Raw genomic sequence first — 57,671 nt, forward strand, 5'->3', positions numbered from 1 at the left:
TCAAACAAGACAGCATTCGCTTCTTTTCGAGTGGCAAACACACTGCCATGGATTACATGACCTTTCAATGTATGAAAGAAGCTTTCAGTCACTGCATTGTCCCAACAGTTTCCTCGTCTAGACATGCTTTGAATACAATTATTCGTCAATAATAGTGCTCTAAAAGCACGACTACAGTACTGACTGCCTTGGTCTGAGTGCACCATCACACCTGTTGGATAGCCTTGACGTGCAAGAGCATAGTCAAACCCATCACATACCAATTGACGATTTATCCGTGTACTTGTCTGCCAACCTACGATACGTCGGCTGAAAAGGTCTAACATCACACATAAATATAACCAACCTTCTTTAGTTCGAATATACGTAATATCAGTTGTCCAGACCTTATTAGGTTCAGTCACTGTAAATTGTCGATCTAACAAATTCGGTGCTGTTGGCAAGCGATGATTTGAATCCGTCGTATACTGGTATTTATGCGCTATTTTACTGCGCAACCCCAGATTTTTAAGCATCCGACCAACAGTACGCTCACTCATGCTATAACCAAGATCATACATATCATGAATAAGGGATGGAGCACCTAAACGAGCGTGGTGCTGCCAGTACGGCGCTTTTAAATCATCATACTGCTTTGTGATTCGTATCTGACGTTTTTTCCATGCATAGAAGCCCGAAGTGCTGACTCCAAAGTATTTACATAGCACAGTGACTTTAACCTGTTTCATTGCAAAATCTTTGATTACCGTGTACTTCTCTTGCTTTGATCGGTGAGGAAGTACACATGCACTTTTTTTAGTATGTCATTTGCCTCTTTGAGCTGTTTGACTTCTTTTTCTAGATCTATGATCCTCTGCTGCTCAGAGGTAAGCTGACGTTTACTTGAACCTGCTGGATTAGCCATACGAATCCATTTATCTAATGTCGAATATCCGACACCAAGTTTTACAGCAATTGATGCTAATGATTCATGTGAGTTTGCAAGTGTATAATCGATTGCTTGCTGTTTAAATTCTGGACTAAATCGTTTAGCCATTAGTGTATCTCCTAAGTTAACATTACGTTATCTTTAGAGGGACTAGGTGTCCATTATTTTGTCTAGGATCAGCTTATTGATCTTTCCGCCATTTTTTCCATGCGTAATAGATCAACGTGCCGAAAGGTAAAATCAGAAAAATGCGCCTAAACCTAAAAAGGCGTAGACTGCATAAATATTTGCGACTGCAAAAAATAGAAGTAAAGGAATTAATTGTCCTATCATTTCACCACATAATCCGCAAATGGCTTGCTTCCATTTATTCGGTCATTTTTCGCTTTTATTGTTATTCGGTGAATCTTTTTCGTTGCTTGTGGTCACGCTTATTTCTCTGGCTAAAAAATGTTAATACATCGCCTCATCATTACTCAGTGCAATCAAGCCACGTATCGCACGATAGACACTCCACACCCACGCCAAGCCGATAATGACTAAACAAATCGTTGGCGCAAACACCGCCCACCACGCCGATTGATAGACAAAGACCACTAGAAATAAACTGGCAAAGCCAATTACATTCCAGAGTAAATACCACCAAAATCCTCGAATCTGCCAAAGAAAATGACTTTCTAAAAAAGTGCCTTTGACACTAGAAAATTTGACATGGTTGATAATAATCGCGATCACTGCCAAAACGCCTGCACTAAAGATCGCAGCGAGGTATAAACCGTAAAGTAAGTAGGTGAAATATTTCTGATCTTGGGTTGCGATTTGGCTGAATTGGTTGTTTTGGCTAATTTGTTTGCTCATCATTATCCTTTTATTTCAAAACTTAGAAAAGTCGTAGCATAAACACACTAAACGCCAGCAATGCAATATGCGCCACGATACTCAGATAATAGTATTTTTTAAACGGTTGTTTCTGTGTCTTATGGTGAAAGTGCTTCATGGCAAACCACGCCGCCGTCCAACCACCTAATGTGCACATGAGCAGTAAATGCTGTTCGGAAATACGTTGATCACCTTGCATCGCCGCTTTTTTGTCTTGATAAAAAATCCAGTAACAATAGCTATTCACCAGCATAATCACCAACAACGTAAATGGCGGAAGCTGTCCATAGGCTGCGGTGACAAACAGCACCACCCAATACACCAACATGGCGAGATACATCGGATGCCATGCAAAAGGCTTTTTTGATGCGCTTGAAAAAGGCTGGCTGTTCGGATTGTGACTAAAGACTTGCTTGGCTTTGACGTAGCGGACATTGCGGGCTTGCGGTCGAGATTGATCATCAATGCCTAGCTCATACTCCAGCACACAGCCCTCAATCGGTCGAGGGCCACTACGCTCAAAAGCACTGATATGCAAAAACACACGCTGATGCTTGGGATCGCTAATGCCCTTAATAAAGCCGTAACCTTGTTCATCGTGCCATTCGACCAAACGTCCTTGATAGCGTGCCATTAGAATACATACTCTGTGTTTAAACGATCATGGGTCATATTGCGCATCTCTTGCGGATCTTTCTGTAGAATTTCTGTGCCAGTGCGTCCTTCATTGCGATTGCGCTCTGCAACTTGCAAACGAGAAATCCAAAAACGACAGGCTGCCATCGCAAGATAGGTTTGCAGGCAAAATTTTTCATCATCAGTCAACGCACGTACCTTTTGATAAGCATTTAAAAATGCCTGCGCTTTTTCCATATCTAAAGACACATTGGGATAATCACTGCAAAAATCATTCATCGTAATACTGATATCAAGTAACAACTGATCATAACTCAGCTCAGAAAAATCTAAAATTCCCGACAACTTGTCGCCGACATATAGACTATTATCACGGAACAAATCGGCATGAATCAAACCATAGGGACGATTTGGATAGGCATCAAACATCTGCTCATACTGTGCAAATACTTGGGTGAGTAGCGCTTGGTCGGCTTCATTCATTTTTGGATACAGCTCGTGGGCAGTCGCAGACCACCATGCATGATCATGATTATTTTTGCGTTGTAATGGATAATTTTGCAAAGCCAAATGCATTTTCGCCAAAGCTTCACCCATTGCGCTAACTTGCGCTACCGTAGATGGCATTGGATGCTTGCCTGCGATGCGTGGCGCAATCTGTGCAGGTTTACCGACGATGCTGTGAATCGGTTGATCTTGAAAGGTGAGCGGAACAGCGACTGGGATGCCGTGTTGCTCAAGATGTTGTAACACAGGGAACAATTCTGTAGCCGCATTTAAGTCCAGCTCTTCAAATACTGTGAGTACAAATTCCTGATCGTTTTTTTCAGTAATAAAATAGTTGGTGTTTTCTATCCCACCTTGAATCGGTTCGATCTCGATAATCTCTAAGCCATATTGCATGGCGAAAGTGTTTACTTGTTCAAGATTGAGTTGGGTATAGACGGACATAACAATGAAAACTCTAGGCATACAGAATATTTTTGTTAGAATAACCGCTTCTTGCGCCAAGGTGTAGTCTTTGCGCACAGAAGCTAGATGTTCTTTGAAAGAATCGTCTATTTAAAAGTGTTATTTCGCTGTTAAAACAAGTTGCTGAGAATCAAGCTATGTTAGCAAAACGAATTATTCCATGTTTGGATGTGGACAATGGACGCGTGGTCAAAGGCGTTCAGTTTTTGGATATTCGTGATGCGGGTGATCCTGTGGAAGTGGCACGTCGCTACAATGAGCAGGGTGCCGATGAGATTACTTTCTTAGACATTACAGCAACCCATCATGGTCGTGATACGACGTATAAAACCGTAGAACGCATGGCGGAAACGGTCTTTGTACCCCTCACCGTTGGTGGTGGCGTGCGCAAGATTGAAGATATTCGACTACTGCTCAATGCAGGTGCAGATAAAGTCAGTATTAATTCAGCTGCAGTATTCAATCCTGAATTTGTGGCTGAAGCATCGAGTCGCTTCGGTGCACAGTGTATCGTGGTCGCCATTGATGCCAAAAAAGTCGCTGAGAATAAATGGGAAATTTTTACCCACGGTGGTCGTAAGCCGACTGGGATTGATGCGATTGAATGGTCAGTGAAAATGGCAGAGTTTGGCGCAGGCGAGCTTCTCGTCACCAGTATGGATGCCGATGGCACCAAAGCGGGTTATGACATTGGTTTGATGCGTGCAATTAACGATCGAGTGACAATTCCGACCATTGCCTCGGGTGGTGTGGGGAATCTGCAACACATGGCAGATGGAATTTTGCAGGGTGGGGCGGATGCGGTGCTCGCAGCGTCGATTTTCCATTTTGGGCAACATAGCATTCCCGAAGCCAAAGCCTTTCTTGCAGAACAAGGCATTGAGATGCGCTTATAAGATTTCATTAAAGCTTCATGATCAAAGATTAGGCTTACACCATCAGGTGAGTTTTATGAGATTGATTATGCCTCAGCAGATTTACACCATTGATGATATCAAGTCTTGTTATGTTGAGTTTGTGAATAAGCTGGACAGCCCTCGGATTGATAATCTTACCAACTGGGGGCAACATCGCTTATTTTTGGCGAAGTATTTTCCCATTAAAGATGGTCGATATTCACCGAGCGATATTATGATCGAATTCAATACTCGGACTTATCATCTCGATACCACCAAGGCGCCAGATTTTTTAGATCAACACAACTATTTGGTATGGTTGCAAGGTGAGCTGTTGAAAGCCTAAATAAACTTAAAGTTAAAATTTTGACTGAATATTAAAAATCGATTTATAAACAATTATTCTGAATTTGTATCATTCAAAAATGGATTCTTTACCACATCTACATCATCATTACTATTCTGCTCGACTTTTATAACTAAATTTTGTGATTCAAGCGTTATCACCGTTTGCTCTAAAATCTTCATTAAAATTTTGGCATGCTCTAAGCTGTGTTGATCTTGATGAATCTGCAAACTGCCATAAATTGAAATTCGCTCGCCTTGATTTTCAATCGTGAGCGCATCAATGGTGATGCTTTGTGTATGATTTTGAAAAGGTTTAAATTCCATTTTTCTGTCCTGTTTAAGTCCTAGAATTCGTGTTTTTAATTGGCATTTGTATCCTTTTCTTTCATCCACTCTACGATCGGCAAAAGAATGCGATTGATTGAAAAGCGATTTGGTTCATCTCTCTCGTTACCCTCATTTTTTAGATTTTTCATTTCAGAATTTTCTAACGCATCTTTTTGAACTTCATCTTCATTGGCTGTTGAAAATATTTCAATCAAGTTTGGTAAGCTTGGCATAGAAACCTTTTCTTTAATTGTTGTCCATTGAACAGGGTTTTCTAATGCATAAGATTGACCAACGACAAAGCGTTTTTGTGTCGCCAAAATCTGTTCTGCTTCAACCATTGGTGCACATTGGCTTTGTAAGTCTTTATCGATAAATGTTGGATGTTTATTAGCTTTGACTTGATTGGCACGCATCGGTAACTGAAAGACTTGCCGTTTAGACTGCTCATCTAATCGAGGATAAAGATTAATCCCGACTTTTTCTTCTAACGCACAGATGCTTATCGTTTCAGCATAGCGAGAGCCGTCATTTTTACTGAGATATGCACTCGCCATGCCGATACGTGGAAAATACACTGCTTTATACACATGGCTAGGTACAAGTACGTCATGTCCTTTTTTAACATATTTTACGGTCGGCTCAAGATAGGCAGAACCCGTAATGATATAAGCATCGAGCTTATATTTTGTGACCATTGCTCGGGTGGCTTCTTCGATCTCACGCCATGTATTTTGATTATTGTCATAATGCTGTGGAATGATGTTGCTCAGGGCAAAGCTTTGATATTGAGAGGTTTTGTTATTCATATCGGCATTGGGTGCCATGTGTCCACGGTCATAACCCGAATTGCGATATGCCTCTAGGGTCGCCTGTGCTGAAACTGGCAGACGATCATCTTCATGAAAGTTATCTTCACGTTTGATCCGAATGCTGAGTCGTTCAGGGCTAAGCTTTTCCGCCACCCAAATTGGCGTTTTGGAAATGCCTGAATAATGCACGGTAAAGCCTTGATTGCAGAGTGGGTAGCTATCAACGCTCAACTTTTTATTGATCAGCTCTGGTGGTGCTTCTGCGTAAAACTCATCCAAGCATAAAGTATTGGAAAAGGACAGTAATTGCCCTGTGCTGAGTTGTGGTAAGAAACAAACTATTGATATTAAAGTTATAAGAAGGAAATATATTTTTTTCAAGAGGCTGTACTACAAAAGATAAGGCTACAAAAAATCGGACTATAAAAGATCGGGCTACAAAAATTACGCAAACTTTACATCGGAGATGCGCTGTTTAAATCTTAGCAATCTAACTTTACCAAGTATAGGTAATTCTCTTGATTTACTCACGTTTAACACACAGTTGATGCGCTTTTAGACAACTTGACTGCTACAAAGTTTACAAAAGGCTAGTCTAAGCTGAGCCCAACTTGAAATGTGAAAGGATCTTCGTGACCCAAACTTAGCCTATTGCATTTCGGATGCCATTTTTTAGCTGAGAGACTTCTTATTAATATATTTTTGAAAGTTCTCATTCTAAAAGTCGAAATGCGCAACTGTTCATGTCAGATCGATAATGAGTCGTTGAGATGATTCAGCATAATTTTAGTGTATCCATCAATGATTCTTACGATTTTTAATTTCTTGGATTTTGGGCTGATCCAACTCACCTTAATGAGTTCACTTGAATCAGTGTGAGAAAACATTGGAGAATATGATGTCTAACTCAAATAGCACTATCTCAAATAGCAAGATCAAAACAAATAAACCAACAGCAACAAAAATGACTTTGGGTCTGAGTGCCATTGCAGCAGCGATGTTTGCAACTTCTGCATTTGCAGAGCCACCAATTCAACCCGGTGATACGCTGGAAAGCTTATCTAAAGCAACTGTGCAAACTACGATTAATGGTCAACCCGGTTCACTTGAGCAAATGGGTATTCCAAAGCAAGTGATCTCACAGGCGATTGCTCAAAATGCAGTGATTGATTTGCAAGCACGTACGTTGCGTCCAATGAATGCACCAGTTAGTGCTTCTACGCAAGTTGCCCAAAATGTTGAATCAATGGATGATAATGTTGAGTCGGAGCTGAGCGCAAATGCAGGGGAAATTTCAGAGTCTGAGCAATCGGCAATGACTGAAGCACAAAACCAACTTGCTCAAGCGCAAGTGACAACTGAGCAAGCATCTATGCAAACTGCTGAATTGAATGCAGCTGTTGATACTGCAATAAACGAAGCCGATCAAACAGTATCTTCCGCACAAGCTGATGTGCAAAATGGAATGGATCAAAACGCTGCAGCGTTGATGCCTGAAGTCGATCAAGATGCGATTGATCCAAATGCGCAAGCTGTTCCTGCGGAAGACATGAACCAAACTGAAGATGCAACACAGTTGGCAGAGCCTGATATGGATGCAACTGCGCCATTGCAATAATCTAAAGTTAAGTAATTCGCTTTAAAAAACAAAGCCCCGACTCTTCGGGGCTTTGTTTATTACTCATTCAACGAGTGTATTGGGAATTTTTTAAGGCTTAGATCTCAATCTGACTACCTAATTCGACCACCCGATTACTTGGGATTTGATAAAAATCACTCACCGCACTGGTATTACGTTGCATGGAAATAAACAACTTCTCTCGCCACGGCGCCATGCCATCGCCAACCGTTGAAATCACTCGATCACGAGAGATAAAGAAGCTGATTTGCATCATATTAAACTCAAGCTCAAGTACATCGTAGACTTGCTTCAATGCTTTTGGAATATCAGGTTCATCTTTAAAACCGTAATAAACAATCACTTTGATAAAACGATCATCTAATTTTTTGACATAAATCCGAGCGTCATCTTCAACATAAGGCACATCTTTGGTTTCGACCGTGATCAAGAAATTTAGCTCATGCAAAATCTTATTGTGCTTTAAGTTGTGTAACATCGCATGTGGCACAATCTTCGGGGTACTGGTCATAAAGATCGCCTGACCTTGTACGATTTGCACGCTATTGCCCAAATGGTTGATAAAGATATCGAGTGGCAAAGCATCACGTTGCAAGTTTTCAAACATCAACTCACGCCCACGTTTCCACGTCATGAGTAGCACAAAAACCACACCACCGATAGCGATCGTCACCCAACCGCCATCAGGTATTTTTAAAGAGGTTGCGCTGACGAAGATCAAATCCAAAACGAAAAACGGTGTCATCACCAAAGCAGTTTTGTAGACAGGCCAACGCCAATACGTATGCGCCAAAATCGTGATCAAAATCGTGCCGCACAGCATGGTACTCGTGACTGCGACACCATATGCACTGGCAAGATTTGAACTATTTTCAAACAATAAGACAATGATGAACACGGCAATAAACAATGTCCAATTTAAAAATGGCACATAAATTTGTCCTTGCTCAGATTCGGAAGTCTGCTGAATGGTGAGGCGAGGTAAATAACCCAACTGAATGGCTTGTTTCGCCATCGAGAAAATCCCTGTAATCATTGCTTGCGAGGCAATGATCGCAGCAATGGTAGCAAGCCCAATCATCGGATAGAGTGCCCATTCTGGCACCATTAAGAAAAATGGATTTTCAATCGCATCTGGACGACGAAGAAGCAATGCACCTTGTCCTGCATAATTCAAAAGCAAGCACGGCAACACCACAGTAAACCAAGCCATACGAATCGGTGTCGGACCAAAATGCCCCAAATCTGCATACAATGCTTCACCACCTGTGATGGTCAGAATCACTGCCCCCATGGTAAAAAATGCAATCGCAGGGTGATCCCAAACAAAGCTTGCTGCCCAGTGCGGACTTACCATACCGAGTACGATCGGTGTCTGAATAATATTCCAAAGCCCAAGCGTGCCAAGTGACAAAAACCATAACAAAGTCACAGGACCAAAAAACTTCCCCATCACCGCTGTACCATGACGCTGAATCATAAACAGTGCGGTCAAAATCCCCAGTGCAATTGGTACGATCCAATCATTAAATATCGGTGTAGCAATACTCAAACCTTCCACCGCAGAGAGTACGGAGATCGCAGGGGTAATGATGCCATCGCCAAAGAATAGCGATGCGCCGACAAAGCCACAGGCGATAATTGCCAGTTTGTGTTTTTTGATGAGTTGCTTATTACGCAAGTTCAACGCCAAAAGTGACATGATGCCGCCTTCACCATTGTTATCTGCGCGCATGATGATGCTGACATATTTGATGCTGATGGTGATGGTCATACACCAAAAGATTAGGGATAAAATCCCCATGATACTTTCAATGGTGACATCGATATGCGCAGCCGAAAAACATTCTTTGATCGCATACAGCGGGCTCGTCCCAATATCCCCAAAGACAACGCCGAGAGCGGCAAGTGTCATAGCAGGGAGGGCGGCTTTTTTGACGTGACTCATAAATATAAAATCAATGATTTTGGTATTTGCGGCAATGTTAGCACTGTTTTTCAATTATTGTGCAATCTGCTTGGCATTCATTGCAAATTTCGCTATTATCCCTGACCTCAATGGTGAGGTGTCCGAGTGGCTGAAGGAGCACGCCTGGAAAGCGTGTATACGTTCATAGCGTATCGAGGGTTCGAATCCCTCTCTCACCGCCAAATATTTTAAAAACATAATTTTTTAATCACGATAATTAAAATTAAACTTTCTCCCTGATCTGATCAAATCGTCCAGTCATAACTATTTGTTTACTTCTTGTTAAAAACATAGTATTTCTATTTTTGAATGCCTGCGTTGATGACATGCGGTTAAATTACTGATTTTATACTATTTAACAATTATGTTTTTTGATTTTGGAGTGGTTGTAATGGGGATGAACACACAGCTTGCACGCTTATGTTATGCAAGTAAAACGGTTAAGGATGAGGATGAAATCCGTCAAGATTTGATGGACATTCTAGCTGAGGCAGTTGATTTCAATGGCAGACATCAGGTGTATGGTGTGCTGTACTATGGCAATGGTAAATTTTTTCAATGTCTTGAAGGCAGTGCGGAAATTGTCAATACATTATTTTATGAAAAAATCACCAAAGACCCACGCCATAGTGATGTGGTGCTGTTAGATTTGGCTGATATTGATTATGTCAAATTTAGCAGATGGAGCATGAAATATGCGCCTTATGATAAGGCGATGCTCCGCTTTTTTACCGACCGTGGTATGGCGGAATTTGATCCTTATTCGCTACAAGAGCAACGCTTAGAAGATTTTGTTGATTATTTGCTGAAGATTTAAAGCGAACAGCATCTTTCTATAACAAAAAAGACCATCCGAAGATGGTCTTTTTCAATTTTAAAGGGCTGTGCAAATTACCAGTGTTCACCTGGGAATAAGCGTGCATACGCTTTTTGCATAATGTTCAATTTTTCTTGCTTGCCGACAGATGCCGTAGAGCTAGGGAATAGGTTGTAACCAATTGACATCAAGACATTGTTGATGTTTGGCGCAACCGCATACGTGATTGAAGCCAAGCGACCAAGATTGGTGGCAATCTTCTTCGGACGTTTTACGATCGCATACGCAATTAAATCAGCTGCTTGCTCTGGTGAAAGCGTTGGAACGTAGTTATACATTTTGGTTGGTGCAATCATTGGTGTACGAACCAATGGCATATAGATCGACGTTAATGCAATCTTGTGTGATAACGCTTCAGCAGATAAACAACGGCTAAACGCATCGAGTGCAGCTTTTGATGCAACGTATGCAGAGAAGCGAGTTGCATTCGCCAATACACCGATTGAGCTGATGTTGATAATTTGACCTTGCTTACGTGCCATCATGTCAGGCAATAAGTTCAAGACCAAACGTACAGCACCGAAGTAGTTGAGTTGCATGGTGCGTTCAAAGTCATGGAAACGATCTACCGACTCATGTACTGCACGGCGAATTGAGCGACCAGCGTTGTTGACCAAAATATCAATATGATCAAAAGATGCTTGGATTTCTTTAGAAACTTTGTCAATCGAATCCATGTCATTCAGATCGCATGGGAAGACAGAGGCTTGACCGCCTTCAGCTTCAATTTCAGCTTTGACTTCGTCCAATTTTTCTTTGGTACGTGCCATCAAAATGACATGAGCGCCAGCGTTAGCAAGTTGTTTTGCCGCAGACAAACCAATACCACTTGATGCGCCAGTGATAATGATATTTTTGCCTTCGACTTTTTTGATCAATTGTTTTTGCAATCTTGAGTTCATAAATGCGTCCTATAGTTCATACAGTTAAATTCTTGGTGTGTTGTAATGCGCAAGACTCCTGATTGATCATCACAACTTATTCTGTACACATGATAGCCAACTTGTTCTAGGTGATCTACTCTAAATATATGAAAAATAATAAATTACATAGAGCGATTACTCTAAACTGACTAGAGTACCTACTCTATTAATTTGCTAAATCCTTGAGCTAATGTCAATAAATCTCTTAGATATTTGATCAAAGATCCATCTTTATTTGTAAAAAAATTGTAAAAACTTGCTGAACAATGAATTTTCGATTTGGATTATTCGATTTGATAAAAATTCTTGGCATTTTGATGGAAGATTTTAAACATCGCATCTTCGCCATAAGGCTGAATCATCTCGATATAAGCGGCGATGATTTCGGTTAAATCTGCGCTAGGTTTATCCATTGGGAAGTTTGAGGCAAAAAGAATACGATCTGTTCCAAAGACCTGTACAGCATGGTTAATCATTGGTTGAAGTCGTTCGATGATTTGCATTTTCGTGGCTTTTTGCTTTTTAAGATGAAAATCATGTCCAAGCACAGGCATGAGTAAACCTGAAATTTTGGCGTGTACATTTGGACATTCTGCAAGTGTCGCTAGTTTGACTTTCCATTCTTCAAAGATCGTTTGGCGTGCTTGTACAGTTATTCCTGTAGATTTGCCAACGGCACCAAATAGTCCAGCGGGTGTGCCGAGATGGTCAAGCATGATTTTCGCTTCAGGAAAGTGTTTGGCGAGGGCAGTCACATCATCAAGTTGTGTCGAGTAGCACCATGCGTCAAAAGTGAGATTTTGACGAACGATCTGTTCAAAACCTTGCAGGAATTTTTTATCACGGTAAAGTCCTGCTTGATCGCACCAGCGATAAATGCCTTTATCTTCATGATACGATGCCATTTTTCGGATACCACGAAACTGCGGACTGGCTTCATGGTGGAGTTGTAAAATTTTCTTAAAATCACGGTTCTTCGGGTCGGCAGTGGCAACGATTGCACCTAACTTGATATTTTGTTCAGCAAAGGGCAATTGATCAATCCAGCGAGTTTCACCGACCACACCAGTGCCTCTGTGATCGTGCCAATTTGCTTCCACATGAACGACACTTTCGACATTAAAATGACCAATGTCTTGCTTATAGTTGCGAGGCAGATACGGCGCAAGTGCATGATCGGTGAGCCCTAAGGTGTCGATCAGCGCTTTGGCTTTGACCAATCGCATCAGCCTATCCATAGCACGAGGATAATTTCCCAAAACTTTCACCAAATGCTGTGCGGCATGTGGCGTATGGTATGGGTCCCATTGGTGAATATGTGGGTCGATGATGGGGAAATTAAGTTGCATCACTTCCTGTGTCACGGCTTTGCCTATTTATCTATCGTCCTGATTAATTCACTATAAACCTGAAATGATGATGAATAAAATGATTCGATTCACATTGCGATTATGAATACTGTTCATATTGAGAAAGCGCTTAGATAAAGTTAGTTTAGAAATAACTGTCTTGGAAAAAGCCATTTTAGAAAACCATCTTAGAAAAAGCCGTCTTGGAAATATGTTGTTTCGGGATTATCTGCGAGCAATGATGAACTTTGTTTTCACTTCACGGCGATTTCTCCTATAATAGTCGGCATTTATATGTCGCCGTTCTATAGTCAGAGAACTTAGATCCTGCTACAGCGTTAACCTCGTTCGAAGTACTACATGTACACCTTCACACGGTTGCCTTGTATCAGGATTAATTTCTTCGACTATCGTCAAGTTTTTTTAATGTGTGATGGAAACTAAAATCACCAACGGCATGAGTTGAACAACTTTAGGAGTCCTACGTGGCCCAATATATTTACACGATGAATCGTGTGTCCAAGATGGTTCCACCAAAGCGTGAAATCCTCAAAAATATTTCCCTATCATTTTTCCCAGGTGCCAAGATCGGTGTACTCGGTCTAAATGGTGCGGGTAAATCAACTTTGCTTCGTATCATGGCAGGTGTTGATAAAGATTTCTCCGGTGAAGCACGTGCGCAAACTGGCATTAAAATTGGCTATCTTGAGCAAGAGCCACCGCTCGATCCAAGTAAAGACGTGCGCGGCAATGTCGAAGATGGTTTGCGTGAACCTCTTGATGCGTTGGCACGTTTGGATGAAGTATTCGCTGAATATGCCGCAGAAGATGCAGACTTTGATGCGCTTGCCAAAGAGCAAGAGAAGCTCGAAGGTATCATCCAAGCATGGGATGCGCATAACCTGAATAACCAGCTTGAACAAGCGGCTGATGCGCTACGCCTTCCTGCGTGGGATGCGGATGTGAGTTTGCTATCGGGTGGTGAGCGTCGTCGTGTGGCACTTTGTCGTCTGCTCTTGTCGAAGCCTGATATGTTGCTTCTTGACGAACCAACTAACCATTTGGATGCAGAATCTGTTGCATGGCTTGAACGCTTCTTGAAAGACTTCCAAGGCACGATCGTGGCGATTACCCATGACCGTTATTTCTTGGATAATGTGGCTGAGTGGATTCTCGAGCTTGACCGTGGGCATGGTATTCCATATCAAGGCAACTATACTGCGTGGCTTGAGCAGAAAAATGCACGCCTAGAGCAAGAACAGAAGCAAGAAGAGTCATTCGCCAAAGCCTTGAAAAAGGAATTGGAATGGGTGCGTCAGAATGCCAAAGGTCAGCAGAAGAAGAACAAGGCCCGTATGGAGCGTTTCGAGGAACTCAACTCGAAAGAATTCCAAGAGCGTAATGAAACTTCTGAGATCTACATTCCACCTGGTCCTCGTCTGGGCAACAAAGTGGTTGAAGTCAATAACATCAGCAAATCCTTTGATGGGCGTTTACTCTATGAAAACTTGAGCTTTACTGTACCACCTGCGGCGATCGTTGGGATTGTCGGTCCAAACGGTGCCGGTAAAACCACACTGTTTCGTATGATGACGGAAGAACAACAACCTGATACAGGTACTGTGACACTTGGTGAATCAGTCAAAGTGGCATATGTCGGTCAGATTCGTGATACGTTGGATAACAACAAAACCGTGTGGGAAGAAGTGTCTGGCGGTTTGGATATTCTCAAAGTCGGCGATTATGAAATTGCTTCACGTGCTTATATCGGTCGTTTTAATTTCAAAGGTCAAGATCAGCAGAAGCGTGTCGGCGAGCTATCAGGTGGTGAGCGTAACCGTTTGCAATTGGCGAAGATTCTACAGCAAGGTGCCAATGTCATCTTACTCGATGAACCGTCGAATGACTTGGACGTGGAAACATTACGTGCGTTAGAAGATGCGATTTTAGTTTTCCCAGGTACAGTCATGGTGGTTTCGCATGACCGTTGGTTCCTTGACCGTATTGCGACACACATTTTGTCTTTTGAAAATGATGAACCTGAATTCTACGATGGTAACTATACTGAGTATGAAGCTTATCGTAAGAAAAAGCTCGGTGATGAGGCGCGTCCAACACGTGCCAAGTACAAGAAAATCAGTGGGTAAATACTAATTTCAAAAAACCGCATCAAGTGATGCGGTTTTTTTGATTGGAAGGTTAAGTTAATCTAGGATCAGATAAAAAACAGAATCTTTTAGGCAAGTTCTTGCTGTTTATACGCATAAGTCGGGAATAACCTTCGGTTCGACCTACTTTCCTTTCGGGGAAAGTAGGCAAAGCCATTTTGTCAGTCGCAAACTCGGGCATATATCAAAATCAATCCGACACCTTGAAGAACGTCACTTTACCAACAATGTCCTGTCCTCGAACAATGCGACTGACGTTCCCACGTATCAGATAATATCTACTCGTCGTATAACAAACTAAGATTTATTCAGCCAACGCAATTTCAATCGCTTCTAAAAGACGTGGGTCTTCGGCAGTAATGTCAGGTGCAAAACGTGCGATGACTTCACCACGACGATTGACAAGAAATTTTTCAAAATTCCACAGCACTTCAGGTTTTGGATTAGGTGTTAAACCATATTCCACCAGATCATCCCACCACGGTCCTTCGCCGATACGCTCAGGTTGAGTTTCAATCAATGCTTGATACAACGGATGTTTATCATCACCTGCAACAGAAATTTTTGAAAATAACGGAAACGTCACATAATAACTGACTGAACAAAACTCTTGAATCTCTGCATCGCTACCGGGTTCTTGTTCGAGAAAGTTATTGGCAGGGAAGCCTAAAATTTCTAAACCTTCTGCTTTTTTTAAACGATATAGTTTTTCCAAAGCTTCATATTGTGGCGTTAGACCACACTTCGAAGCGACATTGACGATCAACGCCACTTTGCCTTGATAATCTGCAAGCGTTGCAGTCGCACCACCCATTTTCTGAAAGGCGATGTTTTGAATCGTACTCATCTCGTGCTCATTCCATGATGTTGGTCAATGAAGTGAAACCATCACAAGGTGTGATGACTTCATCTTCAACACAATATCTTCAATGCAAATTCTTTATGATTATTGTGCTGCTTCTACAGGTGCAGTTTCAGTATTTGCAGCTTCTGCACTTGGTGCTGCAGTTTTAGCACCTTGAGCTGCGGCGCTGTTTGCACCTTCAATTTTGGCATAGATCGCTTGGCTCAGCGTAATTAGCTCTTGCTGTGCTTTCATGGCTTTTTCTTGTAATGGTTTTACTTTTTCAATATCAAGCTTTTCAGGATCAGTTTGGATCACAACTTCACTCATTTCAATGCTGATCAAGCTATTTTCAATCATTTTTTCACGAAGTTCATTGGCTTCCGAGCTCTTTAATTCGATTGCACGAAGTTCTTTGTTACTTGTTTCAACAAAAGCTTTGAGCTCTAGAAAAAGTTTGTCAATTTCAGCTTTGTTTTTCTCTTGCATCGCAGCTTCCATACGTTGTCCAAGCTCACGAGATTTTGGCTCTTGTGTTGCACCGTAGGCTTGCAGTTTATCAATGTCGGCTTGGATATCCGTTGGATTATCTGTTGATAGTTTTGCAGGCTTAGCTGCTTGCGCAGTCGCAGCGCTTTCGCCTTGTTTTACTTCGGTAACTGGTTTTGAGCATGCGGTAAAAGCTGCCATTGAAGCGACTAAAGCAAGTAAAGTTAATTTTTTCATAACATTATCCATGAGTTTGATTGAATAAAAATTGTCAGAAAAGTTTGATTAAATTAATTTTTCTGAGTGATCGTGATTCAAAAAGCATTAAAAATCAGAATCAAGACAAATCGTCTGGTTGAGATGCGCTTACTATATCTGAAAGTAGATCAAACTTACGAATACTATTTGCATCGTTTTGCTGTGAATACGTTAACTTTATATTTACTTTGGTCACAGCGGTGCCAATAATGTCTATCTGAAATTTTAGTTGTTTGTTTAGTATGTCTTCAGCCGACCACAGCTCAGTGATGTTACATCGCTATGTCTACTTATTGCCTCTGACAGCGGTCTCGGTTTGGGCGGTCAATATCGTGGTTACACGTTATGCCGTGGATTTGATTTCACCCATTAGCATTAGTTTTTATCGGTGGTTGATTGCTTTAGTGGTGCTGACACCATTTTGTTTACCCAAAGTCATTCGGCGGTGGGTTGATGTTCGTCCGCATTTACTATGCTTAGCTGTGCTCGGCTTCTTTGGCATGGTGTGCTATCAGGGTTTGGCATATACCGCAGCGCATTATACGACAGCGACCAATATGGGCATTATCAATGCCTTTATTCCAATTTTCTCGATTCTGCTTAGTCTAGTGGTGTTGCAGATTCGCACAAGTGCGATGGCGTTGTTTGGTTCGATGATTTCGATCGTTGGATTAGGGTACTTAGTGACGCAAGGGAATATTCAGCAATTGCTTCATGGGCAACATATTATTGGTGATTTGCTGATGATATTGGCGGTGATGTTGTATGCAGGCTATGGCGTGTTGTTGCAACATTGGAAGATTGCCTTGCCACTATCCATCATGTTGTACATGCAGATTTGTTTTGCGGTCGTGTTGCATCTACCATTTTTTTTGTACTTCGGCTTAGATGCTTTGAATGCGTCAAACCTTCCGCCTGTGCTCTACGCCGCACTTTTTCCATCTATCGTTGCGCCATTGGTATGGATGATGTCGATCCAAGCTTTAGGTTCGAATAAAAGCAGTGTATTTCTCAATTTGGCACCGATTTTCACCGCCATTATTGCCTATATTTTCCTCAAAGAACAATGGACAACGTATCACTCTATTGGCGGTATCCTGGTCTTGGCAGGGATTTTATTGGTACAGAAAAAGTGAATTTAGAATGGTTGAAAATACCTTTTTCTAAGCGCGGATCACTTGTCCTGTCACCGCATCAATAATACGACTTGGCTCAGGGCTGTCGCCTAATTCACCTGATAAAATGGTCACTTGGTCAGAGAAATATTTCTGTACTTCAAGTGCATTCATCGCAGGGGAAAGTCCCGCAGGATTGGCACTGGTTGATACGACAAAATCATCTAAACTTCGGCAAAGCTGTTGGCAGAGCAAATGATTGGTGACCCGAATCGCAACACGGTCATGATCACCATAAATCCATGCAGGAATCTCATCATTGATTGGCAATAGCCAAGTATGAGCACGTTGATTTTGTGCTGATTTTTCCCATGATGCGATGACTTGGTTACGTATCGTTGTATCTAAGCCCACAAGTAATGGTTCAACACGTTCGATACTTTCACTGAGTAGAATGACGCCTTTTTCGATCGGACGGTGTTTGAGTGTGAGGATTTTTTGAAAAGCGTGTTCTTGGCGTGGATCACAGCCCAATCCCCAAACCGCCTCAGTCGGGTAGGCGAGGACATCGCCTTGTTTTAAGGTGTATATGGCTTGTTCAAGATTGATAGTTTGCATAGTTCGCACAAGAAGTAAAAGTACTTTCGGTTAGCGCACAATATAGGCGTTAGCAACGCAGGTAGCGACCTGCATGTTGACGGCATGCGCCGAGGAGTTCTAATTCTACCAAAGCCACGTTCAGTTCGCTGATGGAAGTTTGTGCACGTGTTGCGAGTTCATCAATCGATAATCCAACCCAATCCAACTCTGCGTAAAGCTTGGCGAGATGTGCAGGAATTTCAACCTGCGTAGGAATCACTTTTGTCTGCTGTGGAATGCTCTCTTGTCGCTGAGCCTTCTGGCTTTTTTCAAGCTGTATTGTCTTGTTAGATTGGGGTGTATCAAGCTGTGGATGGTAGGCGTTTAAGTCTTCGAGAAGCTGTTCAGGATGGTCAATCAGCGTTGCGCCTTCACGAATCAGTTGATGACAACCTTGATGAAACTGACTGTATATATGCCCAGGAATGGCAAAGACGGATTTACCTTGATCAGCGGCGGTTTTTGCAGTGATCAGCGAGCCACTTTTAAAACCTGCTTCAACGACTAAGGTTGCTTCACTCAGTCCGCTAATGATGCGGTTGCGACGTGGAAAGTTTTGTTTGGCGGGCGGTGTGGCAGGGAAGAACTCTGTCACGATGGCACCGCCAGTGTCGATGATCTTTTGCGAAAGTTGCTGATGCTCAGATGGATAGCATTGATCCAAACCTGTAGCGATTACGGCAATGCTCTGACCTTGATGAATTGCGCCATGATGTGCTGCGGCATCAATGCCTATCGCAAGTCCGCTGGTCGTGTGATAGCCTCGACTGGCAAAATAACTGGAAAAATCATACGCCACTTGAGCGCCATGCGGGCTTGGCTTACGACTACCGACAATGGCGATTTGCGATTGTTTTAATACATCTTTTTGGCCACGAATAAATAAAATCGGTGGGCGATCATCATAATGACTGAGTTGATCAGGATAATCGTCATTACCATCAAATAAAATATGATCGCAATGGTTTTTGATGAGTTCGAAACGCTTTTCAAATTGCGCTTGACCTGAGTCGGAGTGAAAGTCTTTAAAACGGTCAATGTGATTGGTATGAAGCTTTAACTGTTGCCATTTTTCTAAATGCTTTAAATCCAAAGCCTGTTCAGCATCTTGAAAAATATGGAGTAGTTTAAAATAACTGCTGACAGAGTGATGCAAGATATACCAAAGCTTCAGTTTGGCGAACTCTGAGGGTGAAAGTTGTTGATACATTGTATTTATAAAATTTTCAGTTGAGATTATTTTTGAATTTTAGTAAAAACAAGTGATTAGACGAATCTAATCACTTATTGATCGGGTTACTCTTCAGACATTGGCACAGCAAGTAATGCGCCTGTTTTGACTGGTAAGCTACTGTCTAGGATATACGCATAGCTGACCTGATCAAAAGTACGGAACACTAAAGCATGACCAATACGCTGATTTGGAAGCTGTAAGGTTTCTTTGGTCTTCGGATCAACGGTTGTTTCACCAAGCTGATCAAGCGCAAAGACTTGTCCAACAGTCACACCTGCTTGTTGACCACGATTCAAGGCAACTACGCTGTGCTTACCTGCGGTACCAATCGAACCAAGTACACGAATCACTTGACCACCATCAGTCACAGCATCGACTGGTACAGGATAGAATAATGTTGGCAACATTGGATCGTAGATCGGCATCAATAAATCACCTTTACGCACTTCGGCTTTATAGGTTTTATTGATTTCGAATGTACTAATGTCTTTGTCCACTTGCGTGACTAGACCTGTTGCGACTTGCGTTAACTCAAGTGCAGCCACATATTCTTTACCTTCGGCATCTTGGAATTTGTACGGATCGCCTTGACGATAGATCGCATACGGCTGACCGATTTGTACGCCATTACCACGCACATAGATACGATCACCTTCAGCTGCGATGACACGGCGCTCAGTCATACCGACAACGTATGGAATATTTTCTAAAGTTTCAGGTGCAATAACGATATTTCGTTCTAACCAATGGCGAATTTCATCGAGCGGAATCACAGGAATCGCATTATTAAGTGATTCGACACGGATTTGCGGTGCAAGTGTTGTTGCGCCAGCACGGCGGAAAATCCCTTCACAACCATCGCCTTCATCACGTCCAATAAGCGTACGTCCATCAAGTGTACAAAGTAATAAACGATCACCTGGATAAATCAAATGTGGATTACGGACATGCTTATTGCTCGCCCAAATCTCTGGCCAGCGCCACGGCTTGGTTAAAAAGCGTCCAGAAATATCCCATAAAGTATCGCCTTTTTTGACGATATAAACATTTGGTGCATCACCACGTAGAGAAGGTGGCGTTGGATTTTTTGCTTGTGCTTCCACTGCAACACCTAATCCGAGTCCAACACTCATAGCGACTGCCAGTACACCCCGTTTCAAAGTCGTCGTCATGCTTGTTTGGTTGTGCAAAACTTTTGTCATTATCATAATCCCTAATAATGTGTTTGTAATTCGGCTATAATGTTACCCGATACAAACGCCCCCTAGTGAAGTAAATATATCATTTTAGATATTTGCTTTACCAATGGCAACTGTGAGGACCATATGGCACTGCTACCTATTTTAAGTTTTCCCGATCAACGATTACGCACCATTGCTAAGCCTGTTGAAGACGTCAATGACGAGATTCGTCAGCTTGCAGCAGATATGTTTGAAACCATGTATGCCGCTCCTGGCATTGGTTTGGCTGCGACACAGGTAGATCGTCATATTCAGTTGATCGTGATGGATCTGTCTGAAAACAAGGATCAGCCTATGGTATTCATCAACCCCAAAGTCACACCACTGACTGAACAAACAGCACCTTACGAAGAAGGCTGTCTTTCGGTTCCTCAAATATACGATAAAGTTGAGCGTCCGTCACGTGTAAAAATCGAAGCTTTGAATTTAGATGGTGTAAAATTTGAAATTGAAGCTGAAGAATTGCTTGCCGTGTGCATTCAGCATGAGATGGATCACTTAAATGGTAAGCTGTTTGTCGATTATCTTTCACCGCTGAAACGTCAACGTGCACGTGAGAAGGTTGAAAAGTTTGTCCGTCAACAGCAAAAGCAAAAAGTGCCTGCAAAACGCTAATTCTGTCATTTAGGCATAAAGAAAAAAATGCGATGAATAAAAAAACTGCCACGAGGGCAGTTTTTTTATATGTAGATGAATTGCTTAGAGTTAATCTGAAGTGGACTGATATGGGTCAATCTTGTTGATCCGCACTCGATCAATCTTATGTCCATCCATGGTCAAAATATCAAAACGGAAACCATCTGCTTCGATACTTTCGCCATCGCTTGGCACACGTCCAAAATGCCACAGTAAATAACCTGAAAGCGTAGAGTACTCTTCATTATCATCGACGAGATCTTTATCAATCAAGATCGACACATGACGAATATCGCTTGAACCGTCGAGCATCCATACACCTTCTTCGAGCACTTCGGCATCAGGGAGGATGTCGTCCTCATCATCAGGGAACTCACCTGCGATCGCTTCTAAGATGTCGATCGGTGTAGCAATTCCTTCGATTGAGCCGTATTCATTGAGGACAATGGCGATTTGCATTGGCGCATTACGCAACTGTTCCATCAGGGTCAAAACTTTGAGGTTTTCATGCACTACCAAAGGCTGACGCAGATTTTCTTCGATACGAATCTCGCCTGTTTCAAGCAAATCATTCATCACTTTGTGGGTCAGAGCAACACCAGCCAAATTGTCCAAGTTGTCCTGAGCGATGAGAATCCGTGAGTGTCCAATAGCAAGCAATTGCTCTTTGAGATCAGGATCATTTAGATCAAGCCACTCAAGATCAGGACGTGGTGTCATGATGGATTTGACAGGGCGTTCTGCAAGCGTCAATACACCATGAATCATGCCTTTTTCTTCATTTGAGAACACGTCATTGACTGAAGAATGGGTTGCCAAAATATCTGCAGTTTCAGAGAGATGCTCACCATCATGATGTTCAACATGTCGTCCACCCAATAAGCGGAGTACAGCCGAAGCCGTGCGAGAACGCAAATCGGTGGTGGTGATCATTTTCTCACGGTTACGTTTGGTCGCTTGGTTGATGGCTTCGATCAATACCGAGAAGCCTATCGCAGCGTACAAGTAACCTTTTGGAATGTGGAAGCCAAAGCCTTCGATCACGAGCGAGAAACCAATCATGAATAAGAATGCCAAACACAGAATCACGACGGTTGGATGCTTATTGACGAAGTTCATCAATGCTTTGGATGCAAGCAACATCACGGTCATGGCGATGATGACCGCAATCACCATGACAGATAAGTGTGGCACCATGCCCACAGCAGTAATGACGCTATCTAGTGAGAAGACAGCATCTAACACGACAATTTGTGCAATGACCATCCAAAAAGCAGCATAAACTACTTGCTCTTCTTTGGCTTCGACTTTGCCAGCGATACGCTCGTGGATCTCGGTTGTGGCTTTGAATAGTAAGAAAATTCCACCAAAAATCAGAATTAAATCTCGCCCTGAGAAGCCATAACCAAAGATCGTAAACAAATCATCGGTCAAGGTCATGACCCATGAAATCGAGAACAGCAAGATAATGCGCATCCCTAAGGCTAGGGTTAAGCCGATGATACGGGCTTTATTGCGCTGTTCAGGCGGAAGTTTTTCCGCAAGAATAGCGATAAAGACGAGGTTGTCGATACCTAAAACAATTTCAAGAACGATCAGCGTTGCTAAGCCGACCCAAGCTGACGGATCGGACATCCATTCAAAAATCATGCGCTTGCCTCCTTAAAAAGCGGAGTGCACACGACAATATCCCATTGGTTTAAAAAATTATTATTGATCAACATAAAATTATCACAGTAAAAGTGACAACATCGACTACTCATATAAATTTTTGAAGTGGTTAAAGATGTGTTCAGTATATGCAAGTCTGCTTATGATTTCATTAAAAATTGTTGTGAAATATTGTGTTAAGAATGCACAAAATCGGCGAGTTTCATAAAATTTTCATAAAGTCTATACAAGCTAAACCCTGACATGCGTATACTGAAAAAGAAATAGGAGATGGAGAATAAATAATATGGTGCGAGAACAACACCAACAGAATAGTGAAGCCACAACTACAGAATCATTTGCGACAGATTCAACAGCTACAGAATCAAAGAACCAAGTTAAACAAGCTGAAAAGATTGCTACACAAACCTTGATTGCACTGTACTGCGGCTCACGTGCAGGCAATAAACCAATCTACCAACAGTCCGCAATTGCACTTGCCAAAGAACTTGCTGAAAATGGCTTTGGTGCAGTCTATGGGGGTGCAAGTATTGGTCTGATGGGACAAATTGCCGACACCGTCCTTGAATATGGCGGTGAAGTGGTCGGGGTGATTCCTGAGTTTATGTTGGATTATGAAATTGCCAATGAAAAACTCACTGAGCTTCATGTGGTCGATACTATGCACACCCGTAAAGCCATGATGGCAGAACGTGCAAGCGCCTTTGTTGCCTTGCCAGGTGGTTTAGGAACTTTTGAAGAAATCTTAGAAGTCGCAACTTGGGGACAGCTCAATCAGCATCAAAAACCAATGATGATTTTTAATGTGAATGGTTATTACGACACCCTCATTGCACAGCTTGATCATGCGGTAGAAGAAGGTTTTTTACCTTTACATCATCGTGCCAAAGTCTTGGTGTGTAATGATATTCAACAAATTATCGAAGTGCTTGAAAATTTAAATTGCCAAAGTCAATTTGCAATTTAAATCTAAACTTTTGATATAAAAATGCCATCAGATAAGATGGCACTTTGTGTGTTGAATGGGCTGAAATTAGACTTAGCCAATCCAATTATTAATATGTTGATATAACCACGGTAAGCCTGTCGCCAAGAGAATGCTGACAGCTAAACCGAGTAAAAGTTTCATGGCATCTTTACTGATATTCCGTGCGGTATAGCGACTATCGACGGTGACCATATGCATCGAAATGGCAAACTCACGCCCCGCAAGTAAACCTAAGAATACCCAAGTGGTACTCATTGGAATATTACTCCATTCCTTAAATACAAGCAGAATCAAGGCATAAATAAAGTCGATAATGGTGGCCGCTCGAATATCTTCTACGCCAGTTTTGGTATTGATAATATTTTGAATCGCACCGCCACGTTGATAGAAAATCACGCCCATCAACACCACAAAAGTTGCCACCGCAAACAGCATAAATTCAAACGGGACTTGGCGAGGTACATAAACAAAGATGTTTGCCAAATCCTGAATCAGCCATTGACTCCATAAGAAGGCAGTTGCTCCCCATTGCAACACGATCCAAAAGCGAGTTGGGGATTCGTGCTTTGTTTCGGAGAAATAGACGGTGACTTTACGGATCACAAAGCGATACACCAAGATCGCTACTACAAATGCGACAGCGTAGCCCATCACCGACTTGGTGAGCATGCTACTTAAACTACTTGGTGAAAAGATGGTGAGAACAAGAAAAGTGGTACTGACAGGAATGCCATATTTGGTCAGAATGATCAGTAGAATCGGCGGCACAATATATAGCCATGATATGCCGCCTTCGGGATAGGGAATGGTTTCTAAACGACCATAGGCAGCATCCCCAATACCTGAAGCCCACCAACCATAAAGCAAAACAATTGCTAAAATAGTACTGGCGAATAACCACAGCACCCACCACGGGCGATGCGAATTTGATGAAATAAACGTCCCTAAGGTTTGCGGAACATCATTACCGACGATGGAATATGCCGCTAAGCAAAATCCAACAATCATCAATAATTCAATTGACATGGTACATTCCCTTGTGGGGTAACTGTTGTAGCATAAAAAAGTGCAAAACAACTTTGGTTGGAAGTGTGACGTTGCAAAAATGTGTCTATTTTATGAAAGTTTAATGACAATAGCATCTAAATATTTTGTTTTTATGCAAAAAAATAGCAACCCGCAGGTTGCTATCTATTTTTAGTAGGTTAAGTATCTGAAATAAAATTGATTTTTAGCAAAATTATTTCAATGTAATTTGGTAAACCGCTGTGGTGCCACTCACTTCATTACCGACGATCAACAATGGCATACCTGTCGGTGATTTTTTACCTGATACAAAAGTTAGGCCTTCAGGACCTAGGTCGCCTGCTTCGCCATTCTCATGTTGCTCTTCCGTTGCATCAACTTTGCGTGTATTGATGTATTGGATGAATTCAGGCGATTTCGGGTTACTAATGTCATAGACCATGACACCGCCAACACGCTCCAAGCCAACAAATACAAAAGTCTTTTCACCGATCTTACCAACGGTTAAGCCTTCAGGTTCAGGACCTTTATTGTCACTACGATCATCGAGTGCAATGCTTTCGTGATCAGAGTTAAATAATGCAGGAAGTTCTTTGGCAATGGTTTGTTCGATTTGATCTTTAGAGTCCCAAACTTGTACGCCATGTTCATCCCAAATACTGAATGAGCGACCGCCGAAGCTATATAGTTTGTTGTAGGTCATATAGCCATTCTCATCAAGGATTGGCGATCCATCAGTATTTTTCAAATAGCCCATGTTCCAGATGATATTTAAACGACCGAGTTGTTCGTCTTCACGGCAGTCACTACCGCAATAGCCAAATACAGAACTGTCGAGTTTTGCGCCTTTGGCTAGGGCGTTGAGCTGTGCAGGCATATCATTGCCAATTCGTTTTGCAAAACCTTCTTTGTGTACAAGATGCTTCATACGTAGCTCGTCCATAAAGCCTTTGCTCGTGTCACCATTGTAATAAGCATCTTCGTCACTTATCCATTCACGTGCATCGCCTTCATTAGCGGTAACAAGATAAGTTAAGCCGTCCACGTCATAGCTGGTGATCGCATCAGGCATATATACGCCATATACACCTGCCCAAGTTTGGATATTGACTACGCCATCATCACTTGCATCAATCCCTTGACCTGCAACACCATGATCTTTAAAGCCTAAAGGTAATACGTCCGTGACCGTTGCTGTGGCAAGATCGACTTTGGCAAGTGCATTGTTCTCTTGCAAAGTCACCCATGCAGTTTTGCTATCACTTGAGATGGTGATGTATTCAGGTTCTAAGTCTTGTGCAACGCTTGCATTCGGTCCATAGATACGCACACCAGTTTCAGTCAGTTGCATTTTTTTATCATTGAAAGATTTAAAGTCTGCTGTGCGAACGGTTGGTTTACTAATGTCAGTGACATCAATAATGCTAATCGAGCCTTCAGGATCAATCGTGTAACCGTCATTTGGTTCGCCTTCATTTGCAACTAAAACGCTTTTTCCATCAGGACTAAAGGTGAGCATGTCAGGTAATGCACCAACTGGTATTGAACTAATGAAGCTTAAATCTGACGCTTTATAGAACGCCACTAAGCCTGTATCCGTTTTGGTCGGCGCTTGTACTGCAAGTGCAACGATACCGTTATGTACCGCAACACTGTTCACTTCAGAATCAGCCAAAACAGCACGTGCGGAGAGTTCGCCAATATGGGTTAAATTCGCCATATCGCTACCATCAAGTACATCGACCAAACCTTTCTTGGCATTCACCGTAAAGATGCGTTTTGACTCAGGATCAAATGCAGTGATCTCTGCCGAACTTTCTGCAAACACACCTGATGCATAACGACCTAATAGGCTCAGTTCAATACGTTCAGGTGTTATTTCGGTTTGTTCTTCGGGTTGCCCTGATGCGTTATCGTCATCATTACATGCGGTAAACAGCATTGATACGCTTAAGCTCATCGCTAAGCAGAGCACTTTTTTGTTCAATAAATTGGTATTCAACGACATTAATATTCCCCATTAATTGCATAGTTAAAATAAAATCAATCTATGCTAAAAATGCGCTGTGTCATTTACATGACTTTTTGATGACGAACGTATGACAATGACGATTAGTTCTTAAATAATCATAAAGCCTACATATGATTGATGTTTTAAAGCTGTAATTTTCAACACAGCAATTTGAACCGTAGCGGTTCTGAAATGAGCAAGGTAAACTGTGTTTCTTATGCTTCAAATTTCAATAGTCAATTTTTAATATCAGTTAGTGATTCAATGTCATCCAATTCATCAGCAAAACAATCTGCTAGAACATTAGCCCATAAAAGCAAAGTTGCTCCTGAATATCGAGTGATTTTGTGGTTGGCTGCACTTGGCTTTTTTATGCAGGCGTTGGATGCAACCATTGTCAATACGGCACTGCCAAGTATTGCCTATAGTCTGCATGTTGATCCTTTGCAGATGCACAATGTGGTGATCGCTTATGTGTTGATGGTGGCGGTATTTATTCCAGTCAGTGGTTGGTTGACAGATCGTTTTGGCATTCGTAATGTCTATTTGGCTGCGATTACCATTTTTACCATTGCATCGCTAGGCTGTGCTATTTCTCAAAACTATACGCAGTTGATTATCGGGCGTATTTTTCAGGGCATTGGTGGGGCATTTTTATTGCCTGTTGGTCGTCTTGCTTTGCTCAGAATATTACCGAGAAATCAATTCCTTGCTGCGATGAGTTTTATTTCTATTCCAGGTTTAGTTGGTCCTTTGATTGGTCCAACACTTGGCGGTTTTATGGTGGAATATGCCACGTGGCATTGGATATTTTTGATCAATCTGCCGATCGGTATTTTGGGTTTTATCCTGACGTGTACGCATATGCCGAATGTCAAACTGGATAATTTGCCACGCTTTGATTATCTCGGCTTTGTCTATTTGATCGTGATGATGGTGGCGCTCACTTTCGGCTTGGAGCGATTGTCACAAGGCGGTTGGTCGATCGTCACTGTTCTTGCGATTTTAGCTTTAGGTGTGTTTGCAGGTTTGATCTACACGTGGCATGCACGGCGTGATCTACGTGCGATTTTTCGTCCTGACTTATTCACCGACATTCGCTTTCGGATTGGTATTTTGGGGAATATTTTTACTCGACTCGGCAGTGCCAGTATGCCATTTATCTTACCGTTGATGTTGCAGTTGGCGATGGGTTTTAGTCCACTTCATGCAGGTTTGATGCTGGTGCCTTTGGTCTTTGGTTCGATCCTGATTAAAAATTTTGCCACAAAGATGATTCAGCGTTTTGGCTATTATCGGGTATTGGTGGTGAATACCATTTTGGTCGGGCTAGGCATTATGAGTTTTGCAGTGTTGGATGCGCATCCAAATATTTATACGCAATGGTTGCATCTATTTGCTTTTGGCTGTGTGAATTCGATGCAGTTCACAGCGATGAATACTTTAACCTTAAAAGACTTGAGTAAAGAGCAATCGGCGAATGGCAATAGCTTATTGTCTATGGTGATCAATGTGTGTATGAGTATGGGTGTGGCGTTGGTTGGCGTGCTTTTACATTTGTTTGAAAAAATCGGCGTAGGGCAATCCACCTTGTGGTCATTTCAGCAGACTTTTATCATCTTGGGTGCGATCACGATCTTGGCGAGTTTGGTGTTTCGACAACTGCGTCAGTTCCGCCTACAAAAACAACACGCTACTGCATCGGAGTAAATCATTCTCGGGGTAAATCATTCGATGGCAAAGCGCACAACAAAACCAAAGACCATTGGGCTCAAGTTGCGTCAATGGCTGAAAAATAAAAGCAAACGGAGGACGCTGATCATGATTATTGTATTATTGATGCTGACTGCGAGTGGTGGCTTGTTGTTTCACTACTTTGAAAATCCGCAAAAGTTTGAAGAATATACGATACATGGTTTCGACGTGTCGCATCATCAGGGCGAGATTGATTGGAAGAAAATTGATAAAAAGTATCAATTTGTCTTTATCAAAGCCACAGAAGGTGGCGATTTTAAAGATCCACGTTTCACCGAAAATTGGAAAAATGCCAAAGATTCAGGTTTAAAAGTCGGTGCGTATCATTTCTTTCGCAATTGCAAAACTGGATTGGAACAAGCTCAAAATTATATCGACGCTGTACCAAAACAAACGGACAGTTTGCCTCCTGTAATGGATTTAGAGTTTCAATGGAATTGTCCTGATGTGACTGCAGAACAGTTGCAAACCGAAATTGCCACGATGGCAAAAACGCTTGAAAGTCATTATGGCAAAAAGCCGATTTTCTATACCACACCGAACTATTATCAAAGTTATATCAAAGGCAAATTTGATGATCATGTATTGTGGATACAGGATTTAAAAGAGCCACCGCCACGCTTTGATCAGCGTCCGTGGTTGTTTTGGCAATATTCACAAAAAGGCAAAATCTCAGGTATTGAAAAAGAAGTCGATCTAAATGTATTTCGTGGTACGACGATGGATTTTGATGTGTTTCTACAATCAAACAATACGGTTGAGCCACATGTCCCGAAGCAATAACTTTTAAATTGTTCTGTTGTTGAGTCGGCTTGAGCATTTACGAAAAGAAAGCGTTAGACTAAAGCGGTCAGATCATTTTTCGGTGCTGTCACGTAATGTCACAACCGCCTCTACGCAAAATTATTCATATCGACATGGATGCGTTCTATGCCTCGGTGGAATTGCGTGATCGCCCAGATTTACGTGGGTTACCGATGATCGTGGCGCATGATCATCCACGTTCGGTGGTGACCACAGCGACCTATGAAGCTCGAAAGTTCGGCTTGCGTTCGGCGATGTCAGTGGCACTGGCAAAAAAGAAATGCCCGCAAGTAATTTGCATCGAACCTGACTTTTCCAAATACAAAGCAGTATCACAGCAGTTACATCAAATTTTTAGGCAATATACCGATCTAATCGAGCCATTGTCGCTAGATGAAGCTTACCTTGATGTGACGCAAAATTTTAAACAGCTCGCTTCGGCGACAGAAGTGGCGGAACATATTCGAGCAGATATTTTTCGGGAAACAGGGCTGACCGCATCAGCAGGCGTTGCACCAAATAAATTCTTGGCAAAAATCGCATCAGACTGGAATAAGCCGAATGGGCTGTGCGTGGTCAAGCCACATCAGGTCCAGCAATTCATCCAACAACTCGCCCTAGAAAAACTTCCCGGTGTAGGTAAAGTCACTTTACAAAAAATGCACGCCTTGTCGTGGCATACCATTGCCGATATTCAAGTGGTTGAAGAAGCAGAATTGATTCATCATTTTGGTAAATTTGGACGGCAGTTGTTCCTTTATGCGCAAGGCATAGATCACCGTAAAGTACAACATCAACGAGAACGTCAACAAATTTCTAAAGAAATTACCTTTGGAAAAGACTATTTTTTAAATGAAATTACTGAAAAGTGGCAACCTTTAATTGAGCGTGTCTGGCAACAGCTTCAACAGAAAAAAATGTACGCACGAGGTGTTCAAATTAAGCTGAAAACTGCTGACTTTAAAACCTTGCAACACAGTCGCTCATTTGCACAGTCTTTGCATAATGCTGAGGAGTTTAAGCTTGCTGTATCGCAGTTGTTGCAAGAGTTCAACATCGATAGTGATTTGCAATTTCGCTTGATTGGGGTTGGAGTATTTGCTTTAGAAGATGCTACAGAGCAAGTGCAGTTGTCGTTGATTTAAACTGGTCAATGAAAATATGCTGTTAAATTCTGATCACAGCGTTGTAAAAATAGTGCAATACATTCAATATGAAAGATAGATAATTGCGGTGTAATAGACTACATAATCTTTCTTGAACGCTTCAGGATAAGAAGTCAAGACGAGCCAATATTCGCCTTAGAAAATGTCCTTCAAATGCCGGTGTACAGACTTTTTGGTACGAAACCAGCCAAAGTACTTAGTATGGAAAACCATTCAACGCACAATCATTTAAACCAAAATCAGTCACAGTACTACACCCGAACTACGCAAGTGCTACATTGGGTAATGACGCTGATCTTTATTTCAATTAAGACACTGATCTTTTTTATTAGTCGGTTGGTTATGAATAGAGGATACAAAGCAAACTAAACAGGTTTTCTAATCAAGCTAACAAGCAAATATGTCAATGTAATGAATGATAGCAACTGACTTAAAAATATTTTGTTGCAGATTTTTTTCGACGAAGACGAACTGTTGATATGCGTTTGCATATTTAGTCGTTGACAAGCTTTTTGGGAGGAGTATAACTAAAAGAGAGGCAGTAATTTTTATAAATAGATCGAGAGAAATTTACGTTAGATCGACATTTACATATTACTGACATACAACTGTGCATCTTTGGCGCAAGCTGAAATTTCAGTATCGTCAACCGTCAACGAGAGAGGGAAGATATTTATGAATATTGAAATCCGTACTGATAAAAATATCCATGGTAGTGATCGACTAATCGACTATGTGAAAGACGAATTAAAACAACAATTTCAAAGATATAGTGAAAAAATCACCCACTTCGAGGTACACCTGAGCGATGTTAATGGTGACCGTGGTGGCGAACTCGATAAGCGTTGTATGATCGAAGCACGCCCTGCTGGATTTAAGCCCGTTGCCGTAACACACAAAGCAGATAATATTGACCTTGCGATTCATGGTGCGATTGATAAGCTCAAACGTACGATAGAACATTCGTTCGCAAAAACAGATCACGGTCGTGGCACACGTCCTGATTGGTCTGAAACGACTGAAGCTTAAGTCAGAATTTTAACTGATCAACAGCTCGAACAAATTGTAATTAATCGCAATTTTTCTATCTGATTAAAACACTTTCCGATATGATGGAAAGTGTTTTTTTATGCGTAAATGATTTATATCAATATGCTTGAACTTTTTGTAAGTCAGGCAATCCGCAAGCTATCACCAAATAATCACAAGGGAGCAGGCAATGTTGAACGCAGAGCAACGACAACTTATCGAGGCGATTGAACAGCTCGACCTTGCACAGGTGGAACGTATACTTGCGCACGATCTCGACCCGAATTTTATCGAACCTGAAAAAGGACCGCCGATTTCGATTTTGTGTGATGGCTTGTTTAAATGGTGGGAAAATATCTGTCAGGCATATGAGGATAATCAGCCACTGAGCGATCAACAAAAATCTGAAAGTCTACAAGTTTATCTCGATATTTTAGATCGTTTGATCGAAGCCAAAGCCAATTTGCACCTTTGGGATAGTGAAGAATTTTATGGACCACTTTGGGATGCGACCAGTGCGGCATGTGTACCATTCGTGGAAAAGTTATTGGCACAAAAAGTCGATCCAAACACTCGAGATGATCAAGACTTGACGATTCTAAGCTCAGTCAGTGAGTTGTGGTTTGATTGTGATTTTGATGAGATTGATTGGAGTGAAGCTCTGCCTGAGGAAAAGCAAACGCTGAACTTATTGCGTGAAAATGGTGCTAAAATGACAAAAGAATTGGGAATCAATGCGTGAAACAACGAATGTCTAATATGAGCTCGAATACTGTGAATTTAAAAACGTCGCTTTTAAAAACTGGGATCATTGCATCAATGGTCATTGCAACATCTCAGATGGCTTTTGCAGAATCATTTTCTTTTGATCGCCCAGGTGCGGGACTTGGCACAGCGATTGTGCCAAAAGGTCATGTGGCTTGGGAGCAATCTTTACCAACAGCGACCTATGATGAGCGACGTGTTGATGGTGTCGATCAAAGCCAATTGACTTTGCAAGGTGATGCTTTATTCCGCATCGGCGTGGCAGATGATGTTGAGTTTCGTGTGGGTTGGGATGGTCCAATCTGGCAACGTAACAAAGATGGCGCAGATGATACCGAAATTGATGGTACGGGTGATGTCATCATCGGTGTGAAAAAAGCCATCGAAACCAATGATGAAAACTTCACTTGGGCTGTGCTTGCTGAGGCAAATCTTGCCAATGGCGATGATGAATTCACTGCTGAGGAAGAGATTTATACTGTTGCATCGGCGATTGGCTACAACTATAGCGATGATGTCAGCACAGGCATTACCATGATTTATGACTATCAAGATGGTGACCTTGCTTGGTCTGCCATTCCAAGTGTAGGCTACAATTTTAGTGAAAATGTATCAGGCTTTTCCGAATATGTGTATCGCAAACAAGAAAGCCAACATTATGAGTCAATGATCAATACTGGTGTGATGTGGATGGTTAATGACCGTTTTCAGCTTGATGCGATGATTGGTTATAGTTTCAATCAGCAAAATCCACGCTTTACTGCGGGATTAGGGTTTGGTTATTTATTTTAAGATGCTTGCTCTAAGTGCTTGAAATAAAAATGCCGAAATAACTGTGAAAAGAACATTAAGATGTCGAATATCAATGTTCTTTTTTGCTTTTTAGCGTTGATTTTGAAGGCTGATTTTAGAAACTGATTTTGGAAATTGACTTAAGGATGAAGACCTTGCCTGTACTTCGGAATTTTATATTTTTGCTGATCACGTGTATGTCACTCTTTGTGACTACGCACAGTTTTGCTGAAGAAAAGTTCTTACCTGCCGAGCAGGCTTTTCCATTGCAAGTACGTTCAATCAGTGAATCAGAAATCCAATTGCAATGGACGATTTCTCCAAAATATTACCTCTATCAACATCAGTTCGCTGTCGATATAAAAAAGCAAAAAGATGAACCAGGCGAAAAAGTAAAGCTCGACCTTCCACCTGCCGAAGATAAACATGATGAATATTATGGCGATACCAAGGTTTATCATGATGCGGTGTCTTTCAATATCCAAGCTGAACCGAATGCGACCTATCATGTACGATTTCAAGGCTGTGCAGAAGCAGGTTTGTGTTATCCGATCAGTCAAAGCAGTTTTCAAACCGATGCAATGGGCTTGGTATCACTCGATCAAGAAAAGCCATCATCTCAACAGCCGTCATTGTTTGAACAATCGAATCAAGGTGGCTTGCTGAGTACAACAACGCAAAACGACTCAAGCCAAGATGCTTCCAAAAGTGACCTAGTCAATGATGAAAGTGCGAATACTCAGACCGTAGCAGAAGATGAGCAATGGACAGCACGACTACATGATCAGAATGTCTTTTGGAGTGTTTTAATCTTCTTGGGATTGGGCTGTTTGCTGGCTTTTACACCGTGTTCTTTACCGATGTTGCCGATTTTATCGAGTTTGCTCATTCGTGAGCATGTCGGTGTAAGAGCAGGGGCGATTAGTCTTGTCTTTGTTTTGGCGATGGCATCTGTCTATGCCTTGCTTGGCGTGTTGGCTGCAAGCGCAGGAAGCAACTTGCAACGATGGCTACAACAGCCAGTGGTCTTAATTGCATTTGCATCTGTTTTTGTGATTTTTGCATTGAATCTGTTTGGTGTATTTGAGCTCAAACTTCCACAAAAATGGTCAAATCAACTCGATCAATTACAAGGGCGACAAAAGGGTGGCACATTATTGGGTGCAGCTTTGATGGGCGTGTTGTCTGCATTGTTGGTTGGACCATGTATGACGGCACCGCTCGCAGGCACGCTTCTCTATATTTCCCAATCACAAAACCTCATTATCGGTGCTGTTTTATTATTTAGCCTCGGTGTGGGAATGGGGATTCCATTGATCATTCTGAGTCTGATTGGTCAGAAAGCGATGCCAAAACCTGGGCAATGGATGCATCGGATTCGACATGTTTTTGCGTGGGTCATGCTCGGTTTGGCGCTATATTTTGTACGACCATTATTAAGCGCCGAGCTGTTCTATATATTGATGCTTATTTTGATTCTTTTGGTGAGTGCTTATTTGCTCGACTTGATTTGGGGCAGTAAAGCGAAAATCCGATGGTTATTGATAGCGACATTGATTGCGGTGCTTGGTTTTGGAGTATGGCAAGCACAGACACTCTATCGTCTATACACCACCGCTGAAATGAATTGGCAAGTGGTGAAAAATAAAACACAGTTTGAGCAGGCACTCGCAGATGCAAAAGCAACTGGTCAGCCAATCATCGTTGATTTGTATGCGGACTGGTGCATTGCCTGTCAGCCAATTGAGCGTAATATTTGGACGAATCCAGATGTTCAGCAATCATTAAAAAATGTACAAAAAATCAAACTCGACTTATCTGAATTTGATGCAAGCCATCAAGTGATTTTGAATGAATGGCAGATGCTAGGACCACCCACAGTTTTATTTATTTCATCAAATGGCCAAGAATTAAGACCACAGCGGTTAACGGGAAGTTTTAGCCAGCACGAATTGCTACAACGCCTTCAGTCTGATCAGATAGCACAATAAGATTGCGTCCAAGTCGTTTTGCTTGATACATCGCCTCATCAGCTTCTTTGATTGCTTGTCTCATACTTTGATTGTGGCAGACTACGGTTACTCCGAAACTTGCAGTGATATTGATATATCTTTGTTGTTCAGTGCTAATAGTGAGCTGTTGAATGGATTGTTGGCAACGTTTTGCAAGTTGCATAATGATGTGCTTGTCAGCGTCCTTCGCAAGGATGATAAATTCTTCCCCACCATATCGTCCGAGAATATCGGTTTGGCGAACATTGGATTGTAGTGTGGCGGCAACTTCAGTAAGTACCTCATCACCTATAAGATGCCCGTATTCATCATTAATGCGCTTAAAATGGTCTAAATCTAGGATAATAATACCGTAACAGAGCTGCTTTTGTTGCTCTAACTTATGGGCAATCTCAATCAATTGTTGATTGATATTTCTACGGTTGTAGATCTTAGTTAGTGGATCAATGAGGCTTAGTGACCGAAATGAAGCTTCGCGATGACGCCATTGGTGCAAGAAGATACTAAACATTGCAAAACAAATTATCACAACGGGTAAGCCAATAAAGAGCATGCTTAAACACCAAAACTGATTGGTATAGGGCGAATTGTGCATACCTGGAAAATCAAAAATCGGTGCGTAAGACAATTTCCCATTTAATGTGGCATGGGCAATTGTGATAATAATAAGAATTGCTAAAAATAAAATCGGATAGATGACTTTCGCTTCAAACAATAGCAACTTAAGTGCAATCACACTGATCAATACAATGGCAGTTGCAGGACTCATGACACCAACGATATAAGCATTCCACAATAAAAATAGTCCAAATGTACTTGTGCAAATATAAATTAATAGCGTATGTAAGTTTTTTTGTCTCACCAATGACAAGCAGATCATTGCGAGTCCAAAGTACGTGCAAATATAAAAAACATTAACATAAAAGCTAACTGTCAAAAAAGGCAAATTGACATATTGATGTAGACTTGGCGAAGCGATAACAAATATTTTCCAAAATAACCAGATCGAGTGAACACCACATGCTAAACACAGCATGAGCATACATCTTTGGATAGGGTTCCAATTGATGATCGGTGTGGAGCGCATCAAGGTGAGTGTACCTTGATATAATGACCTGCCAAACATTTGTTATACTTCCTGCAAATAGCTTAAATTTTATAATGAATATTAGGAGGCGCTTAGTAAAACATGACTATCGAGTTACATTCTTTAATATTACCGACTGTTTAAAAAAACGTCAACCTTAATTTATTTTATTAGATAATATTTTAATGGATAGTATTCTGTAAGCGTATGAAAATATCCATTATTTACTGCGCTTACAAATCTGAAGTTGCTGTCCTTTTAAGGTCGAATGTCCGCCAATCCAAAACGGTCGATTGCTTTCTCCATGACCAAACCAATCTGCTTGGAAAAGTGGGATTACAAGCGAATCACAGTGCTCTGCAAAAATATCCATTAAATCGTGTGGCACATTCTTTTGAGGGCATTGATGAAAATCCCCCATCACAATCGCTTTGAGTTTTGTTATATCAATACTTTGTAGTAGCTGAAGAAATAGACGCTCTAACCGATAAAATGGTTCACCAACATCTTCGAGCAAAAGAATACTGTCTTGTTTTAACTGCAGTGCCCACGGCGTACCCTGCACACTACATAAGGTCGCAAGATTGCCTCCGAGAACCACGCCGTTGATTTCGGTCGCTTTTTCAGCAAGAGCATTATAAGAACTTACATTATATTGTTGAGGCATTTCCCCAAGCATCGGGTGCAGTAAAGCCAATACCTCTTGTGCATCTTTTGAAATTGGCATGACTTCATTGAGGTTTTTACTGGCAATTTCTTGAAATACAGGTGCATGTAAGGCTTGACCGCCGTGTATGGCAATATAGTTAAGTAGCACGGTACTGTCTGAATAACCAATCAAGGGTTTATCCAGTAGCCAAGTGTCAAGATGCGGTAAAAGCTGTGCTGAACCTGTGCCACCACGTCCACACCAAATCGCATCAACTGAAGGATCAAGACAGGCATCTTTAAGATCTTCGATACGTTCTGCGACCGAGCCTGCAAGATAACGATGCGAAGCGAAAATATTATTTGAGAGTTCAATGTCTACATCAAGGTCTTGCATTTGTTGCTGTGCAAAAAGGATTTGATCTTGATCGACACATGCACTTGGTGCAATCACTTTGATTTTCATCATGCTTTACTCAAAAGTAGACGACAGCAGTGTGCCATACTTTATAGATGAAAACGAGATCACCCGAGTTACCGTGTTACATCATTTTTGAAAGTGAGCTTTTCGCTGAGTATGAGTTTTAGGATTTTGCGCTGAATCTGTGCAACATTTTGCAAACATCAAAAATATAAATATAAAACCCAAGAATTTTATCGAATTTGCTAAAATGATGACTGCAAAGTTTATGATGACCTAGAAAACATTTTTTATTAAAAATATTAATTAAAAACAAAGATTAATGTTATATATTGGGTGCAATGAGGTATGTCGATGAATATTTGTAGTTCAAAGTGCGTATTTCTATTGGGTGATCTCAGCGATAAAAAATTACCTCTTTGTTTTGCGCTAAACTTATAAAAAATATGAATTTTACCTCTATTTATAATAGTATGATTTAGATGATTAATGATCAATAACCATTCAGCCCAATTGTTATTGAATTTTTATATATGGTATTTTTTATCAAAATAAAGGGTGGCAATTGACAATTAAATCATATTAAAATCGCAAACCAATTATGAATATGGGGGAAGTATCCTGTACTTATCCAGTATGGTTGATACTTTGACTAAGTAAAATTAGCTTGAGGAACGCTCATGCAGATCGGAATCCCAACCGAAACCATCACGAGTGAAAACCGTGTGGCAGCGACGCCAGAAACCGTAAAAAAGTTGACTTCAGCAGGTCATACTGTCGTTGTTCAACGTGGAGCAGGTGTAAAAGCTGCTTATGTTGACAGTGCTTATGAACAAGCAGGCGCAACCATTACCGACAATGCTTATCAAGGTAGCCAATTGATTTTGAAAATCCGTGCACCACAAGGTGACGAGATTGCACAAATCGAATCAGGCGCAAGTGTTGTTGCATCTTTTGACCCGTACCGTAATCCAGAGCTTGATCGTTTTGCAACGCAAAACGTGTCTGCGTTTGCGCTTGAATTATTGCCACGTACATTATCACGTGCGCAAAACATGGACGTATTGTCTTCTCAAGCCAACTTGTCAGGTTATAAGTCTGTATTGCTTGCGGCGGCTGAATACCAACGTATGTTCCCAATGTTGATGACTGCGGCAGGTACAGTTAAACCTGCGCGCGTGGTGATCATGGGTGTAGGTGTTGCAGGTTTACAAGCGATTGCAACTGCGAAACGTCTTGGTGCTGTGGTTGAGGCGACTGATTTGCGCCCAACAGCAAAAGAGCAAGTCGAATCGCTTGGTGGAAAATGGTTAGACGTGCCAATGTCGCCAGAAGAACAAGCTCGTGCCGATGAAGCTGCTAAGAACGGTTATGGTTGGACACCAGGTGAGCAGTACATCAAAGATCAAGCAGCAGTGGTGGATAAGGCTGTAGCGAATGCGGATATCGTGATTACCACTGCATTATTACCAGGTCGTAATGCGCCTCGTTTGGTTCATGGCGCAACGGTTGCCAAAATGAAACCGGGTTCAGTGATTTTGGATATGGCGGTAGAAACTGGCGGTAACGTCGAAGGTTCAGTGGTTGGCGAAACCGTGATGACCGAAAATGGTGTGAAAATTTTGGGTATTCCAAATATTCCATCGACTGTTGCGACGGAAGCATCTGCGCTGTATGCACGTAATATTTTGAATTTCATTGAAACTTTGTTTGATGAAAACAAGACTGTGAAGATCAATCTTGAAGATGAAATTCAAAAAGCATTATTGGTTACACATGGCGGCGAAGTGCTGCTCAAACGTGGTTAAGGAGAGCTCTCATGGTTGAAACGATTACAATTTTCGTCCTTGCCATCTTCGTAGGTTACTACGTCGTTTGGGGTGTTACGCCTGCTTTGCATACACCGTTGATGGCGGTCACCAATGCCTTGTCATCTATTATTATCGTTGGTGCAATGATCCAAACTGTGGGTCTACCTTCGATCGGTGTTGATGGTAATGTGGCATTCCAAAGTATTAATGCAATTAGCATTTTAGGTGCAGTTGCAGTATTCCTTGCAAGTATTAACATTTTTGGTGGCTTCGCAGTGACTGCACGTATGCTAGAAATGTTTAAACCAAAGCAAAAGAAGAAAGAGGGCTAATCCATGGAATTTATTCGAGAGTATGCGGATTGGTTCTACCTGATTGGTGCCGTCCTATTTATTTTAACCTTGCGTGGTTTGTCGGGTCCTAAGACTGCGATTCAAGGGAATCGCTACGGGATGATCGCAATGGCGATCGCTGTATTGACCACATTCTTCGTTGCTGAAAATCCAGTGGTTTGGATGATCGTTGGTGCAATGGTACTTGGTGGTATCGTTGGTATTGCTCGTGCACGTACTGTCCCAATGACGCAAATGCCTGAAACAGTGGCATTGATGCACTCATTGGTTGGTTTAGCTGCAGTATTAATTGCTGTTGCGGCGATCTTGCATAACAACAAGTTGCTTGAAATCGGTGCAGACGCATTGACGGCGAACAACATTAATTTCCATGCAATGAGCAAAGTCCATTTGTTTGAATTGTTTGTGGGTTGTTTTGTTGGTGCGATTACCTTTACAGCGTCAGTCTTTGCTTATGGTAAATTGGCTGCGAAGAAGTGGGCAAAAACCATTTCAGGTGCATGGGTAAAACCTGTCCAAGCGATCATTTTTATTGCAATGTTGGCATGCGGTTTTTACTTCTTTAGCACAGGCAATATGAATGCATTCTGGGCAATGACGGCATTGGCGTTAGTCTTCGGTTGGGTGTGGATTGCACCAGTCGGTGGCGGTGATATGCCAGTTGTTGTATCACTCTTGAACTCATTCTCTGGTTGGGCAGCAGCAGGTATTGGTTTCACATTAGAAAACAATATGTTGATCGTTGCTGGTTCACTGGTTGGTTCATCAGGTGCGATTCTGTCTTACATCATGTGTAAAGCAATGAACCGTTCAATCATCAATGTACTCTTTGGTGGTGCAATGGGTGGTGCGGCTGCGACTTCTGCGGACAAAGGCGAGCAAGTTCAGCGTAACTATCGTTCAGGTTCAGCGGATGACGCTGGCTTCTTGATGTCAAATGCGGATAGCGTGGTGATCGTACCGGGTTATGGTATGGCGCAAGGTCGTGCACAGAATGCTGTGAAAGAATTGTGTGAAATTCTAAAAGAGCAAGGTGTAAAAGTACGTTTTGCCATTCACCCTGTAGCAGGTCGTATGCCTGGTCATATGAACGTCTTGCTTGCAGAAGCTGATGTAGCTTATGAAGACATCTTGGAAATGGACGAGATCAACTCTGATTTTCCTGCGACTGATGTGGTGCTGGTTATTGGTGCGAACGACGTTGTAAACCCATCTGCAAAAGACGATCCAAGCTCACCGATCTACGGTATGCCGATTCTTGAAGCACATAGAGCACGTACGATCATGGTGATCAAGCGTTCGATGGCGACAGGTTATGCAGGTTTGGACAATGACTTGTTCTATAACGAAAAAACCATGATGATCTTCGGTGATGCGAAGAAAGTTGTTGAAGATATGACTAAAGCAATCAATGGTACAGGTCACTAAGCCGAATCCAAAGATTAAATCTTTATTGATTGCGTATTAAAAAACCACCTTCGGGTGGTTTTTTTATTGGCACGGTAAAATCGGCTTAATGGACAATGTCATGATTAAAGATATGGGCTAACCATTTCCATCGACTGCATATACAGACGTTCAGCCAAGCCTTTATTTTTGGCATGACGAGATTGCCAATTTGGCATATGTGCACTGACATATTCGCCGTTTTTATTTTCCCACTCTACGCTAATCGCCATGTCTTCGATAAGTTTGGCAGGTACAGATGTTGGTACTAAACCAAGTTGTAATGCTTTATGTGCCAAAGTTGGAAGCTCACGATAAATATCAGAATCTACGCCACCGGGATGTAGAGCATTGTTGGTAATCGTGCTTCCCGCCAACTGGCGAGCTAATTCATGGCTAAATAATAAATTGGCAAGTTTCGACTGTCCGTAGAAGTACAAAGGGTTATACAGTCCTTCGCCGTGAAAGGTCTTTGGTTTGATATTGCCCATCCAGTGTGCAATTGATGCAAGATGAATAATCCGAGCTTTGGGTGCATTAGATAATACGGGTAGTAGCTTATGAGTGAATAGGAAATGCCCCAAATAGTTGACACCGAACATCTGCTCAAAACCATCTTGGGTAAGTTGTTTTGATTTGGCGAACAACCCGGCATTATTGATTAATACATCCAGTGCGCCATACCGCTCAGCGATCTCATTTGCAGATTGCTGAACCGATTCAAGGCTATTGAGGTCAAGCGTTACAATGTCAACTTGTCCTTTGTTAGTTGCTTGTAGCTTGGCTTGTGCGGCTTTGGCTTTATCAACATTTCTACAAGCGAGAATCACATGTTGATCTTGTTGAACGAGGCGTTCAGCTGTTGCATAACCGATCCCTGTATTTGCACCTGTGATGAGAATTTTCAAGAGCGACTCCATTGTAAAAAATAGGAATATTATTGTTTTGCCTGAGTGAGCATATAGTGCAACAAATCTGACAATCATTCATGTCAAATTTAATAAAATATGTGAAGAAATGTTTAATGATAAAATTAAAATATAAATATCAAAATGTGATAAAAGGCATGAAAATATTAGTTTATGTAAAATAAATTCAAGCATATGATTTTTACAAACTAATTTTACTAAAGTTGGCATTAAGCTTGCATTTGCATTTTCCATATTTATTTTAATATAGGGTTTTTAATGAAAAAGTATCTCTCATTGATCTTATTACTTTTTCCAGTGCTAGTACATGCTGAAAACGAAGTGCAAATCTCTAATGCTGAACTGAAACTGATGCTCGATAGTGTCTGGGTCGTACTGTGCGGTGTGCTTGTGTTCTTTATGCAGGCAGGTTTTGCGCTAATCGAAAGCGGCACAGTACGCAGTAAAAACACGGTCAATGTCTTAATGAAAAACTACATAGATGCCTGTGTGGGTGGTCTAGTTTTTTGGCTCATCGGCTTCGGTTTAATGTTTGGTGTGAATCCAACTGGTTGGGTTGGTTTAAGTCATTTTTCGCCAAACAATTTGGATGGTTGGCACTGGACGATGTTGTTTTTCCAAATGATGTTTGCAGCAACGGCAACTACCATTGCCAGTGGTGCAATGGCAGAGCGGATTCATTTCATCGGCTATATCGTTTGCACCATATTTGTCAGTGCATTGATTTATCCAATCTTTGGTAGTTGGGCGTGGGGGAGCTTATTTGAAGGTGCAGGTTGGCTTAAGTCGATGGGTTTTATCGACTTTGCAGGCTCAACAGTGGTGCATTCGATCGGTGGTTGGGTGGCATTGGCAGGGGTGATCATTCTTGGACCACGCTTAGGGCGGTTTGGTCGTGATGGCAAACCGCATCATATTCCAGGACATAACCTTTCATTGGTGGCGCTTGGTGGATTTATTTTATGGCTATCTTGGTTTGGCTTTAACGCAGGATCAACCGTCGCAGCAGATGTGAGCATCGGTAAAATCGCACTGAATACACACCTTGCTGCATGCGCAAGTGCGGTGGCATATATGTTGATGGCACTAATCCGTGGCAAAGCTATTTTGCTGACCATGACCATTAACGCTTCACTGGGTGGTTTGGTTGCAATCACTGCAGGCTGTGCCACGATGTCGCCATTGTTCTCAATCATCACTGGTTTGGTTGCTGGTGTTGTTGTGACATTTTTACCGATGCTTCTTGAGAAGTTAAAAATTGATGATGCTGTTGATGCTTTCACCGTCCATACAGGTTGCGGTATTTGGGGGACTCTGGCGGCAGGTTACTTCCTCGAAACAGACATGTTCAACCTTTCTCAACTTGGTGTGCAAGCAATCGGTGTTAGTGCAGCTGCAGTGTGGGGCTTTGGTACTGCGTTGGTGATGTTTTGGGTCATGGATAAAGTGCTTGGTGGACTGCGTGTATCGAAACAGCATGAACAACGTGGTTTGGATTATACCGAACATGCGGAATTGTCTTATCCAGAATTTCAACAAGATGTGCTTGCAGATTTAGACGAAATCACTAAGAGACATTAATTGTTGAGCCTTTTTTTAAAAGCGTAAATCAGATCAATTACAAAAGTGTGAATGGTCAGAAGCCATTCACACTGCATCAAATTAGGAAATGAACAATGGGTTGGACTATGACTTTGGATAATGATCAGCGTAGTATTGTACAGCGCATACTTGCCAAATATTTGGATGGACAAGCTCTCGATCAGGCGGTGGAATTGTGGCGCTATCAATACAGCAAAAAACCTTTGCAAGAGTTGAATTATTTTGTGTTCGAGATTGCCAATAGTTCAGAACTGCGCAGTAGTCGAAAGCAGATCGTGCATGATCTTCAACATGGCTTAGAACATGATGTACAACAAAATTTAAATGATGAGCAAACACATAAATCTACGCAAGCATACGAAAGCAAAGCGATACGATCGAGTATTGATGTTGCACTTAATCAGGTAGAGGTCGTGAATGTGGCACATCACAGTGCATTCGATGCACTATTTCAGCAGTTACTTCAATCCTTGAAAGGGCAAAGTGAATTGATGGTTGTGCTAGAAGAGCATCTGCAAGATAGTCAAATCACAGCGCAATATCAGCATGCGTTTCTTCAATATGTGCAAACAGGTGAAAGTTTGATGGAACAGTTTTATCTCAAGGATGTATTGCGTCAGGTGATTAATACCTTGTATACGGTGATGTGTGATTATTTTGGGCCGATGAAATCCGATCGTTATATGGCGCAAGCCGTGGCTCAGATTGATCAGCAATATCCTGCAGTGATGATCAAGAAGTATTTGTAATCAACTTTTCAAGTGATTGGAAACTTAGCTTGTCAAAATGAAAAAAGCGACGAACTAACTGAAGTGTCGTCGCTTTTAGATACTGAAAGCTAAAATAAATAACTGCTTAGCTAAACTGTTCTGTAACAGCTTCAGTGCGCCATAGGCTTTCAAGATCGTAAAACTTACGTGCGGTTGGTAACATCACGTGTACCACAACGATGCCAAGATCAATCAAAATCCACTCGGCATCACGCTCACCTTCAACGCCGATCGGGCGGAAGCCAGCTTTTCTTGCTTCTTCTGCGACATTGTCGGCAAGTGCTTTGACGTGACGAGTTGATGTGCCACTCGCAATAACGATGGCATCAGATACACTGCTGATAGTTGAAACATCGAATTGAATAATATCTTTTGCTTTGACATCAAGTAATGCATCTTGCACGACTTGTAAACAACTTTGAACTTGTGAAGATTTGGAGGTGAGAGAGTCAACAACATTGTTTGATGTGGGCGACGGTTCGATATTCATGGGTGATGAAAAATCCTGAAATTGAGTCACTATCCACTATAAGGGCATTGCGGTGAAAAATCAATTCAACAATATTGACTATTAATTCAACATTTATTCATCTTTTTGATAAGCCATCATGCCGATAAGCAAGTTATCAGCATGATGCTAAACTTTCCAAAATGTTTAAATTGACTCAATTAAATCTCGTCTTGCACCGCCTGTATCACCGTCAAGGCAATTGTAAACACAATATCATCGACTAATGCACCACGAGAAAGATCGTTCACAGGCTTGTTTAGACCTTGCAACATTGGTCCAACGCTGACCACGTTGGCAGCACGTTGTACGGCTTTGTAGGTGGTGTTACCTGTATTTAAATCAGGGAAAATAAATACGTTGGCTTGACCTGCAACTTTAGAATCAGGCGCTTTTTGCTTGCCGACACTTTCTACCGAAGCGGCATCGTATTGCAATGGTCCATCAATCAATAAGTCTGGGCGACGTTGCTTGGCGATTTCAGTCGCTTCACGCACTTTATCCACATCTGCGCCTGTACCTGAGTCGCCTGTAGAGTAGCTTATCATGGCGATACGAGGCTCAATGCCAAACGATTTTGCCGAGATTGCAGACTGAATGGCAATCTCTGCCAATTGCTCTGCATTTGGATCAGGATTAATCGCACAGTCACCGTAAACAAAGACTTCATCAGGTAACAACATAAAGAAAATTGACGACACGAGGGTATAATCAGGCGCAGTTTTAATCAACTGAAATGCAGGACGTACTGTATTTGCCGTGGTGTGAATTGCACCTGAAACCAAGCCATCGACTTCACCGAGTGCTAACATCATTGTGCCAAGTACGACGGTATCTTCAAGCTGTTGTGCTGCTTGTAGGGCATTGAGTTTGCCTTTGCGTCGCTCCACCATTGGATCGACATATTTGTCACGAATGGTATCAGGATCAATGATTTTGAGATCATCGGGTAAAGTGACGCCACGTGCTTTGGCAACTTCTTGCACTTCTTCGGGCTTGGCGAGCAGTACGCACTGTGCAATGCCACGTGTCTGGCAGATCGCAGCAGCTTCTACGGTGCGAGGCTCTGAGCCTTCGGGTAACACAATGGTCTTTTTCGCGGCAATGGACTTCTGTACCAATTCATGACGGAACGCAGATGGCGAAAGGCGACTTTTGGTCTTGGCTGTGGTTGTGGTACTTAGCCAATCAAAATCAATATGACTCGACACAAAGCGAGTTACTTGCTCGGCACGTGAAGTATCAGTGATTGGAATTTCATTGTCGATATGATCAATCATTGCCAAAGTTTGTAGGCTGTCCATATCGGTGCGCATCACAGGAAGACCTGTGCGTAAAACTTTCTGCGAAAGCGTCGGCAAAGTGACATCTTGCATTTTACTGTCAGTGAAGATCACGCCTGCAAGTGGAATGTCACTCAGTGCTGCCACGCCACATGCCAGTGCTACATCAGTACGATCGGCAGAAGTGACGATGAGTTCACCTGCTTTAAAGCGTTCGAGTTCATGATCAATACGACGATGAATCAGTGCAGTATTTTGTACACGACGTTGTTCAGCTTCCCCTTCATTGAGCCATTGTGCTTGAATTGCATTGGCAATGTCTAAGGTGCGAGGAACACTCAAAGTTGAGCTAAATGGAATCATACCGATAATGGGTAATTTTTCACTACCGAGTAGTGGTGAAAATTTTTGTAATTCTGCGCTAAATGTTTTGATTTCATCAGTGAGGCGTAGGCTTTGATCAGTCGTCAGTGGGATCTGTGCGGTATCAGGTGCTAAGCCTTTGGTACGCATAAATAAAATGCCTGCGGTGCGAGTCGAGGCATTGCCACCAAATGGGTTGAGGTGATTTTCTATATTCTCAGCAGTCTGCTCTGCATTATTGATGTCTGCGCCACTGACTAAAATCACCTGTGCATCAAGCGCTTGTGCGAGTGCGACATTCAGCTGTGTAGTATAGCTCTGATTTGGATTGGGGACTAAGCCTTCGACGATCACCACTTCATGATCTTTGGCGACTTGACGGTGAAGGCTTACGGCTTCTTCGAGCAGTTCATCCATTTCACCGATACTGACCATATGTTGCGTTTTTTTATAATCAATCGGATGCACTTGGTGGCGTTGATATAGACTAGAAATAATGGTTGAAGTGCGACTTTCATTTTTACTTTTTTCTTGCGCAAAAGGTTTTAAAAAGTTGGCTTTAACGCCGATACAATCAAAGGCGTGAATCATGCCTAAACACGCAGAGGTCAATCCGATGCCTTCTGCGGTTGGAACGAGTAAAAAAGTTTTCATATGGAATATCCCAATATTTTTTCATGTTTAAATGTAGAAAGATTTTCAATTTAAAGCACATTTTCGCCCAATGCAATTTGACGTGTTTCATTGGCAATACGACCTTCTTCATCGGTCGGAATCACCCAAATTTGAGGGCCTGCACCGTCATCAATACGAATTTCTTTGGCGCGTGTGGAGTTGTTTTCGGCATTCAAACTTAAACCGAAGTGCGGTAGAGAGGTAATGACTTTTTCACGGATAAAACCAGAATTTTCACCAATACCACCTGTGAAAATCATACCATCAAGCTGAGGTAGGGCGCAGCTCATCGCAGCCATTGATTTCGCCAAACGATAAACAAAGACATCAATGGCGATTTGTGCATCTTCATTGCCTGACTCGGCTGCTTCAACCAGTGTGCGCATGTCGTTGGATAAATTGGATAAGCCGAGCAAACCACTTTGTTTATTCAGCACTTGGTCGATTTTGGTAATGTCCCAACCGAGATTGATATTTAAAAATAAGTGCAAACTTGGATCAACATCACCGCTACGTGTGCCCATCACCAAGCCTTCGAGTGGTGTTAAGCCCATACTGGTATCAAGGCTTTTCCCATTCCATACCGCACAAGTTGAGCAACCATTACCGAGATGGGCAACGACCCAACCACCTTGATTTTTTTGACCTGCAAGCGTTGATGCACGTTCACTGACATAGGCATGACTTGTGCCGTGGAAGCCATAACGGCGTATGCCATGCTCTTGGTAAAGATCACGTGGTAGCGCATAGAGATGTGCTTTCTTTGGCATGGTTTGGTGAAATGCTGTATCAAATACAGCGACTTGCGGAAGGTCAGGGTATAACTTCATCGTCGCATCAATACCAATCAAATTGGCAGGGTTGTGCAATGGGGCAAGGTTAGAAATATTTTTAATATCTTGAATGACTTGCTCGTTAATGAGCTGTGCTTGAGTCATCGTCCCGCCATGTACAACACGGTGTCCAATGGCATCAAATTTGAAATGGCTGATACGTTGCATCGCAACTTCTAAGGCTTGTGCATGATCGGCTTGTCCGAGCTCAATTTCAAATTTTTCTTGGCGATTTTCTTGTGCATTATAGGTCAGCCCTGAAATACGAGCATTCGGTGTACCTAGATTTTCAGCTAAACCATAAAGACGATAATCATAATCTTGAAGAATCAGCGCATATTTGATGGAAGAAGAACCGCAATTGATGACGAGAATATTTGACACGAGCAAATCCTGATTGATTTAAAACATTGTTATAGGTTTACACAACTTACTTACGCACTCGATCATATAATGAATTGGAAGTTTGGTGGGCAATAATCAGCTTGGAATTGTATATATTTTTTAACGACTTAAATTGTGCTGTTTCATGTGTCCTTTGAAATAAAAAACAGCCGACATATTAGGGTTTGTTGACATTTCAGCCATGCATTGCGTTATCAGCTAAAACTACAGAAACGAGGCATGAAATGAAGGGAATGGTCATTCCCTTGCCAAGTTTCATAACGAAGTTTATGGCAGTTTTAGCGATAATCCTTCGGAACTAGGATGCTTTTTGACGCTACGTCGTTATGAACGAGTCATTTAGAATGACTAAACCTCCTCATTCATGCCTAGTATCGTCTAAAAAGCATCCGTAGTCGCAAGCATCTGTGAAATGGCAACAGACCCTAGTCAGCTGTTTTGTTTCTTTTTTCAAGAATAAGGTGCGTTATTGACGAATTTGTCCATCGCCGAACACGATCCACTTCTGTGAAGTTAATCCTTCTAGACCGACTGGACCACGAGCATGGATTTTATCGGTTGAGATACCAATCTCTGCGCCCAAGCCATATTCAAAACCATCGGCGAAGCGAGTCGATGCATTGACCATCACCGAGCTTGAATCGACTTCAGCGATAAACTTACGAGCTTTAGTGTAGTTCTCTGTCACGATTGCCTCAGTATGATGTGAGCTATACGTGTTGATATGTTCAATCGCTTCATCAAGATTTGACATCACTTTAATGGCTAAGATTGGTCCTAGATATTCGGTGTACCAATCTTCCTCTGTCGCAACAGTGATGTGATCGCCCAAGATTTTACGAGTGATTTCACAGCCACGAAGCTCGACGTTTTTCTCCGCATACAGCTCTGCAATACGAGGTAAAAACTCCTCGGCGATTGGTGCATCAACCAGTAAAGTTTCCATCGCATTACATACACCATAACGATGTGTTTTTGCATTGAGCGCAATTGGTAAAGCTTTGTGCAAATCTGCTTCACGCTCAACAAAGACGTGACAGTTGCCATCCAAGTGTTTAATCACAGGAATGCGAGCTTCTTCAGTGATGCGAGCAATCAAGCCCTTGCCACCACGAGGCACGATCACATCGACGTAGTCCGACATGGTGATCAAATGACCAACCGCTGCACGGTCAGGTGTGTCGATCACTTGAATGGCATGTTCAGGTAGGCCTGCGCTTTTTAGCCCATGCGCAATCGCTTCAGCAATGGCTTTATTCGACTCCAATGCTTCCGAACCACCACGCAAAATAATCGCATTACCTGATTTTAAAGCCAGTGATGCCGCTTCCAAAGTCACATTCGGGCGAGATTCGTAAATCATGCCAATCACACCTAGAGGAACACGCATTTTACCCAGTTGAATACCTGACGGGCGGTAAGCCATATCAGTAATCACACCGATCGGATCTGTTAGGCCGATCACATCTTTCAAGCCTGTTAACATGCCTTTGAAGCGGTCAGGCGTGAGTTCAAGTCGATCCAAAAGTGCACTGTCGAGTTGTTTTTGATGTCCGTTATCGACATCGACTTTATTGGCAGCCAAAATCTTTTGTTGGCTATCCTCTAAAGCAGTGTAAATTGCTGATAATGCGTTATTTTTGGCATCTGTTGCAAGGCTCGCCAACTGGCGTGAAGCCTGACGTGCTTGCTGACCGACTTGGGTCATATATGCCTGTATTGAATCACTCATAACTTACCTAAAGTTGTTAAAAAAGAATGCCTATTCCATCGGCTGAATAGTCATTGTACAAACCTCTGGCAAAGATTACAAAGTGCATATTGGTAGAAATCTTTGTAATCGCCTTCAAAAAAACGAAACAATTTAGATATTGATTATGTTATAGTAAAATGAAATATAAAAACCGCAATCTGCAATTCTGTTGAAATATGGATATTTATCAATAGTTTATGTTGGCGGATAATGAACAAAAATAGCCCTAAATTTACGCTGAGATGGCGTTAATTGAAGGGGAATAACGTGTGTGCACTGTCGCACATATGTGTCAGGAGGGCGCAATGAACAGTATTGCTAAGGATACGGCAAAAACGCAAATGGAAATGAATCCCGATGATTTTTTTTAAGAATATCATCGAGATGTGTTTAAGCAAGCACCGATTGAATTTTGGCTAGATGGTTGGAAGATCGAATATCTTGCAATTGCAGATCCAAAAACCAAATACAACACACCAATAATTATCATTGGTGGTGCTTTTCAAAACTTTAATTCCTATAAGTATTGTGTTGAGCAACTATTCCATAGTGGTCCTGTGATTTTGATTGACCTGCCTTCGATGGGTTCAAATCAACAAATTTATAACCGCAATACAGGTGCCTCAGCTGCGACCTTAGAGCTTGCAGATTTATCTTTCATGCTTGGGCAGTGGATGGATGCAATGGGCATCAAGAGCATCTCTGTAATGGGTATGTCACTCGGTTCTGTCGTGGCTTCACATTTTGCTGATCAGCGTCCAGAATTGGTTGAGCGAATGATCTTAATGGGTGTGATGCAAAAGACTCGTCCGAGTTGGCGCATGATCATGGAAGAATCTTTAAAACTCATGCAGGAAGGTCGTATGCAGGAGTTTGGTCAGGCGGTGATTTTATATTTGGTCAATCATGCAAAATTTGACAAAACGAGAATGTCGCCAACAGCAAAGCGTTTATTCTTTCAACAAATGGCAGAATTTACGGCGACAGAACAACTCCGTTATGAGATCAATTGTAATCGGTTGCTCCGCTTGAAAAATGTACCGATTCCAAGTTGCAAAGTATTAGTCGCAGCAGGGCAGTATGATAGTTTTACTTTGCCTTTTGAAAATGCACAATTCGCCTTGCAATGTCCAAATATGGAGTTTGCATTAATTGCCAACGCAGACCATGTGCCACAATTGCAACGTCGTAAAGAAACCATGCAATTGTTTAGTACGTATATGCGTGGTGAGCCGATTCAAGAATTGGACGGTATTATTCCAATGAGCCGTGCGCAGATGCATATGATGGAGCGTCGTGGTGAGGAGCGTATCGTCGTTCAGCAGCCACACACCATCATGACGCATCGTCATTCTGAGCTTCAGGCGAAGGTCAAAATCGTCAATATCATTTTCTTCGGAGTATTGATCGAAGTCCAAGAGCCAAATAAAACTCAAGAAATTGCGCGTTATTCACGAGATATGTCATTGCATCTACGAGATGAGCAAGGTGAATTTACCATTGAATGTTTGATCTTTGAAATGAAGCAAAATCGTCTACGCATTCTGTTTAAGCACGGTAGCTTTGATGTAGCGGATCGCTTGTTGCAATATGTGCAAACTCAAAAAGAGGCATTGTTAGCGCATTAATTATTCTTGATGAAAATTTAAAAAAAGCAGAAATTAAGGTTTCTGCTTTTTTTTATTTCTAAGTTTATCGATTTGAATTCTCAATGGTCGCTTGAACAAACCACACAAAATCACCTAAATGCGCTTCGACTTCAGTTTTGTCGGATTGACTTGGTTGTTCGATATAAACCTTTTCATAGCCACAATCTTTAAAGAAATCTTTCACTTCCTGCGGTGAAGTGAAATGAAAACTAAATGCACTACGAGAAAGAAAACGTAATAATTGACTGCTTTTCCACACCACTTGTGCAAAACGATGATTCACAGGTTCAGGGCAAAGGTCAGTCAAATAGTAAAACCTCGGAAAGGCTTTACCATGATCCGCCAAAGCTCCCCATAATTTTGCCAACATGTCTTTATTAAAATAGTTCACTAAACCTTCGCTAATCACAACAACAGGTTTATTTTGATCGAGCTTTTCAAATAGCTTGCGAATTTCAGGCGTAAATAAATCCACTGCCATCACTTCTGCATCAGCTTGTCCTGCTTTGCCAAGTGCATCTTGTTTGGCTTTTGCCATATCAGGTAGATCCACTTCGATGTAGCGAAGTTCGGGGAATTTGCGTCGAAAGCTCCAACCACGAGGAGAAAGACCAGCTGCGATTTCAATAACCTGAATGTCAGGCTGTGCTTCGATGAGTTTTAATAATGCTTCGTCGATCAAAACATGGCGCTGCGTCAATGTTCTACGAATACTTCCACCGATAAAACGCTCTGACCATACTTCGAGTGGGTGAAGTAATGTCGTCAACCATTTGCCTTTTTTTGTGGCAAAAGCAGGATGAGAGATACCCATCACATACCACATGTAGCCTGTATAGTGTGCGGTAAAAGAAATATGACGATGTTCCGAAAGCTGTTGTTCGCTCATAGCAGTTCCAGTTTGCTTAAAATTGAGTTGCTTTAAATCTTGTTGTTTTATGCCAAGTTGCAAATACAAGCATGTTGAATGATGTGGTGATTGGCGTCCTTGCCAATGTAAAGCTTTTAGGTAAATTGTTCAATTTGATTTTTTATCTAAAAGCTTGTTGTTTTTTGCCATATTGCACCAAGCGCAGTCCGTTTTAAATCAATTGCTGCACTTGATCTTTTGCAGTTTGCCATGTTTGACCTAGCGCAATCTGTGTGTCAATTTTCCACTGTTCAGATTTTGCTTGCTCAGTATTGAGCTCAGGAATTTTGCCACGCATGCGTTCTAATCGAGCTTGATTAGGCAGTGCGAAAGTTTGAATGCCATCGAGTGCGATACATGCTGCTTGACGGTCATTGCAGACCAATCCCATATCACAGCCTGCTTGTAATGCAGCTTGAATACGTGCATCAGCACCACCTGCCACACACGCCGCTTGCATTGATAAATCATCGGAGAACAACACGCCATCAAAACCAAACTGGCCACGTAATATTTGTTGTATCCAAAATGGTGAAAAACCTGCAGGATTTGGATCGACGTTTTCATAGATCACATGTGCGGGCATGATCGCATCGAGTGACGGCATGAGTGCTTTAAAAGTCGTCATATCATGCGCTTCAATCTCGGCAAATGAACGTGAGTCAATCGCTGCAGCAATGTGTGAATCTGCTTTGACTGAGCCATGCCCGGGAAAATGTTTTCCTGTGGTTGCCATGCCTGCATCTTTCATCCCCTGCATAAAGGCGTTGGCAAGCGGAATGATAATTTCAGGATTTTGGGAAAAAGCACGATCACCGATCACATCACTAATATCATTAATATCCAAAACAGGTGCAAAGCTAAAATCAATACCCACAGCCAAGACTTCTGTTGCCATTAACCACGCAGTTGTTTTTGCTAAAGCAATCCCTTGCTCAGGTTGTTCTAGATAAAGTTCGCCGAGTTTGCCCATCGCAGGGAGTGCGCTAAAGCCTTGTGCTTCTTTTAGGCGACGCACTCGACCGCCTTCCTGATCGACGGCAATCAAAATGTCAGGGCGGATTTGGCGCATATGATCGGTCAATGTGCGCACTTGTGCAGGAGATTCGATATTGCGAGCAAACAAAATCATGCCACCAACTTGAGGCGCTTGTAAGAGTTCGATATCTTCTTGAGTTAGGGTGGTGCCTTCAATATCAAGCATCAATGCGCCAATGGTCATGGTGGTTGTGTCCTAGTATTTGGTCAATTCATTGTGATAGATTAAACGGTGTAAATCATCAGAAAACAATGTGTAAAAAACAAAAAAAATATGCAATGATTTTTTACATTTACGATATGGATAGTATGTTAAAACTAAGTCACTTGCTTTTGCAAATGTAGCTTTTGTAAATATTGGGTTTGCAAATTATCACTGCAAACTTCATTTTAGAAATCTATATTTAATGACACATGAAGTGTTGCGTTGCAAATAGAAGAATTGATGGTGTACACGGCGATCATGCCAAGAGGAATACGAATTATATTATGAAACTACAACATCTTGCTTGTGCGGTAGCGCTTGCCACTGGTGGCTTATTCTTTACTCATGTTGTGACCGAAGCGATGGCGGCGACGGAAACCACAACCGTTCAAGGCGTGATTCAACCGACCCAAGAGCAGGCGTTGGTTGCACGTCAAATGGCGACATTGGTAGATCGTCAACATTATTTGCCAATGCGACTGGATGCCGAAACTTCTAATAAAATCTTTGATATGTATATCGACAGTCTAGATCCAGACCATGCACTATTTTTACAAAGTGAAGTCGATCAACTCCGTCAGCAATATGCTTCAGGCTTTGGTTTGGCATTAAAAACAGGTAATTTGAAACCTGCATACGATATTCATGCAATGTATCGAGAGCGTGTCAAAGGCTACTACGACTTCATGTTGGCAGAGCTGAAAAAACCACAAAACTTAAAACAGCCAAATCAAACCATTAATACAGATCGTGAAGAAGCGCCATTTTTTAACACCCAAGCAGAGCAACAAGCCTATTGGAAAAAGGTGATCGTTTCTCAGCTGATTACGCTTACGATTACTAAAGAAGAAGAAGCGGCGAAGCAACAAGCCTTAAAAGACAATCCTGAGCTTGCAGCAGGTGAAAACCTTGCGCCACCAGAAGATTTAACTCCAGTAGAAACTTTGACTAAGCGTTATACACGTCAGCTTGAACGTATTACACGTCTAAAAAGTGATGATGTATTAGATCGTACTTTGAATGCGATGCTTGCGACTTATGATCCGCATAGTAACTATTATCCACCTGTCGATGCGATGGAGTTGAATCGTCAGACTACACTGCAGCTCGAAGGGATTGGCGTCACGATCCGCCCTGAACGTGGCAATGAAGACTACACCAAGATTGAAACGCTAGTCGAAGGTGGTCCTGCAAGTAAGACAGGACAAGTCCGCTCTGGCGATCGCATCTTGGGTGTGGCGCAAGAAGGCGAGTCGATGGTCGATGTAGTCGGTTGGTCGAGCCAAGAGCTTGTTGGTATCATTCGTGGTAAGCGTGGGACTAAAGTGACTTTAAAATTAGTCGCAGCAGGCGCACCATCGAGCCAAGCGCGCCTTGTCACCATTACTCGTGATGTGATCCAAGAAGAAGATTCAGGATTACGGACTCGTGTGGTCGAGGTCAACTATCAAGGTAAAAAGCAGAAAATCGGTGTCATTGAGATTCCATCTTTTTACTTAAATTACCGTGCACGTCGTGAGGGTGGAAACTATCGCAGTGTGTCTGAAGATACGGCGAATGCGTTGATCAGCCTCTCGAAAAAGAAAGTTGCAGGGATTATTGTTGATCTTCGTAATAACCCAGGTGGCTCACTGGAAGAAGTGGCGAAAATGCTCGGTCAAGTCATCAAAGATGGTCCAGTGGTACAAATCCGTGATGGTAACGGCAACGTCAATATCTTTGAAGATACCGATGGTGGAGAGCAACTCTACGGTGGGCCTTTGGCAGTCATGGTCAACTTGGCTTCAGCATCTGCCAGCGAAATTTACTCTGCGGCAATTCAGGATTATGGTCGTGGCATCGTGATCGGTAGTACCACTACTGGTAAAGGCACAGCACAGATTCAGCTCGATAGTTTGGCTTATGGTCAAGCGACTTTGACACAGCGTAAATTCTATCGTGTCACAGGTGGTAGTACGCAAAATAAAGGTGTAGTTCCAGATATTAAGCTGATTGACATTTATTTCGAGCAGTTTGGTGAACGTAAATCAAAAAATCCACTGGTGTGGGATACCATTGCCACTGCACCATTTAAACGTGAAGGGATGGTTCAACCGTATATTCAAAGTTTACAGCAAGCATCTGATCAACGTCGTGCAGTTGATCCACAGTTCAAGTATTTAGATACTTATGTGGGCTTGGCGAAAGAAACTGCAGATGAAAAAGTGCTCGCTTTAGACATTGATACCCGTAAAGCCAAGATCCAAGCTTTAGAAGCAAAAACTTTGCAAGCGGAAAACATCCGACGTAAAGAAACTGGACTTGCGCCGTATCCAAACTGGGAAAGCTATCAAGCATCGATCGATGCACGTAGTGAAGCACGTGCCAAGATGAAAGCGGCAAAACGTCCACCATTACCTGAAGAAGAAGCTTTTGTTACCGAATCTGCTAAAATTCTGCTTGATATGATTGTGGCGCAGAAGTCAGGTCAGAAATAGTTTGATGTAAAAAATGCCCTATATAGGGCATTTTTTATAATAACGTAGGCGATTTAGATATAAGTTTTTGAGAAGTTTTCTATGGTGGAAACTAAAATTTCTGAATAAAGAAAAGTTTTTCTTATTGCCAAATTTTGTAAATTGATATAATAAACTTGCGTTTTAATATAGGCTTGTGCAACGCTATGGTTGTGTAAGGGGTGAATCATGACGACTGACTATACCGTGTATTGGGTTGTAGGCTTAATTATTTTATTTTTATTGGGCTCAATCTTTGGTCTAAAAGTTAGCCCAAGAGAGAAAGCACTGGGATTGTTACGTGAGCGTGCTCGTAAGATGGGTTTGCATCCTCGTTTGATTCCTGCGCCTGAGTGGACTGGGATTGCGAAGGCTTCTGAAACGCGTGCCAGTATGGTGGCGTATTACAGTATTCTTGTGCCTGAAGGGAAATTTCCATTGCTTCGAATGAAAGTCAATGAGCAGACCCTTGAAGTTGTCACAGGTGACCCAAAATTTAATGGGCAGTCCATAGATATAAAAGGTATTTATGCGATTGATATGCAGGCGAATTGTGTCGGTGCATTTTGGGATGAATCTGCTGACTTTGCAGGTGAGAAACTCGAAGCATTTAAGCAATATTTACAACAGTTGGCAACGCAAGCAAGTTAATTTTTTATTTTAAATTAAGATCTTATAGATTTTTAAACCCTATCCATTTTGAGGACATTGACGAATTATGGCGAGCACAGCGAAATCCACTTCAGCAAGTAAAACTGCGACAAGTGGGGCAAAAGGGCGTTCACTGGTCATTGTGGAATCTCCTGCCAAAGCCAAAACCATTAATAAATATTTAGGCTCGAAATTTATCGTCAAGTCGTCGGTCGGTCACGTGCGTGATTTGCCTACAGGTGCAAGTAAAAACAGTGAAAAAAAACCAGCAACACGTAAAAAACTCACACCCGAAGAAAAAGCACTCAAAGCACAGTCGGCATTAGTCAATCGGATGGGTGTCGATCCTGAGCATGATTGGATTGCGCATTATGAAGTCCTTCCGGGTAAAGAAAGTGTCGTTGCTGACCTGAAAAAACTTGCCAAAGATGCCGATGCCATCTATCTCGCAACGGATTTGGATAGAGAGGGAGAGGCGATTGCGTGGCACTTAAAAGAAGTCATCGGCGGTGATGAGAGTCGCTATCATCGTGTGGTGTTTAACGAAATCACCAAAAATGCTATTCAAGAAGCCTTTAAAGTCCCGACACGACTCGATACCAATCGGGTCAATGCACAGCAAGCACGTCGTTTTCTCG

48 protein-coding genes, 1 tRNA gene and 2 pseudogenes (1 of these 51 running past the window's edge) are annotated in these 57,671 nt (G+C 42.0%); 25 read left to right on the forward strand and 26 right to left on the reverse strand.

Annotated elements, in window-relative coordinates; translation table 11 throughout:
- From ACE3PQ_RS04170 to ACE3PQ_RS04185, 4 genes and pseudogenes are all read right to left on the reverse strand, one after another.
- Positions 1 to 1,036, reverse strand: a pseudogene (locus ACE3PQ_RS04170) (IS3 family transposase); the annotation flags it as partial.
- A gap of 345 nt (positions 1,037 to 1,381) precedes the next feature.
- The gene (locus ACE3PQ_RS04175; protein ID WP_374295483.1) at positions 1,382 to 1,786 is read right to left on the reverse strand and encodes a DUF4870 family protein; all 405 of its coding nucleotides are present in this window, start codon (positions 1,784 to 1,786) and stop codon (positions 1,382 to 1,384) included.
- A gap of 22 nt (positions 1,787 to 1,808) precedes the next feature.
- Positions 1,809 to 2,441: a DUF1294 domain-containing protein gene (locus ACE3PQ_RS04180; protein ID WP_374295485.1), complete on the reverse strand. Its 633-nt coding sequence runs from the start codon at positions 2,439 to 2,441 to the stop codon at positions 1,809 to 1,811.
- On the reverse strand, positions 2,441 to 3,394 hold the full coding sequence (locus ACE3PQ_RS04185) for a homoserine kinase (protein ID WP_374295487.1): 954 nt from the start codon (positions 3,392 to 3,394) through the stop codon (positions 2,441 to 2,443). The genes ACE3PQ_RS04180 and ACE3PQ_RS04185 overlap by 1 nt, the downstream gene beginning before the upstream one ends.
- 158 nt (positions 3,395 to 3,552) lie before the next feature.
- Here ACE3PQ_RS04185 and hisF point away from each other — a divergent pair, with 158 nt between their 5' ends.
- Positions 3,553 to 4,311, forward strand: coding sequence for an imidazole glycerol phosphate synthase subunit HisF (gene hisF, locus ACE3PQ_RS04190; protein ID WP_241570426.1), 759 nt, complete (start codon positions 3,553 to 3,555; stop codon positions 4,309 to 4,311).
- A gap of 67 nt (positions 4,312 to 4,378) precedes the next feature.
- A complete protein-coding gene (locus ACE3PQ_RS04195; protein ID WP_374295489.1) occupies positions 4,379 to 4,657 on the forward strand; it encodes a hypothetical protein in 279 nt (92 codons plus the stop codon).
- Between the two features lie 53 nt (positions 4,658 to 4,710).
- Here the strand turns inward: ACE3PQ_RS04195 and ACE3PQ_RS04200 are convergent, their stop codons facing one another.
- Both ACE3PQ_RS04200 and ACE3PQ_RS04205 read right to left on the reverse strand, forming a co-directional pair.
- Entirely contained in the window at positions 4,711 to 4,983 is a 273-nt protein-coding gene (locus ACE3PQ_RS04200; RefSeq protein ID WP_374295491.1) for a hypothetical protein, read from the reverse strand.
- 35 nt (positions 4,984 to 5,018) lie between these two features.
- A complete protein-coding gene (locus tag ACE3PQ_RS04205; protein ID WP_374295493.1) occupies positions 5,019 to 6,077 on the reverse strand; it encodes a DNA/RNA non-specific endonuclease in 1,059 nt (352 codons plus the stop codon).
- Between the two features lie 619 nt (positions 6,078 to 6,696).
- Here ACE3PQ_RS04205 and ACE3PQ_RS04210 point away from each other — a divergent pair.
- Positions 6,697 to 7,416: a hypothetical protein gene (locus tag ACE3PQ_RS04210; RefSeq protein ID WP_374295494.1), complete on the forward strand. Its 720-nt coding sequence runs from the start codon at positions 6,697 to 6,699 to the stop codon at positions 7,414 to 7,416.
- Positions 7,417 to 7,513: 97 nt separating this feature from the next.
- Here ACE3PQ_RS04210 and ACE3PQ_RS04215 read toward each other — a convergent pair whose 3' ends face one another.
- Positions 7,514 to 9,385, reverse strand: coding sequence for a potassium transporter Kup (locus ACE3PQ_RS04215; RefSeq protein ID WP_374295496.1), 1,872 nt, complete (start codon positions 9,383 to 9,385; stop codon positions 7,514 to 7,516).
- A 112-nt stretch (positions 9,386 to 9,497) separates the two neighbouring features.
- Between ACE3PQ_RS04215 and ACE3PQ_RS04220 the strand changes: the two genes are divergently transcribed.
- Together ACE3PQ_RS04220 and ACE3PQ_RS04225 are read left to right on the forward strand one after the other, a co-directional pair.
- Positions 9,498 to 9,588: transfer RNA gene (locus ACE3PQ_RS04220), tRNA-Ser, on the forward strand.
- A gap of 209 nt (positions 9,589 to 9,797) precedes the next feature.
- Positions 9,798 to 10,223: a BLUF domain-containing protein gene (locus ACE3PQ_RS04225; protein WP_374295498.1), complete on the forward strand. Its 426-nt coding sequence runs from the start codon at positions 9,798 to 9,800 to the stop codon at positions 10,221 to 10,223.
- 74 nt (positions 10,224 to 10,297) lie between these two features.
- Here ACE3PQ_RS04225 and ACE3PQ_RS04230 read toward each other — a convergent pair whose 3' ends face one another.
- Together ACE3PQ_RS04230 and ACE3PQ_RS04235 are read right to left on the reverse strand one after the other, a co-directional pair.
- Positions 10,298 to 11,185, reverse strand: a complete 888-nt coding sequence (locus ACE3PQ_RS04230; protein WP_374295500.1) for an SDR family NAD(P)-dependent oxidoreductase — start codon at positions 11,183 to 11,185, stop codon at positions 10,298 to 10,300.
- A 305-nt stretch (positions 11,186 to 11,490) separates the two neighbouring features.
- Positions 11,491 to 12,558: an amidohydrolase gene (locus tag ACE3PQ_RS04235; protein WP_374295582.1), complete on the reverse strand. Its 1,068-nt coding sequence runs from the start codon at positions 12,556 to 12,558 to the stop codon at positions 11,491 to 11,493.
- A 482-nt stretch (positions 12,559 to 13,040) separates the two neighbouring features.
- Between ACE3PQ_RS04235 and ettA the strand changes: the two genes are divergently transcribed.
- Positions 13,041 to 14,702 (forward strand): energy-dependent translational throttle protein EttA, encoded by a 1,662-nt coding sequence (gene ettA, locus ACE3PQ_RS04240; RefSeq protein WP_092619015.1) that lies wholly within the window; start codon positions 13,041 to 13,043, stop codon positions 14,700 to 14,702.
- Positions 14,703 to 15,027: 325 nt separating this feature from the next.
- Here the strand turns inward: ettA and ACE3PQ_RS04245 are convergent, their stop codons facing one another.
- Entirely contained in the window at positions 15,028 to 15,570 is a 543-nt protein-coding gene (locus ACE3PQ_RS04245; protein ID WP_374295502.1) for a glutathione peroxidase, read from the reverse strand.
- A gap of 99 nt (positions 15,571 to 15,669) precedes the next feature.
- A complete protein-coding gene (locus ACE3PQ_RS04250; RefSeq protein WP_374295504.1) occupies positions 15,670 to 16,293 on the reverse strand; it encodes a hypothetical protein in 624 nt (207 codons plus the stop codon).
- Between the two features lie 263 nt (positions 16,294 to 16,556).
- On the opposite strand from ACE3PQ_RS04250, the gene ACE3PQ_RS04255 reads away from it, so the two are divergent.
- Positions 16,557 to 17,450: a DMT family transporter gene (locus tag ACE3PQ_RS04255; RefSeq protein ID WP_374295506.1), complete on the forward strand. Its 894-nt coding sequence runs from the start codon at positions 16,557 to 16,559 to the stop codon at positions 17,448 to 17,450.
- A gap of 27 nt (positions 17,451 to 17,477) precedes the next feature.
- Here the strand turns inward: ACE3PQ_RS04255 and ACE3PQ_RS04260 are convergent, their stop codons facing one another.
- From ACE3PQ_RS04260 to ACE3PQ_RS04270, 3 genes are all read right to left on the reverse strand, one after another.
- On the reverse strand, positions 17,478 to 18,047 hold the full coding sequence (locus tag ACE3PQ_RS04260) for an L-threonylcarbamoyladenylate synthase (RefSeq protein WP_374295508.1): 570 nt from the start codon (positions 18,045 to 18,047) through the stop codon (positions 17,478 to 17,480).
- 49 nt (positions 18,048 to 18,096) lie between these two features.
- Complete coding sequence (dprA, locus tag ACE3PQ_RS04265) at positions 18,097 to 19,278, reverse strand: DNA-processing protein DprA (protein WP_374295509.1); 1,182 nt, start codon at positions 19,276 to 19,278, stop codon at positions 18,097 to 18,099.
- An 86-nt stretch (positions 19,279 to 19,364) separates the two neighbouring features.
- Positions 19,365 to 20,504: a LysM peptidoglycan-binding domain-containing protein gene (locus ACE3PQ_RS04270; protein ID WP_374295511.1), complete on the reverse strand. Its 1,140-nt coding sequence runs from the start codon at positions 20,502 to 20,504 to the stop codon at positions 19,365 to 19,367.
- 123 nt (positions 20,505 to 20,627) lie between these two features.
- On the opposite strand from ACE3PQ_RS04270, the gene def reads away from it, so the two are divergent.
- Positions 20,628 to 21,158, forward strand: coding sequence for a peptide deformylase (gene def / locus ACE3PQ_RS04275; protein WP_374295513.1), 531 nt, complete (start codon positions 20,628 to 20,630; stop codon positions 21,156 to 21,158).
- Between the two features lie 90 nt (positions 21,159 to 21,248).
- Here the strand turns inward: def and ACE3PQ_RS04280 are convergent, their stop codons facing one another.
- Positions 21,249 to 22,829 (reverse strand): TerC family protein, encoded by a 1,581-nt coding sequence (locus tag ACE3PQ_RS04280; protein WP_374295515.1) that lies wholly within the window; start codon positions 22,827 to 22,829, stop codon positions 21,249 to 21,251.
- A 307-nt stretch (positions 22,830 to 23,136) separates the two neighbouring features.
- On the opposite strand from ACE3PQ_RS04280, the gene ACE3PQ_RS04285 reads away from it, so the two are divergent.
- Positions 23,137 to 23,817 carry a TIGR00730 family Rossman fold protein gene (locus ACE3PQ_RS04285; protein WP_374295518.1) on the forward strand — a complete coding sequence of 227 codons (681 nt, stop codon included), beginning with the start codon at positions 23,137 to 23,139 and terminating at the stop codon, positions 23,815 to 23,817.
- A 72-nt stretch (positions 23,818 to 23,889) separates the two neighbouring features.
- On the opposite strand, the gene ACE3PQ_RS04290 is transcribed toward ACE3PQ_RS04285, so the two are convergent.
- A complete protein-coding gene (locus ACE3PQ_RS04290) occupies positions 23,890 to 24,864 on the reverse strand; it encodes a hypothetical protein (RefSeq protein ID WP_374295520.1) in 975 nt (324 codons plus the stop codon).
- A gap of 214 nt (positions 24,865 to 25,078) precedes the next feature.
- Positions 25,079 to 26,824: a choice-of-anchor I family protein gene (locus tag ACE3PQ_RS04295; RefSeq protein ID WP_374295584.1), complete on the reverse strand. Its 1,746-nt coding sequence runs from the start codon at positions 26,822 to 26,824 to the stop codon at positions 25,079 to 25,081.
- Positions 26,825 to 27,139: 315 nt separating this feature from the next.
- Between ACE3PQ_RS04295 and mdtD the strand changes: the two genes are divergently transcribed.
- The 7 genes from mdtD to dsbD all read left to right on the forward strand — a co-directional run bounded on the left by mdtD (position 27,140) and on the right by dsbD (position 35,177).
- Positions 27,140 to 28,585, forward strand: coding sequence for a multidrug transporter subunit MdtD (gene mdtD / locus ACE3PQ_RS04300; protein WP_374295522.1), 1,446 nt, complete (start codon positions 27,140 to 27,142; stop codon positions 28,583 to 28,585).
- Positions 28,586 to 28,609: 24 nt separating this feature from the next.
- Positions 28,610 to 29,413 (forward strand): GH25 family lysozyme, encoded by an 804-nt coding sequence (locus ACE3PQ_RS04305; RefSeq protein ID WP_374295524.1) that lies wholly within the window; start codon positions 28,610 to 28,612, stop codon positions 29,411 to 29,413.
- 95 nt (positions 29,414 to 29,508) lie between these two features.
- On the forward strand, positions 29,509 to 30,579 hold the full coding sequence (dinB, locus tag ACE3PQ_RS04310; RefSeq protein ID WP_374295526.1) for a DNA polymerase IV: 1,071 nt from the start codon (positions 29,509 to 29,511) through the stop codon (positions 30,577 to 30,579).
- Positions 30,580 to 31,275: 696 nt separating this feature from the next.
- Positions 31,276 to 31,629: an HPF/RaiA family ribosome-associated protein gene (locus tag ACE3PQ_RS04315; RefSeq protein ID WP_374295528.1), complete on the forward strand. Its 354-nt coding sequence runs from the start codon at positions 31,276 to 31,278 to the stop codon at positions 31,627 to 31,629.
- Positions 31,630 to 31,819: 190 nt separating this feature from the next.
- A complete protein-coding gene (locus ACE3PQ_RS04320; RefSeq protein WP_241570451.1) occupies positions 31,820 to 32,371 on the forward strand; it encodes an ankyrin repeat domain-containing protein in 552 nt (183 codons plus the stop codon).
- A 17-nt stretch (positions 32,372 to 32,388) separates the two neighbouring features.
- Positions 32,389 to 33,186 (forward strand): transporter, encoded by a 798-nt coding sequence (locus ACE3PQ_RS04325; protein ID WP_374295530.1) that lies wholly within the window; start codon positions 32,389 to 32,391, stop codon positions 33,184 to 33,186.
- 197 nt (positions 33,187 to 33,383) lie between these two features.
- The gene (gene dsbD, locus ACE3PQ_RS04330; protein ID WP_374295532.1) at positions 33,384 to 35,177 is read left to right on the forward strand and encodes a protein-disulfide reductase DsbD; all 1,794 of its coding nucleotides are present in this window, start codon (positions 33,384 to 33,386) and stop codon (positions 35,175 to 35,177) included.
- Here dsbD and ACE3PQ_RS04335 read toward each other — a convergent pair.
- Together ACE3PQ_RS04335 and ACE3PQ_RS04340 are read right to left on the reverse strand one after the other, a co-directional pair.
- The gene (locus ACE3PQ_RS04335) at positions 35,125 to 35,994 is read right to left on the reverse strand and encodes a GGDEF domain-containing protein (protein ID WP_374295533.1); all 870 of its coding nucleotides are present in this window, start codon (positions 35,992 to 35,994) and stop codon (positions 35,125 to 35,127) included. The genes dsbD and ACE3PQ_RS04335 overlap by 53 nt on opposite strands.
- A 511-nt stretch (positions 35,995 to 36,505) precedes the next feature.
- Positions 36,506 to 37,402 (reverse strand): LD-carboxypeptidase, encoded by an 897-nt coding sequence (locus tag ACE3PQ_RS04340; protein WP_374295534.1) that lies wholly within the window; start codon positions 37,400 to 37,402, stop codon positions 36,506 to 36,508.
- Positions 37,403 to 38,034: 632 nt separating this feature from the next.
- On the opposite strand from ACE3PQ_RS04340, the gene ACE3PQ_RS04345 reads away from it, so the two are divergent.
- Genes ACE3PQ_RS04345 through ACE3PQ_RS04355 form a run of 3 tightly spaced genes read left to right on the forward strand, consistent with a single transcriptional unit; the run spans position 38,035 to position 40,946 of the window.
- Positions 38,035 to 39,162 (forward strand): Re/Si-specific NAD(P)(+) transhydrogenase subunit alpha, encoded by a 1,128-nt coding sequence (locus ACE3PQ_RS04345; RefSeq protein WP_374295536.1) that lies wholly within the window; start codon positions 38,035 to 38,037, stop codon positions 39,160 to 39,162.
- Between the two features lie 11 nt (positions 39,163 to 39,173).
- On the forward strand, positions 39,174 to 39,497 hold the full coding sequence (locus tag ACE3PQ_RS04350) for a proton-translocating transhydrogenase family protein (protein WP_374295538.1): 324 nt from the start codon (positions 39,174 to 39,176) through the stop codon (positions 39,495 to 39,497).
- 3 nt (positions 39,498 to 39,500) lie between these two features.
- The gene (locus tag ACE3PQ_RS04355; protein WP_374295539.1) at positions 39,501 to 40,946 is read left to right on the forward strand and encodes an NAD(P)(+) transhydrogenase (Re/Si-specific) subunit beta; all 1,446 of its coding nucleotides are present in this window, start codon (positions 39,501 to 39,503) and stop codon (positions 40,944 to 40,946) included.
- A 104-nt stretch (positions 40,947 to 41,050) separates the two neighbouring features.
- On the opposite strand, the gene ACE3PQ_RS04360 is transcribed toward ACE3PQ_RS04355, so the two are convergent.
- The gene (locus ACE3PQ_RS04360; RefSeq protein WP_374295541.1) at positions 41,051 to 41,872 is read right to left on the reverse strand and encodes an SDR family NAD(P)-dependent oxidoreductase; all 822 of its coding nucleotides are present in this window, start codon (positions 41,870 to 41,872) and stop codon (positions 41,051 to 41,053) included.
- Between the two features lie 279 nt (positions 41,873 to 42,151).
- Between ACE3PQ_RS04360 and ACE3PQ_RS04365 the strand changes: the two genes are divergently transcribed.
- Positions 42,152 to 43,474: an ammonium transporter gene (locus ACE3PQ_RS04365; protein ID WP_374295543.1), complete on the forward strand. Its 1,323-nt coding sequence runs from the start codon at positions 42,152 to 42,154 to the stop codon at positions 43,472 to 43,474.
- Positions 43,475 to 43,569: 95 nt separating this feature from the next.
- A complete protein-coding gene (locus ACE3PQ_RS04370; RefSeq protein WP_374295545.1) occupies positions 43,570 to 44,244 on the forward strand; it encodes a hypothetical protein in 675 nt (224 codons plus the stop codon).
- Between the two features lie 106 nt (positions 44,245 to 44,350).
- Here the strand turns inward: ACE3PQ_RS04370 and rsfS are convergent, their stop codons facing one another.
- The 4 genes from rsfS to ACE3PQ_RS04390 all read right to left on the reverse strand — a co-directional run bounded on the left by rsfS (position 44,351) and on the right by ACE3PQ_RS04390 (position 50,064).
- Positions 44,351 to 44,755 carry a ribosome silencing factor gene (gene rsfS, locus ACE3PQ_RS04375; RefSeq protein ID WP_241570462.1) on the reverse strand — a complete coding sequence of 135 codons (405 nt, stop codon included), beginning with the start codon at positions 44,753 to 44,755 and terminating at the stop codon, positions 44,351 to 44,353.
- 179 nt (positions 44,756 to 44,934) lie between these two features.
- Positions 44,935 to 47,073 (reverse strand): phosphate acetyltransferase, encoded by a 2,139-nt coding sequence (gene pta, locus ACE3PQ_RS04380; protein WP_374295547.1) that lies wholly within the window; start codon positions 47,071 to 47,073, stop codon positions 44,935 to 44,937.
- A gap of 50 nt (positions 47,074 to 47,123) precedes the next feature.
- Complete coding sequence (locus ACE3PQ_RS04385) at positions 47,124 to 48,317, reverse strand: acetate/propionate family kinase (protein ID WP_374295549.1); 1,194 nt, start codon at positions 48,315 to 48,317, stop codon at positions 47,124 to 47,126.
- 481 nt (positions 48,318 to 48,798) lie between these two features.
- Positions 48,799 to 50,064 carry a glutamate-5-semialdehyde dehydrogenase gene (locus ACE3PQ_RS04390; RefSeq protein WP_374295551.1) on the reverse strand — a complete coding sequence of 422 codons (1,266 nt, stop codon included), beginning with the start codon at positions 50,062 to 50,064 and terminating at the stop codon, positions 48,799 to 48,801.
- A 395-nt stretch (positions 50,065 to 50,459) separates the two neighbouring features.
- Here ACE3PQ_RS04390 and ACE3PQ_RS04395 point away from each other — a divergent pair.
- Positions 50,460 to 51,713: pseudogene (locus ACE3PQ_RS04395) on the forward strand (alpha/beta fold hydrolase); the annotation flags it as partial.
- A gap of 64 nt (positions 51,714 to 51,777) precedes the next feature.
- Here ACE3PQ_RS04395 and ACE3PQ_RS04400 read toward each other — a convergent pair.
- Together ACE3PQ_RS04400 and nagZ are read right to left on the reverse strand one after the other, a co-directional pair.
- Positions 51,778 to 52,623, reverse strand: coding sequence for a class I SAM-dependent methyltransferase (locus tag ACE3PQ_RS04400; RefSeq protein WP_374295553.1), 846 nt, complete (start codon positions 52,621 to 52,623; stop codon positions 51,778 to 51,780).
- Between the two features lie 193 nt (positions 52,624 to 52,816).
- Positions 52,817 to 53,866, reverse strand: coding sequence for a beta-N-acetylhexosaminidase (gene nagZ, locus ACE3PQ_RS04405; RefSeq protein ID WP_374295554.1), 1,050 nt, complete (start codon positions 53,864 to 53,866; stop codon positions 52,817 to 52,819).
- Positions 53,867 to 54,171: 305 nt separating this feature from the next.
- Here nagZ and ACE3PQ_RS04410 point away from each other — a divergent pair, with 305 nt between their 5' ends.
- The 3 genes from ACE3PQ_RS04410 to topA all read left to right on the forward strand — a co-directional run.
- Entirely contained in the window at positions 54,172 to 56,364 is a 2,193-nt protein-coding gene (locus ACE3PQ_RS04410; protein WP_374295556.1) for a carboxy terminal-processing peptidase, read from the forward strand.
- Between the two features lie 207 nt (positions 56,365 to 56,571).
- A complete protein-coding gene (locus tag ACE3PQ_RS04415; RefSeq protein WP_374295559.1) occupies positions 56,572 to 57,033 on the forward strand; it encodes an ammonium transporter in 462 nt (153 codons plus the stop codon).
- A gap of 67 nt (positions 57,034 to 57,100) precedes the next feature.
- Positions 57,101 to 57,671 carry the beginning of a type I DNA topoisomerase gene (gene topA, locus ACE3PQ_RS04420; protein ID WP_374295561.1) on the forward strand. The gene runs 2,066 nt beyond the window's last position, so the window shows 571 of its 2,637 coding nt (coding positions 1-571); the start codon lies at positions 57,101 to 57,103; the stop codon falls past the right edge of the window.

Origin of the sequence: Acinetobacter sp., from assembly GCF_041911495.1 — a bacterium.
Taxonomy (GTDB): Bacteria; Pseudomonadota; Gammaproteobacteria; order Pseudomonadales; family Moraxellaceae; genus Acinetobacter.

Bases quoted from the DNA above. Each gene is read 5' to 3' on its own strand.
- ACE3PQ_RS04410 (WP_374295556.1), top strand. From the start codon at position 54,172: ATGAAACTACAACATCTTGCTTGTGCGGTAGCGCTTGCCACTGGTGGC.
- ACE3PQ_RS04320 (WP_241570451.1), top strand. From the start codon at position 31,820: ATGTTGAACGCAGAGCAACGACAACTTATCGAGGCGATTGAACAGCTC.
- ACE3PQ_RS04315 (WP_374295528.1), top strand. From the start codon at position 31,276: ATGAATATTGAAATCCGTACTGATAAAAATATCCATGGTAGTGATCGA.
- def (WP_374295513.1), top strand. From the start codon at position 20,628: ATGGCACTGCTACCTATTTTAAGTTTTCCCGATCAACGATTACGCACC.
- ACE3PQ_RS04295 (WP_374295584.1), bottom strand. From the start codon at position 26,824: ATGAGCTTAAGCGTATCAATGCTGTTTACCGCATGTAATGATGACGAT.
- dprA (WP_374295509.1), bottom strand. From the start codon at position 19,278: ATGTATCAACAACTTTCACCCTCAGAGTTCGCCAAACTGAAGCTTTGG.
- nagZ (WP_374295554.1), bottom strand. From the start codon at position 53,866: ATGACCATTGGCGCATTGATGCTTGATATTGAAGGCACCACCCTAACT.
- mdtD (WP_374295522.1), top strand. From the start codon at position 27,140: ATGTCATCCAATTCATCAGCAAAACAATCTGCTAGAACATTAGCCCAT.
- ACE3PQ_RS04180 (WP_374295485.1), bottom strand. From the start codon at position 2,441: ATGGCACGCTATCAAGGACGTTTGGTCGAATGGCACGATGAACAAGGT.
- ACE3PQ_RS04400 (WP_374295553.1), bottom strand. From the start codon at position 52,623: ATGAGCGAACAACAGCTTTCGGAACATCGTCATATTTCTTTTACCGCA.
- ACE3PQ_RS04270 (WP_374295511.1), bottom strand. From the start codon at position 20,504: ATGACAAAAGTTTTGCACAACCAAACAAGCATGACGACGACTTTGAAA.
- ACE3PQ_RS04345 (WP_374295536.1), top strand. From the start codon at position 38,035: ATGCAGATCGGAATCCCAACCGAAACCATCACGAGTGAAAACCGTGTG.
- hisF (WP_241570426.1), top strand. From the start codon at position 3,553: ATGTTAGCAAAACGAATTATTCCATGTTTGGATGTGGACAATGGACGC.
- ACE3PQ_RS04305 (WP_374295524.1), top strand. From the start codon at position 28,610: ATGGCAAAGCGCACAACAAAACCAAAGACCATTGGGCTCAAGTTGCGT.
- ACE3PQ_RS04355 (WP_374295539.1), top strand. From the start codon at position 39,501: ATGGAATTTATTCGAGAGTATGCGGATTGGTTCTACCTGATTGGTGCC.
- ACE3PQ_RS04245 (WP_374295502.1), bottom strand. From the start codon at position 15,570: ATGAGTACGATTCAAAACATCGCCTTTCAGAAAATGGGTGGTGCGACT.
- ACE3PQ_RS04325 (WP_374295530.1), top strand. From the start codon at position 32,389: ATGAGCTCGAATACTGTGAATTTAAAAACGTCGCTTTTAAAAACTGGG.
- ACE3PQ_RS04290 (WP_374295520.1), bottom strand. From the start codon at position 24,864: ATGTCAATTGAATTATTGATGATTGTTGGATTTTGCTTAGCGGCATAT.
- dinB (WP_374295526.1), top strand. From the start codon at position 29,509: ATGTCACAACCGCCTCTACGCAAAATTATTCATATCGACATGGATGCG.
- ACE3PQ_RS04210 (WP_374295494.1), top strand. From the start codon at position 6,697: ATGTCTAACTCAAATAGCACTATCTCAAATAGCAAGATCAAAACAAAT.
- ACE3PQ_RS04415 (WP_374295559.1), top strand. From the start codon at position 56,572: ATGACGACTGACTATACCGTGTATTGGGTTGTAGGCTTAATTATTTTA.
- ACE3PQ_RS04175 (WP_374295483.1), bottom strand. From the start codon at position 1,786: ATGAGCAAACAAATTAGCCAAAACAACCAATTCAGCCAAATCGCAACC.
- ACE3PQ_RS04370 (WP_374295545.1), top strand. From the start codon at position 43,570: ATGGGTTGGACTATGACTTTGGATAATGATCAGCGTAGTATTGTACAG.
- ACE3PQ_RS04200 (WP_374295491.1), bottom strand. From the start codon at position 4,983: ATGGAATTTAAACCTTTTCAAAATCATACACAAAGCATCACCATTGAT.
- ACE3PQ_RS04195 (WP_374295489.1), top strand. From the start codon at position 4,379: ATGCCTCAGCAGATTTACACCATTGATGATATCAAGTCTTGTTATGTT.
- ACE3PQ_RS04215 (WP_374295496.1), bottom strand. From the start codon at position 9,385: ATGAGTCACGTCAAAAAAGCCGCCCTCCCTGCTATGACACTTGCCGCT.
- pta (WP_374295547.1), bottom strand. From the start codon at position 47,073: ATGAAAACTTTTTTACTCGTTCCAACCGCAGAAGGCATCGGATTGACC.
- ACE3PQ_RS04250 (WP_374295504.1), bottom strand. From the start codon at position 16,293: ATGAAAAAATTAACTTTACTTGCTTTAGTCGCTTCAATGGCAGCTTTT.
- ACE3PQ_RS04255 (WP_374295506.1), top strand. From the start codon at position 16,557: ATGTCTTCAGCCGACCACAGCTCAGTGATGTTACATCGCTATGTCTAC.
- ACE3PQ_RS04260 (WP_374295508.1), bottom strand. From the start codon at position 18,047: ATGCAAACTATCAATCTTGAACAAGCCATATACACCTTAAAACAAGGC.
- ACE3PQ_RS04280 (WP_374295515.1), bottom strand. From the start codon at position 22,829: ATGATTTTTGAATGGATGTCCGATCCGTCAGCTTGGGTCGGCTTAGCA.
- ACE3PQ_RS04230 (WP_374295500.1), bottom strand. From the start codon at position 11,185: ATGAACTCAAGATTGCAAAAACAATTGATCAAAAAAGTCGAAGGCAAA.
- rsfS (WP_241570462.1), bottom strand. From the start codon at position 44,755: ATGAATATCGAACCGTCGCCCACATCAAACAATGTTGTTGACTCTCTC.
- ACE3PQ_RS04365 (WP_374295543.1), top strand. From the start codon at position 42,152: ATGAAAAAGTATCTCTCATTGATCTTATTACTTTTTCCAGTGCTAGTA.
- ACE3PQ_RS04350 (WP_374295538.1), top strand. From the start codon at position 39,174: ATGGTTGAAACGATTACAATTTTCGTCCTTGCCATCTTCGTAGGTTAC.
- ACE3PQ_RS04390 (WP_374295551.1), bottom strand. From the start codon at position 50,064: ATGAGTGATTCAATACAGGCATATATGACCCAAGTCGGTCAGCAAGCA.
- dsbD (WP_374295532.1), top strand. From the start codon at position 33,384: ATGTCACTCTTTGTGACTACGCACAGTTTTGCTGAAGAAAAGTTCTTA.
- ACE3PQ_RS04285 (WP_374295518.1), top strand. From the start codon at position 23,137: ATGGTGCGAGAACAACACCAACAGAATAGTGAAGCCACAACTACAGAA.
- ACE3PQ_RS04340 (WP_374295534.1), bottom strand. From the start codon at position 37,402: ATGATGAAAATCAAAGTGATTGCACCAAGTGCATGTGTCGATCAAGAT.
- ACE3PQ_RS04185 (WP_374295487.1), bottom strand. From the start codon at position 3,394: ATGTCCGTCTATACCCAACTCAATCTTGAACAAGTAAACACTTTCGCC.
- ACE3PQ_RS04225 (WP_374295498.1), top strand. From the start codon at position 9,798: ATGGGGATGAACACACAGCTTGCACGCTTATGTTATGCAAGTAAAACG.